Source organism: Edaphobacillus lindanitolerans (assembly GCF_900156305.1).
Lineage (GTDB): Bacteria > Bacillota > Bacilli > Bacillales_A > Planococcaceae > Bhargavaea > Bhargavaea lindanitolerans.
In genome coordinates this window covers 224,454-276,176 of record NZ_FTPL01000004.1, presented here as the reverse complement: position 1 = coordinate 276,176, position 51,723 = coordinate 224,454, and the positions used below count along the sequence as shown (strand labels likewise).

The window sequence follows — 51,723 nt, the reverse complement described above, 5'->3', positions numbered from 1 at the left end:
CTTGATATGTCCGAATCAGTTGTTCCGTTCGCCCGACGGGGCCGGGTTCCGGGAACAGTTTTATCAGCGTTTTGCTGTTCAGTTTTCAAGGTTCATCCGCCGAACGTTTTCTCGTTTTGGCGACTTTATTATCTTAACACCCTCAAGTCAGTGTGTCAACACTTTTTTAAACTGTTTTTCCGGCCCTGCTTTCAGCCGTTTCAGTCTCTTAAGGACAAGAACTACTATACCCCATAGCGGGGAAGAAAATCAACCCTTATCCGCAAGAAAGAGTTTTCTGATTTTCTTTCCGTCCACTACAAAGAGAAGGATGCCTGCCAGGACGACCAGCCCGCCTGCCACCTGGGTGGCGATGAGCTTCTCGCTGAAGATGAAATAGGCGAGGATTGACGCACCGACCGGCTCAAACAGGATCGCGATGGAAATGACATTCGTGCTCACCCACCGGAGTGCCCAGTTAAAGAGGGAATGCCCGAAAAGGTTTGGCAGGATCGCAAGCAATGCAAACCAGAACCAGTCCGATACCGGATAAGGTCCGAAGCTCTCCCCTTTCACAATGACATAAATGAAAAGGGTGACCGTGCTGATGGCATATACGACGAATGTATATGTCACGAGCGTGAGGCGTTGTCGCACATCCTGGCCGAACAGGAGGTAACCTGTGATGAGTGCGCAGGCAATCAGCGCCAGGATGTCCCCATAAAACGCCTGGCCGCTCACCCGGAAGTCTCCCCAGCTGATCAGGACGCTTCCGGCAATGGCAATCGCGCCGGACAGCAATGTCTTGACAGACAACCTTTCCTTAAAGAAAAAGTAGGTGCCGGCAAATGCGAACAGCGGCTGGAGCGTGACCAGGACGGTTGAGCTTGCAACCGAAGTGTAATTCAGCGATTCAAACCATAGAATGAAATGAAAGGCCAGGAAGACGCCCGCGATGGCCGAGAAAAACCAGTCACGCTTCTGCATGAGCTTCAGTTCATGACGATGGCGGTAGAAGAAGGCGGGCGCCAGGACGAGTACGGAGAAGAGCATTCTGTAAAAAGCGGTCACACCTGAATCCGCGCTCGTCAGTTTGACGAAGATGGCGGACAGTGAAACCGTGATCACCCCGATGATGATCGGGATATACGGGTGAATCGGGGGCTTGTCCAAAATTGTTGCACTTCCTTAATTCAGTCTTCATGTGATGTGTTTTTGGGTATCTAAACGAAAGGGCCCAATATAGCCTACCACTAATAGGGACCCGTTGCCCATCGGCAATTTATAGGGGGGATTTTTGTGGACTGGATGTCTTCGCCCGTCTTCACCGATACGTTATTGAAGCTCGGGCTGTCTGCCCTTCTCAGTCTTGTCATCGGAGTGGAGCGGGAACTGAAGCGGAAACCGGTCGGCTTGAAGACAAGCGTGGTCATTGCCACGTTCAGCTGTCTCCTGACGATCATCTCGATTGAAACCGCCTACTCCACCCCACCGCGGGAAGATATCAACATCACGATGGATCCCCTGCGCCTTGCCGCGCAGATCGTATCCGGGATCGGCTTCCTCGGGGCGGGCGTCATCCTCAAACGGGACAACGACAACATCACCGGCCTGACGACCGCCGCCATGATCTGGGGCGCGGCCGGCATCGGGATTGCCGTAGGGGCCGGTTTCTACGTCGAGGCAGCCATCGCAGTCGGAATCGTCATCATCGCCATTGAGTTTCTGCCCCCGCTCATGATTATTGTAGGGCCCAAAAGGTTAAGGATGAAGGAACTCCTGCTGATTGTCCGGCTGCCCGACGAAAAGGACATCAAGCGGGTTGTCGATCACCTGGCGGAGCCGGGGTATACCGTGGAGAAAATCCGGCTGACCACCCTGCAAGCCGATGACCGGTTCACCGGTCATGAGCTCTCTGTAAGACTGTCCATCCCCCCCAAGGTGGATCCGGGATTGATCTACTCCGATCTGCGGGCACTGGATTACATCACATCGATCGAACTCGATATTCTTTCATGAACGGAGGCCATTATGAACGAACTGTGGAAACTTCTTAAAAACGGAAACAAACCATCACTCCTGGCAGGCATCGTAAATGCGATTGTCGCTCTGTTGAAAGGTGCGGGCTTCCTGTTCACCGGCAATGTTGCACTGTTTGCCGAGACGATGCACTCTCTCGGTGACGCGGCAAACCAGTTCTTCGTGTATGTCGGCTCCGCCCTTTCAAAAAAGGCGCCGACTGCCCGGTTCCCGAACGGTTTCGGCCGGATTGTCAATTTGGTCTGCCTCTTTGCCGTGGTCATCGTCGGAATCATGGCCTATGAAACACTGATCGAAGGTTGGCACCACCTCGTCAATCCGTCAGAATCCGCAGGTTTCTGGATCAGCTTCTCGATCCTTGCCGCAGCCACCTTGCTCGAAGCCGGCGTCCTTTACAAAGCCGGCAAAGAAATTCTGCATGATGCGGGAGTTGAAGGCGGCGGGCTGGCACCGATCACGAAAGGCTTCGCCAATCTGAAATATGCCCGTCCTGCCACGAAACTTGTGTTTATGGAAGACACCGTGGCGACGGCCGGAGGCTTGCTTGCACTGATCGCCGTGGTGCTGGCCAATTTCTTCGGCCTCGGCTGGACGGAAGGACTCGCCTCGATGATCATCGGGGGCATGATGTTCTTTGTGGTCGGTGTTGTATTCCTGGAAAATGCGCGCGGAGCCATCGGGGAGACGGATGAAGAAATGCTGCAGCATATTGCGTATCTCGTCGCCGAGGATCCCGACGTCCGTGATCTCCAAAAAGTCGAAGTCATCAAAGAAGGGGAAGCGCTGCACGTGGAAATTGTCGCTGAAGTGGAATCCACACTCTCGTTTGCCGAGGTCGATGATATCCGCGACCGGCTTCTCGATATCGTGGCGAGCCAGAAAAACATCGCGGATGTGGTGATCTCATTCGACGAGGATGACGGAATCCGGACCTACAAGCGCGAAGGAAAGGGCAAAAGCGGAAAACCCTCGCCGGATGTCCTGAAAAAATTGCAGTAAAAAGGAGAAGGCCAATGCCTTCTCCTTTTTTATAGGCTGTTGCGGAGAATCGCTTCCACTTCGCCGGTATCCAGCTTCGCAAATCTGCCGACGGGGCCTCCGCCGGAAGCCTTCTCGGCGATGAGCCGGATGTGCTCATCATCAATCTTATAATCTGCAAGACGGGCCGGCGCACCTAGCATGGACCAGAATTCCCGGAGTTTGCCGATGCCTTCCAATGCGGTTTCCTCCGTTGACCTGCCTTCGGCGTCCACGCCGAAGACATTGACGGCCAGTTGGGCAAACCGTTCCGGCCGGGTCCCCTTTCGCACATTGAACTCCATCCATTCCGGGAAGAGGATGGCCAGTCCGCCCGCATGCGGGATGTCATACACGGCGGAGACGGCGTGTTCGATGCCATGTGTGCCCCAGTCTCCCTGATAGCCCATCTCCAGAAACTTGTTAAGGGCCATCGTGCCTGCATACATGATCGTTTCACGAAGTTCCAGATTGCCGGGATCTTTCATCAGCTCGGGTGCTGTCCGGATGATCGCCCGGAGGACCCCTTCACACATTTCATCCTGAACCGGTGTGTTTTCGGCATTGTTGAAATACTGCTCAAAGATATGGGACATCATGTCCACGATCCCGTAGACGGTCTGGTCTTCCGGGACACTGGCCGTATAAGCCGGATCGAGGATGGAGAATTTCGGGAAGCTGAGCGGACTGCCCCATCCGTACTTCTCCTGTGTTTCCACATTCGTGATGACCGATCCCGCATTCATTTCGGAACCGGTCGCAGCGATGGTGAGAACCGTACCAAACGGCAGGGCTTCCGTTGCCCGTGCCTTGCCCGTGACGAGGTCCCATGCTTCCCCGTCGTATTTGGCGGCACTGGCGATCAGCTTCGTGCAATCGATGACCGAACCGCCGCCGACTGCCAGCAGGATGTCGATTCCCTTTTCCCTGCAGATCTCCGCCCCTTTTGCGGATGTGGTAACCCGCGGGTTCGGCTCGACGCCGGACAGTTCGTGGATTTCCATGCCCGCCTCCCGGAGTACGCGGGTTACATCATCGTAGACACCGTTGCGCTTGATGCTGCCGCCCCCGTATACGAGAAGCACTTTGCTCCCGTAACGGGGAAGCTCTTCTTTCAATTTCTCGACCTGTCCCCGTCCGAAAATCAGCTTAACCGGGTTTTGGAATGTAAATGGATTCATCACTTCGCCTCCTTCCCTGCATTTTCTCATTTTTCACCGGCGTGTGCCAACCGTCCTGCACTTTGTGCATAAAGCAGGCGGGAAACGTCCATCCTTTCTTTAGGAGGTGAGCGGATGAATATCCTCAAGAAAATCGCACTCGCCATCGCAATCATCGGTGCCCTGAACTGGGGGCTTGTCGCGTTTATCGGCTTTGACCTCGTGGCGGATCTGTCCGGCGGACGGGACAGCGGGCTTGCCCGGTTCCTCTATGGCATCGTCGCGCTGGCCGGCATCATCAGCCTCGGCTATCTGTTCCCGGGTGAGCGGGACACGTTGGGGCGCAGGGAGACGGATGAGCTGTCCTGGCAGTACCGCCCGGCGGCCGACATCGACGAAAAAAACAGGACCGCTCCCGATTGAGGGAACGGTCCTGTTTTTTTGTGCTGATTAAGCCCAGCCGCGGAAGCGGGATGCTTCGGCGGTTCTGCGGATTCCCACCATGTAGGCGGCAAGACGCATGTCGATGTTGCGGTTCTTCGCTGTCGTATAGACATTCTCGAAGGCTTCCGTCATCTTCTGGTAGAGCTTTTCATGGACTTCTTCTTCCGTCCAATAGTAGCCCTGGTTGTTCTGAACCCATTCAAAGTACGAAACCGTCACGCCGCCGGCACTTGCCAGAACGTCAGGCACGAGGAAGACACCGCGCTCAGTCAGGATCTTCGTCGCTTCGGCCGTTGTTGCACCGTTGGCCGCTTCGACGACAATTTTCGCCTTGATGTCATGGGCATTGTCTGCATGCAGCTGATTTTCGAGGGCTGCAGGCACGAGGATGTCACAATCGAGCTTGAACATTTCATCGTTCGTGATTGTATCGTCGAACAGCGTCGTCACTGTGCCGAAGCTGTCGCGGCGGTCAAGCAGGTAGTCGATGTCCAGGCCGTCAGGATCATGGAGCGCACCGTATGCATCGGAGATCGCGATGACTTTTGCACCGGCATCATGCAGGAACTTCGACAGGAAGCTGCCTGCGTTTCCGAAGCCTTGGATGATGACGCGGGCACCTTCGACTTCCATGCCGAGCCGTTTGGCTGCTTCACGGATTGCGATGATGACCCCTTCTGCCGTTGCCCGGTCGCGGCCTTGCGATCCGCCGAGAGCAATCGGTTTGCCTGTGATGAAGCCAGGAGAGTTGAACTCGTCGATCCGGCTGTATTCATCCATCATCCATGCCATGATCTGGGCATTGGTCATGACGTCAGGTGCCGGGATATCCTTTGCCGGTCCCATAACCTGGCTGAGTGCACGGACATAGCCCCGGCTGAGCCGTTCCAGTTCGCCCATCGACATTTCACGAGGGTCACAGATGATGCCGCCTTTGCCCCCGCCGTACGGCAGGTCCACAATGCCGGCTTTCATCGTCATCCACATGGAAAGCGCGCGGACTTCGTCGGCCGTCACACCCGGGTGGAAGCGTACTCCGCCCTTCGTCGGTCCAACCGCATCGTTGTGCTGCGCACGGTAGCCAGTGAATACTTTCACTTTGCCGTCGTCCATCTTGATCGGGATCCGGACTTCCGTCATGCGGATCGGTGCTTTCAGAAGTTCGTACATTCCTTCGTCATAGCCGAGCCGGTTCAGCGCCTCGTGGATGACTTCCTGTGTCGATGTTACTAGGTTCACGTTATCGCTCATAGTGTTGATTCGCCTCTTTAAATCATAATGGGATGCTCGGCATCATTGTAACACAGATCGCCGGTGAAATTCACATTTCCTTCACAAAATCCTTAGTTGGAAAAGACTTCGCGGATTTTCGCAAGTGCCCAGTCCAGCTCTTCTTTCGTGATGACGAGCGGAGGAGCAAAACGGATGACCGTATCGTGGGTCTCCTTGCAGAGCAGGCCGAGTTCTTTCAGCTGTTCACAGTAAGGACGCGCCTCGCCGTGAAGCTCGACTCCGATGAACAAGCCGCGGCCGCGGACTTCTTTGATCTCTTTGTTGTCGATTTTCTTCAGTTCGTCCATGAAATATTCGCCGAGTTCCAGCGCACGGTCAGCAAGGTGCTCGTCTTCCAGGACTTCAAGCGCTGCGATGGAGACTGCGCATGCCATCGGGTTTCCGCCGAATGTCGAACCGTGGGAGCCCGGGTTGAAGACGCTGAGGACGTCTTCGTCCGCAGCTACGCAGGAAATCGGAAGGACACCGCCGCCGAGGGCTTTGCCCATGATGTACATGTCCGGCTTGACGTCTTCCCAGTCGCAAGCGAACGTCTTGCCCGTGCGGCCGAGGCCCGCCTGGATTTCGTCGGCGATGAAGAGGACGTTGTTGTCCGTGCACACTTCCCGCACGCCTTTGAGGAACCCGTCGGCAGGGATGATGATGCCGGCTTCGCCTTGGATCGGTTCGAGGATGATGGCAGCCGTGTTTTCGTTGACCGCATTTTTGAACGCTTCGAGATCACCGTAAGGGATGTGGACGATGCCCGGAAGCAGCGGGCCGAAACCGCGCTTGTATTCAGGGTCGGATGTCATGGAGACAGCCGTCATCGTACGTCCGTGGAAGTTCCCGTTGCAGACGATGACTTGCGCTTTGCCTTCTTCAACGCCCTTCACGTCATATGCCCAGCGGCGTGCAGCTTTGAACGCTGTTTCAACGGCTTCCGCACCCGTGTTCATCGGGAGGACCATGTTTTTGCCTGTGAGCTTGCTCACTTTTTCATACCATGGGCCGAGCTGGTCATTGTGGAATGCGCGGCTTGTGAGAGTCGCACGGTCAGCCTGGTCCTTGAGCGCCTTGATGATGTGCGGGTGGCGGTGGCCCTGGTTCACGGCCGAGTATGCCGACAGCATATCCATGTACTTGTTGCCTTCCGGATCATTCACCCATACGCCTTCCGCTTCTGAAATGACGATCGGCAGCGGGTTGTAGTTCTTCGCACCGTATTTGTCTGTCTGCTCGATGATCTGTTGGGAAATTGTCATCTTTTTTCCTCCTTTATAAAAGACGGGGCCCGTTCAAGGAGTCCCGTCTTTTTTTGTTTATTCCATTGAAGCTGTGTTGCTTAGAATACTTCCGATACAGATTTCGCCTGCATGTGGAGCTGGAGGTAGTCAGGGCCGCCCGCTTTGGAATCGGTACCGGACATGTTGAATCCGCCGAACGGCTGGTAGCCGACAACTGCAGCCGTGCAGCCGCGGTTGATGTACAGGTTGCCGACGTGGAAGTCTTCGCGTGCCTGTTCGATGTGGAAACGGTTGTTGGAGATCACTGCGCCTGTCAGGCCGTAATCCGTGTTGTTCGCGATTTCGATCGCTTCATCGAAGTCTTTCGCTTTCGTGAAGCCGACAACCGGTCCGAAGATCTCTTCCTGCATGATGCGCGATTTTGGATCGAGGTCTGCGATGATCGTCGGGTTGACGAAGTAGCCCTTCGAGTCGTCGCCTGTTCCGCCGAGTACAAGGCGTCCTTCTTCCTTGCCGATTTCGATGTATTCCATGATCTTGTCGAACGAGTTCTTGTCGATGACCGGACCCATGAACTTGTCTTCGACCGGATCGCCGACAGTGAGGTCTTTCGAAAGTTCTGCCACGCGCTCAAGAACCTGGTCGTATACATCTTCTACGATGACGGCACGGGAGCAGGCGGAGCACTTCTGTCCGCTGAAGCCGAATGCCGATTTGACGATCGACTGGGCAGCGAGTTCGAGGTCTGCATCGCTGTCGACGACGATTGTGTCTTTCCCGCCCATTTCTGCGATGACGCGCTTGAGCCAGATCTGGCCTTCCTGCACTTTGGCCGCACGTTCGAAGATGCGCGTGCCGACTTTGCGGGAGCCGGTGAAGCTGACGAAGCGAGTGCGCGGGTGGTCGACGAGGTAGTCGCCGATTTCCGAGCTGGAACCCGGTACGAAGTTGATGACGCCTGCAGGGAGTCCTGCTTCTTCCATCAGTTCAACGAACTTGTACGCTACGACGGCAGTGGACGAAGCCGGCTTCAGGAGAACCGTGTTGCCCGTGACCGCTGCTGCCACAGCCGTACCCGCCATGATTGCGAATGCGAAGTTCCATGGGGAGATGACGATGCCGACGCCGAGCGGAATGTATCCGAAACGGTTCGATTCGCCCGGACGCTGATTGAGCGGAACACCGTCTTTCATGGCGACCATCTGGCGTGCGTAGTACTCGAGGAAGTCGATGCCTTCTGCAACGTCTGCATCCGCTTCCGGCCAAGGCTTGCCGGCTTCTTTGGAAAGAAGGGCTGCAAATTCGAACTTGCGGCGGCGTACGATCGCTGCTGCGCGGAGAAGGATGTCAGCGCGGACTTCCGGCTTCACTTTCTTCCATGTCTTGAACGTCTCGTCCGCAACGTCCATTGCCTTTTCTGCGAGTTCACGGCTGCACTTGGAAACGTTGCCGATGATCTCTTCACGGTCGGACGGGTTGAAGGACACCATTTTATCTTCTGTCATGATGCGCTCGCCGTTGATGATGAGCGGAACATCTTGGCCGAGGTATTCTTTGACAATCTCAAAACCTTGCTCGTAGGCTTTCCGATTTTCTTCCTTCGTAAAGTCTGTGAGTGGTTCATGTTTATAAGGAATCATGGTGATCCTCCTTTGGTTTTGTTTACGAAGCGCTAAATTAATTTGCACTCGTTTCTTTTCACACTTATAATAATGCAAAAGATCGTTGCGGATTTCAAGTCTAAAAATTTGATTGACGCAAAAAAACAGTCAGAGGTGGACCATGGCACCTGAAAAAGAAGCATTATGGCCGTTCTTTGAATTTGCAGTCGAGCACGCTGCAGTCGGCGTGCATGCAGTGGATATGGCCGGAAAGACGGTTATCTACAATGAAAAAATGAAACAGATCGAAGGGCTGGATCTTTCCGACCTTACCGACCGGACCGTTCTGGACCTGTTCCGGTTCGGCAAAAATGAAAGCACCCTCATGCAGGTGCTGAAAAGCGGCGTGCCCGTCTTGAATGCCAAGCAGACCTACTGGAACCGGACCGGTCAGGAGATCACGACCGTGAACGACACGTATCCCGTTGCCGGCCCTTCCGGCATGATCGGCGCCATCGAGCTGGCCAGGGACGTGACGGCGCTTGAGAAATTTGTCCATCAGCCGCTCCGTACATACGATGAGAAAGTGACGTTCGCGTCCATCACTGCGGTGAGCGATTCGATGAAAGGCGTGGTCGCGACGGCAAAGAAGGCAGCGGCCGCCCGCCTGCCGGTTCTTCTGTCGGGAGAGACCGGGACCGGGAAGGATCTTTTGGCAGGCGCGATCCACAACGGGTCTTCCTCTTCGGGAAAATCGTATTATACGCTTTTCTGCCCGGGGCTCGACACCCAGGATCTCAGGAACTCGATGGAACAGATCCGGGAAGACCCGGAGTGCACGGTATTCTGTGACCGGATCGACCTTGCCGGCATGAAGATGCAGGAAGAGCTCCTGCGCGAACTCAACCGGCTCGGTGAGGACCACCGGCAGTTCATCGCCAGCATCGGGGGCGACGCCATCGACCTGATCGCCGAAGGAAGCCTCCTGAAGGAGCTCTACTATTTCTTCTCGTCGATCACCATCTATATCCCTCCCCTGAGAAAGCGCATTGCAGATCTCTGGCCGTTCATCGATGATTACCTTGAGCTGCACCGGCGACGGTTCGGCTCGGCGGTCCAGGGCCTTTCACCGGAAGTCCAGCAGACATTCGAGTCGTACAGATGGCCGGGTAACCTCAAAGAAGTCGAATTGCTGCTCGATGAAGTCACTTCGGTCCTGACGACCGAAACCGAGATCACCTACGATCTGCTCCCCCACCATTTCAAGCTGAAAGTCCAGGAAGGATTTTCGCCTGCCAAGCGGCCGCAGGATTTCGTCGTCCAGGAAGGGAACGAATTCCTGCCCCTTGATCAGTATTTGAGGGAAGCCGAAGAATATTATCTATCCAAAGTGATGAATGTATTCGAAGGCAATGTGACAAAGGCGGCCCAGGCCCTTGGGATGAGCCGTCAGAACCTCCAATATCACCTGAAGAAACTGAAAAACGGCATATAAAAAAAGCGGGGCCCGGGGGGCCCCGCTTTTTTGTGTCCGTATTCAAGTTCCCGTTCACTGGCCGGACTGGCGGATCCAATCCTGCAGCTTGTCGCGGAGCGTGTTGAACCCGTCGGCATCCCGCTCGTCGATGCGGTCCTGCAGCGACTTCCTCGGCCGGTCGTCGCGCCGTGAAGCCGGCGGACGCTCCTGCAGTGCACGGATAGACAGGCTGATCTTGCCCGCCTGCTCATCCATGTCCAGCACCTTCACTTCAACTTCCTGCCCGATCGACAGGTATTCATGGATGTCCCGGACGAATCCGTAAGTGATTTCAGATATGTGGACAAGTCCCTGCGTGTCCTTGTCAAGTGCGATGAAAGCGCCGTACGGTTGGATTCCGGCGACCTTGCCTTTCACCACGTCTCCCTTTTCATACTTGCCAGCCATTGTACCGCTCCCAATCGTTGTGGTTTATCCTGTCTGCCTATTCGGCCATTGTAAATTATACCATAGGGCCAAGCCGTCCGGCAAAGGAGACCGGAGTTCAATCAGAAGCGGCCGGGTCGACGGTCCAGACGCCGGACGCGGAATAATCGAGCCAGAGTTCCGCTGGTTCTCCCGAAACATTATCATAGATGAGGACCGGTACCCGGATCCCGATGTCCGCATGGTCGATGGACTCCGGATAGAACGCGACGCTGATCCTCTCCCCGCCCATGCCTGCGGAGATCAGACTGACAGCCTCTTTGACGGAATCCGGTGCCCCCTGTCCGTCCGACAGCAGCGCCTCCATCCGGTCGTCGTCTTTCTCATTGGCCATTGCGAACAGGACGGCCGTCATGACGGGCGGCTCGTCGATGAGCCGGCCGGTGTTTCCGTCTTCCTGGATCTCACGGTAAATCAAGCCGGCGCGGGCCGTAAATCCTTCATCCGGAAGCTCGAGCGTGAATGCCGGAAATGCTGCGCCGGCTTCGCTGATGTCCTCCGTCCCGTGATGGAGGGCATTGATGTAAACCCCGTAGCCGATCCGGTTGTATGCGGCGGATTTCCTCCAGCCTGATTCTTCCATTTCTTCGACCACCGGGCCGGCAATTTTCGCTGCCTGCGAACCCGGACCGAGCGCAGCCAGCTTCCGCCAGGCTTCCCGCCGCTCGTGCGCCACGGTGCCGTCCTTTCCAAAGACCGGACCGCCCATTCCCCCGAACATCAGTTCATTAAAATAATCCTCGGCCAGTGCGCCGACTTGGAAGTTGCCGTTTGACTTGCTTTCCCATTTTTCCGCAAGGGTTTCAAGTTCATGAATGGCATCCGCCATTTCATTCAAAGGGATGCCTCCCTCTTCAACGTATGAGGTCTGGCGCTTCTCCACCAGGCGGACATACGACGCGACGGTCGGATGGAGACTGTCCATTGCCCGATCGAGGGAAGGCATCTTTGAAATGTACGGTATCGTGCCGCCGTCTCCCTCTTCCATCAGCTTCGCCCCGAACCCTTCCTCCCTCATCAGCAGGAAGGCCTTGCGGAGGGGCTCCGGATATCCGGACAGGTCATCGGCTGGACCATCAGGCACGCCCGCTTCGATCGCTTTCAGGAAATCGTCCGGGTAATCGTTCATCCCATTGTAGATAATGCCCGCCAGATCCCAGTTTCTCATCGTGAACAGTTCATAAAACTCGATGCTGGCCTGGAAGTCATCCGTGAGCGGTTCTTTCTTCAGACGCCGAATCATGTCCGATGGAAACTCCAATTGCTGGAGGATGCGGCGGTACTCCGCTTCCACTGTGCCTTTCTCCATCGGCTGCCCGTCGGCAATGGCACGCTCCGCACGAATCCGAAGGTCACTGAACTGATTCTGTATTCCTGCGCCCACCGTAAGGCTCTGAAGTTCTTCCGGCCTGGCCCCCGCTTTCTGCGCGAAACCTTCCAGTTCTTCCTCGAACTGTCTGCTGAGCCGGTCCAGGAACACTTCGTCCGCCGGGCCGTTGCGTGCGGAAAAATAAAAAACGCCGGCGATCAGTGCAACTCCGGCCAAGGCAACGACAACGGCTGCCGCCGTGCGGAACGGCCGCCGGGGCTCTTGGCCCTTCTCCTCCCCGGATTGCTCGTCCGCCACAGGTGGTTCGGATACAGGGAAGGTGATGCGCCGGTAGGCCTGCCGGAGCAGTCCGATCCGCCGTTCAAGAACCCCCTGCTCCTCCCCCGCATGCAGCCGGTCATATGCTTCATCCCGTCGTTTCGCAGCATCTGCCGGACTGCATCCAATCACCTTCCCGGCTTCAACCGCCCCCAGCCCGTGAAAGTCCATCAGCACCATCGGCAGGCGGATATCCTTCTCAAGGGACATGATGGCCCGGTGGAGTTCCTGGTCCTCCGGAAAGCGGAACACCGGCAGGCCGGTTTCCTCGCTGCGGGAAGGAGCCGAACCGCAGCGAGGAAACCGGCCTGCCGTTCGGAAGCGTCCGGCTCCGGATTTTCGGCCGCTTCCTCGATAAGACGCATCGCTTCCCCGTCGACTCTCTCCGGCGCGGTGCCGGCCTGGTGGATCAACCGCCGGAGATCATCCAGTTGGTGCAATAGGGCCGTCCGTCTCTCTTCCTTTTTGCGGATCAGCACCTTTTCGGCTTTCGCCCGTTTTCCAAACATTTCTGGTTCCCCCATCCCATTGTCATTTCCATTATATCAGCGGGCACCTCGGGATAGGAATGTCTGCTGAAGAATTCGGACGGAAGCCCCTTTCTTTCCCCGCTCCTTCATGTACAATGGGAGAATCAATTTCTAAGAGGTGGATCGATGACCAACAGAGATCAATGGACATCCAAACTTGGCTTTATCCTGGCTGCGGCGGGGAGCGCCATCGGCCTGGGCGCCATCTGGAAGTTCCCATATATGGCCGGGATGAACGGCGGAAGTGTTTTTATTTTCCTATTTATCATCAGCACCATCCTGATCGGCCTCCCCGTCCTCATCGCCGAATTCATCATCGGTCGGCGCGGACAGGCAGATGCCGTCACCGCCATGCGGAAGCTGGCACCGGGAACGGCATGGCCCATTGTCGGAAAACTGGGGTTCGTGCTGTCCATCATCATCCTGTCATTCTACAGCGTGGTCGGAGGATGGATCCTGTCCTACCTTGTCCGGTCGTCCGTGTTCCTGGCGGGCGGCGGCATGCCGGACGATTTCGGGATGTTGTTCGACCAGGTGATCGCCGATCCGAAAGAAGCGGTCCTGGCGCAGGCCGTATTCATGCTGCTCACCGTTTTGATCGTCTCCGGAGGGGTCAAGGGGGGGATCGAACGGGCGAGCAAATGGATGATGCCGCTGCTGTTCGTGTCGTTCATCATCCTTGCGGTCCGTTCGCTGACTTTGCCTGGAGCCATGGAAGGCATCCGATTCATGTTTGTTCCGGATTTCAGCTATCTTAACGGCCATACCGCGCTTCTGGCGCTCGGCCAGGCGTTCTTTTCACTCAGTGTCGGAATCGGCGGAATGATCACCTACGCCTCTTATTTGCCCAAAGATGAAAATCTCACGAAGTCGGCATGGAGTGTGACGGGGCTCAATATTTTGATCTCCATCCTTGCCGGTCTCGTCATCTTCCCGGCGGTGTTCGCGCTCGGCGGCTCTCCTGCAGACGGACCGGGACTGATCTTCGTCGTCCTGCCCGCCATCTTCACAAACATCCCGTTCGGCGGATGGTTCATGCTGCTGTTTTTCGTCCTGATGCTGTTCGCCACACTGACCTCTTCCATCTCAATGCTGGAAATCACCGTTTCAATCGGAATCCGCAACAAGTATGACCGGCGGAAACGCGCCGCCTGGGTGTACGGCCTGATCATCTTCATCGTCGGGATACCGAGCGCTCTGTCATTCGGCCTGATGGCGGATGTGAAACTGTTCGGGCTTTCGATGTTTGATCTGGCCGACACGATTGTCAGCAAGTTCGGCATGCCGATCGGGGCTTTCCTGATCTCCCTCTTTGCCGGCTTTGTCCTGAGCAAGACGGTGACGGACGAGGAACTCGGCGGCCCCTCCGCTGCATCCGCTGCCTGGAGGCTGCTTGTCCGGTGGTTCTGTCCCGCCGCAATCCTCGTGATTTTCGTCTCGACGCTCGCCGGCTGATCAGCCGGATTGAAAAAAAAACCGCCATTCGGCGGTTTTTTTCATGCGGGGCAGACATATTTGAGGGCGATCAGCTTGTAGGCGATTTCCATACAGGACTCAAGAGGTATCCACAATTCATAGGAGTGTTCATAGATAAGCCGGATCCTGTTCGCAAGTTCCGATGGATGTTCGGCTTCCTGGAGTGCGGCGATCACATCCGCAATCTCGGTTTCGTATGCTTCCTCCCCTTCATCGAACGGATCCCACTGCTTCAGAATTCCCGCTGCGGAGCGGTTCATTTCGATAGTATCCACTGTCTCACCTGAATTTATATTTTTTTATTCTGTAATTATTGCTATCATAACAATTGTCGAATGAAATTGGAAGAGAGGGTGGTATTTTGGGGAATTTCACAGAAACGATTGACCGCAGAAGCACCCGGTCCGTCAAATGGGACCGGTTGAAAGAGGTTTACGGCGTGGAGGACACCACGGATATTCTCCCGATGTGGGTGGCCGATATGGATTTTGCCGCTCCGGAACCGGTCATCCGTGCAATGCAGGAGCGGCTGGATCACCCGGTGTTCGGTTATTCCTATGTGTGTGATGGCTGCAAGAAAGCCGTCGCGGCGTGGCAGCTCGACCGCTATGGATGGAAAGTGGAGCCTGAGTGGATGCAGTTTGCGCATGGCGTCGTGCCGGCCATCGCGTCCGTTGTCGAGACATTTACCGAAAAAGGCGACAATATTCTCATCACAACGCCTGTCTATCCTCCATTTTTTGCAATCCCTTCACTCCAGGAGCGTCAGGTAGTCCATAACCGGCTGAGCGAATCGGACGGCGTCTACTCGATCGACTTCGACTCATTTGAACAGGCCATTGATGAGCATGACATTAAACTGTTCATCCTGTGCAATCCGCACAATCCGGGCGGAATCGCCTGGAGCGGGAAAGACCTGAAAAGGCTGGCAGAGATCTGTGCCCGGAAGGATGTTCTCGTCTTTTCCGACGAAATCCACGCAGACCTGATGCTGGAAGGGAAAAAGCATATCCCGATGGCAGTCGCCTCCGAAGGGACCGGCGTCAAGCTCGTCACATCGATTGCCCCGACGAAAACGTTCAACCTGGCCGGCGTCCAGGCCGCGATCGTCATCACCGAAGATCCCGAACTGCGCAGCCGCCTTGAGCATCATGCGATGGCACACGGCCATTCGAACCTGAACGCCTTTGCCGCCGCTGCGCTGACGGCTGCCTATGAAGAAGGCGGCCCGTGGCTCGAGGAACTGATCGGAACGATCGAAGACAATATGAAACTGGTCATCGACCAACTTCCGGATGCCGTTCCGGGTGTGAAAGTCCGGATGCCTGACGCCACTTACCTGCTTTGGATCGACTACCGGGACACCGGCCTGTCCGAGGAAGAGATGATGGATCGTCTGCTCAATAAAGGAAAACTTGCGCTTGAGCCGGGCACAAAGTACAGCGAAGCGGGCCGGGGCTTCCTCCGGATGAACGTGGCGACACCAAAGTCAAACGTCCAGGAAGGCATCAACCGCTTCATCAAAGCGATGGGCAATTAACCGGGAAAGGCGGACAAAGATCATGATCCATGATCCGGACCCGTTTTTCCCCAAATAAAAAACAGCCGCCTCACATATGAGGCGGCTGTTTTGTTTCCCGTTCGGACAGGATCCGCTGTTCAAGCTCCCGGGTGCGCTCTTCTTCCTGGCGCGACTTCTTCCGGATCCAGAGGAAGAACACATAGCCGAGTGCCATGAAAAGGAAAAGCGTCAGGAAAGCCGGAATGTACAGGGTCTTATCCTCGGGAAAATAAAGAAACGGCATGAGAAGAACCATTTCCATGATCATTCACTTCCTTGTCGGTGGCCGTCCTGCACGGACTGGCCGGAATTACTTTTTCAGGATTTCAATCGACTCGATGACCACATCTTCTGCCGGCTTGTCCTGGCCTTTGGTTTTGACCGCAGCGATCTCATCCACGTTATCCATGCCTTCGATCACCTGTCCGAAAACGGTATGGCGCTGGTCGAGCCAAGGCGTGCCGCCGTTCTCTTTGTAGGCTTCGATGATCTCTGCTGGGAAACCTGCGCCTTCCAGCTGTGAAATCATGTTGGCCGGAATCTCTTTCATCTGGACGATGAAGAACTGGCTGCCGTTCGTGCCGGGTCCGGCATTCGCCATCGAGAGTGCTCCGCGGAGATTAAACAGTTCCGGAGAGAATTCATCTTCAAACGTTGATCCGTAAATGCTTTCTCCGCCCATGCCCGTTCCGGTCGGATCTCCGCCCTGGATCATGAAGTCCTTGATGACCCGGTGGAAGATGATTCCGTCATAGTAGCCGTTTTCGGCATGGGTCAGGAAGTTTTCCACCGTTTTCGGAGCCTGCTCACGGAAAAGCTTCACCTTGACCGGACCGTGATTCGTATGGATGACCGCGAGTGCTTCGGACTCGGCGACTTCGTTTGTCAATTGAGGGAACATGAAGATCTCTCCTTTTCTCATCTGCCCGCCCGTACAGACGGTGCAGCACCTGATTATCCTTCCAAGTGTACCATAGAGGAATGCCAAAAAACATGAATAAGCCGTGACACTTTTTTCGGGTTACGAAATGGTCTATAATGGGTATGACTTGAAATAAAAAGGACGTTCGATACATGACCATTCAAAAGCGGAACTTCATCATCATCCTCATTTCGAACTTCCTCGTTTCCGGCACCATCACGATGATCATGCCGTTTCTTTCCCTTTATATAGAAACGTTCGGTGATTTCTCGGAAGCCTATGTCCAGCGATGGGCGGGATTGATCTTCGGCGCCACCTTCGTGTCTGCATTCATCATGTCTCCGATCTGGGGCCGGATTGCCGACAAATACGGATTTAAGCCGATCCTGATCATCAACGCATTTGGAATTTCAATCTTCATCTTCTTGATGGGATTCGTCGACAACGTCATCTCCTTCCTCATCCTCCGCCTTGCAATGGGCGTCGTGACCGGGTTCATTCCGACTTCCCTTGCATTCATCAGTTCACAGACAGCCAAGAAAGAAGCAGGAAAGACGCTCGGCACCCTTCAGATGGGGAGCGTATCGGGAACGCTGTTCGGGCCCGTTTTCGGCGGCCTTCTTGCAGATACGTTCGGGTTTTCCTATGCCTTCATCATTTCTTCGGTGGCCATTTTCATCGCGGCACTCATCGTATTGTTCGGCATCCGGGAGATCCGGCGTGAGAAGAAAGCTTCGGATCATGTCTATGCACGGTCGACGATCATCCGGTCCATCCTCAGCCACCGGCTCATGCTGAACATCATGATCATCACCGCGCTCATCCAGATCGGCAACTTCAGCATTCAGCCGCTGCTGTCCCTTTATGTGGCGGAGCTCACCGGAGCGAAGGAAGTGGCATTCCTTGCGGGCCTGACCTTCAGTGCGGCCGGCGTCGGGAACCTTCTGTTCGCCCGCAAGTGGGGGCAGCTCGGGGATGACCTTGGATATGAAAAGGTGCTGACCGTCCTTCTCTTCCTGACCTTCATCTTCATCATTCCGCAAGCCCTCGTCACGTCGCTCTGGCAGCTCATTGTCCTCCGGCTTCTCTTCGGGATTGCGGTAGGCGGCCTGATTCCAATCACGACGGCTCTCGTCCGGCGTGAGGCACCGGTCGACATCCAGGGGGAAGTGCTCGGCTACAACACGAGCTTCCGGTTCTTCGGCAATATCATCGGGCCGACATTCGGCGGGATCGTCAGCGGCTTCATCGGCATATCGTCGGTGTTCTATGTGACGGCGCTTCTGTTCCTCGTTGCCGTCATCTCCCTCTGGGTCACCCGGAAAAAACCGGTCCAGGACTTCGAGGAAGTGCTGGAACACGAGGAACTGCTCCATCCCCACAATTAACAATAGGTTGTTCAACTTGCAGGCTGCAGCTGCGGAACCGGTTTCCGCAGCTGCAGTTTTTTCGTTCGTTCTTATTTTAATGGTGCATGATCGGATGCCCATTTTTTGTCTTTCTCCCTCAGGAACTCTCTTCCACAGCCTCCATGGACAGTGCCGTTTTTTATAAAAAAATATTCCGCTGTACATATATAGGAAGAGGGGCGGACCGTTTCCTGAACTTTCCGGACAACTCCGTTTCCATCCATGCAACCACTCTCCAGTTGCGTTATAATTAGTCCTGTTACTTATCAACGGAATTGGTTCGAAAGGAGGATCCCTCTTGGTATCCGTGCTGCTGTTATTCGCGCCGGTTGCGGCTGCCCTGTTCGTGCCGATGCTCGCGCGCCGGGTCAAGGCCGTCCATACCGGCTGGTTTGTATTGGCGGTGCCATTGCTGCTGTTCATCTATTATCTGGGCTATTTGCCCTCGGTGAGTGACGGCCGCACCCATATTGCCGAATTGCCGTGGATTCCCTCGTACGGCATTTCATTCGTTTCATACATAGATGGACTGAGCCTTCTGTTCTCCCTGCTCATCACGGGCATCGGCTCACTGGTCGTCCTGTACTCCATCTTCTATCTGGACAAGACAAAAGAGCGACTGGGGAACTTCTATGTTTACCTGCTCATGTTCATGACCGCGATGCTCGGGGTCGTCCAATCCGACAATGTCATTTCACTCTATTTGTTCTGGGAACTGACATCCATCTCTTCCTTCCTGCTGATCGGCTATTGGTATACACGGGACCGTTCAAGATACGGCGCCCTCAAATCCATGATGATCACCGTGTTCGGCGGACTGATGATGCTCGGGGGCTTCATCCTCCTCTATCTGATGGGCGGTACGTTCTCGATCCGTGAACTGATCGGGATGGCGCCGGAGCTCGTGCAGCATCCGCTGTTCACCTGGGCGCTTGTCCTCGTCCTGCTGGGAGCATTCACGAAGTCCGCGCAGTTTCCGTTTTACATCTGGCTGCCGGATGCGATGGAAGCGCCTACTCCGGTCAGTGCCTATCTCCACTCCGCGACAATGGTCAAGGCGGGCCTTTACCTTGTCGCACGCTTCACACCGATTTTTGCGGCTTCCGAGCTGTGGGTATGGATGGTCACGTCAATCGGCGTCCTGACGCTGTTCTGGGGTTCATTCTTCGCCGTGAAGCAGACCGACCTGAAAGGCATCCTCGCCTTCTCGACCGTGAGCCAGCTGGGGCTCATCATGTCGCTTCTCGGTGCCGCAGCCGGCGCCTTCCATGCGGAGGGGGCGGCCGGGACAATCTTCAAGTTTGCCGGCTTCGCAGCCATCTTCCACTTGTTCAACCATGCGGCGTTCAAAGGAAGCCTCTTCATGATCGCGGGGATTGTCGACCATGAAACGGGGACCCGCGACATCCGGAAGCTAGGCGGGCTCATGGCCTTGATGCCGGTTTCCTTCACCATCGCACTCATCGGCTCCCTGTCGATGGCCGGCCTTCCGCCGTTCGGCGGCTTCCTCAGCAAGGAGCTGTTCCTTACCGGGATGCTCAGCCTGCGTCAGCTTGATCTGTTCGCGCCGGCTTCATGGGGAACGATCCTTCTCGTGGCTGCCTGGATTGCGAGCGTATTTACATTCATCTACAGCCTTTACTTCGTGCTCCGCACATTCACGGGCAAGCACAAGCCGGACGAGCTTCCGAAACAGGCCCACGAAGCGCCTGCCGGGATGCTCATCGCTCCGGGGATCCTTGCCGTCATCGTCATTGCGGTGTTCTTCATTCCGAATGTCATCGGCAAATGGATCGTCAAACCCGCGGTTGCCGCAGTGCAGCCGTTCCTGTTTGATTCACCGGCTGCCGTGGACGTCCATGTGGCCGCCTGGCACGGCGGGCTGACGCCGGAGCTCACGATGACGATCGGTGTCGTCCTCGTCGGCCTCCTGCTGTTCTGGCTGTTGCCGAAGTGGCAGGGACTCTACGGTCTTGCACCGGAGGCCCTGTCCCTGAACAAACTGTACGACGCGTCCATGTACCTGGCCGAAGGCGGTGCAAACCGGCTCTCCCGGACATACATGGGCGGATTGATCCGAAACTATCTGATCTATATGTTCACCGGAATCGTCATCATCATTCTCGGTTCGCTCGTCGCCAAGGATGCCTTTGCCATCAGTTTTGAGGGGCTCTCGCCGGTCGGACCTGCCGAAATTGGTCTGATCCTCGTTCTGATCGCGGCCGCCACGACGACGCTGATCGCCCGGAAGCGCCTGACTGCGATTATCTCGCTCGGTGCCGTCGGATACACGGTTGCCCTGCTCTTCGTCGTCTTCAAGGCACCGGACCTTGCGCTCACCCAACTCGCCATCGAGACCGTCTCGGTCGCGCTGTTCCTGCTTGCCTTCTACCATCTGCCGAAGATGAGCCGGCACGATGAAAAGCGGAAGTTCCGGATCGGGAATGCCATTGTTGCCGGAGCGGTCGGCCTCATGATGTCCCTGCTGGCCATGTCTTCCGTCTCCCAGCGCGCATTGCCGTCGATCTCGGAATTCTACAAGGAAACGGTCCATTCCGAAGCCGGAGGAGGAAACATCGTCAACGTCATCCTCGTGGACTACCGCGGATTTGATACGCTGTTCGAAATTGCCGTGCTTTCGATTGCCGCAATCGGAATCATCGGCATGATCCGCCTCCGTCTGACCAGAAAGGAGGATGGCCATGAAAAACAGTGATGTCATCATCCAGACAACGACAAAAGTCGTATTCTTTATGATCTTTCTGTTTTCCATCCATATTTTCTTTGCCGGCCACTATACGCCGGGCGGCGGATTCGTCGGCGGCCTGCTGACGGCCTCGGCGATCGTCCTGCTGCTGCTCGCATTCGATATCCAGACCGTCCGCAAGGCGTTGCCGTTCAACTATACGGTCATCATCGCCATTGGCCTGCTCCTTGCCCTCGGAACGGCTTCGGCCTCAATCCTGTTCGATGTGCCGTTCTTCACGCACGCGTATGACGACTTCCGGCTCCCGTTGTTCGGGCTTACGTCGCTTCATTCCGCAATGATGTTCGACCTTGGCGTTTACCTCGTCGTCGTCGGCGCGACGATGACGATCATCTTATCGATTGGAAGTGATGACTAATGGAAATCATCATGTCGGTCATCATCGGCTTCCTGTTCGCGGGAGCTGTCTATCTGATGCTTTCGCGGAGCCTGCTGCGCGTCATCATCGGGACCGGGTTGCTCAGTCACGGCGCCCACCTGCTCATCCTGACGATGGGCGGGTTCGGCGGGGACGCCCCGCCGGTCCTGACAGACGGCGTGACGGATTTCGTCGATCCGCTCCCCCAGGCGCTCATCCTCACGGCGATCGTCATCAGCTTCGGCGTGACGGCGTTCTTCCTGGTCATGGCCTACAGAGCCTATCAGGAACTTGAAACGGACAACATGAAACTCTTGAAAGGAAATGACGAATATGATTAACCTGCTGTTATTTCCGGTCCTGATTCCGTTCCTGACGGCGATGATCCTGATGTTCTTTCCGAAAAAGGTCCATGCCCAGCGCACGGTCGTGATCATCGGCCTCGCAGGCTCCGTTGCCGCGGCCGTTTGGCTTCTGGCTACGGTGATGACAGACGGCATCCAGGCCGTCACACTCGGCAGCTGGCCCGCACCGTTCGGAATCACGATGGTCTCCGACCCGCTGTCTGCGGGACTCGTGCTGACATCCAATCTCATCACCCTGTTCATCGCCTGGTACAGCTTCAGGTCCATCGGAGAAGGCCGGGAACGGCACTTCTACTATCCGGCCATGATGTTCATGCTCACAGGCATCAACGGGGCCTTCACGACAGGCGATATTTTCAACATGTTCGTCTTCTTCGAAGTGCTGCTGATGGCTTCCTATGTTCTGATTGTCCTCGGCGGTGAAAAACGCCAGCTCCGGGAGTCGATCAAATACATACTCGTAAACGTCATCTCTTCCGCATTCTTCGTAACGACGGTTGCGATGCTCTACTCGGTCACGGGCACTCTGAACATGGCCGATATTTCGGCGAAGGTCTCCGAAATCGGACAGAGCGGGATCCTGACGGTCATCGCCGTCATGCTCATCCTCGTCTTCGGCTTGAAAGGCGCGATCTTCCCGCTTTATTTCTGGCTTCCGGGTTCTTATGCCGCACCGCCGGTTCCGGTGCTCGCCCTGTTCGGCGCCCTGCTCACGAAGGTCGGCGTCTACTCGATCACAAGGACCGTCACGCTCCTCCTCCCGAACGATCCGGGATTCACCCATGAACTGCTCATGGTGCTGGCCGTCCTGACGATCATCGCCGGCTGCATCGGTGCGCTCGCCTACTTCGACCTGAAGCAGATCATCATCTATAACATCATCATCGCCGTCGGGGTCATCCTGTTCGGCGTCGCCCAGATGAACAGCGCAGGCCTGGAAGGGGCGGTCTTCTATCTGATCCACGACATGCTCATCAAGGCGGCACTCTTCATGCTGATCGGCGTCATCATCGCCGTGACCGGCACATCCAATCTCAGGGAAATGGGCGGACTGATGAAGACACACCCGGGCCTGGCCTGGACATGGCTCATTGCGGCATTCGGCCTGGCCGGCATCCCTCCGCTCAGCGGCTTCTTCGGCAAGCTGCTCATCGTGGAAGGGGCATTCGAGGCGGATAATCTTTGGGGTGGCGTGATCATCCTCGCTTCCAGCCTCGTCGTCCTGCTGTCGGTCATCCGCATCTTCATCCACGCCTTCTGGGGCGAACCGCAGCCGATCGCGGGCGTATCCGCCAAGGTCTACCGGAGCCTGTTCATCCCGGCAGCCCTCCTCACCGCCGTCACGGTCTTTTACGGTGTCGGCACCGAGTGGCTCCGTCCGGTCATGACCGATGCGGCGGAAATCCTGCACGAGCCGTCGATTTACATCGACGCGGTGCTAAAGGAGTAGATGGATTGTGGCATTTCAAATTTTGCTGAACTTCATCATCGCCTTCCTCTGGATGTTCATCAGCGGATCGTTCACCGCCTCCACTTTCATCATCGGGTGGCTGATCGGCATGCTGCTCATCATCATGACCCGGCGTTTCTTCCCGGGCCATCTGTACATCCGGAGGCTTTGGGCGGTCATTAAACTGACGCTCCTGTTCTTCAAGGAGCTGGTCATGGCGAACATCCAGGTGTTCATGCTCGTCATCAAGCCGAAACTCGGCATCCGTCCCGCCATCTTCGCTTATCCGACGAAGCTGACGAACGATTGGGAGATCACCCTGCTCTCCAGCCTCATCACGCTGACGCCCGGTACCATCGTCATGAACGTATCCGAGGACAAAAAGACGCTTTACGTCCATGCCCTCGATGTGGATGACGTGGATGATGCCGTCGTCTCCATCCGGGATTCATTTGAAAAAGCCATCATGGAGGTGAGCCGGCCATGAAAATTCTATTCTGGATCGCCCTCGTCTTCGTTGTGATCTCAATGGCGCTGTTCGTTTACCGGCTCATCAAGGGCCCGACCGCTCCCGACCGGGTCATCGCGCTGGATGCGGTCGGCGTGACGCTCATATCGATGATCGGACTGCTGTCCGTGCTCGTCGGGACGAATTTCTACCTGGAGATCATCCTCCTGCTCGCCATCCTGTCATTCATCGGTACGGTGGCCTTCTCCAAGTTCATCGAGAAAGGGGAGATCTTCGACCGTGGAAATTCTGATTAATATTCTGATCGCCGTCCCGCTGATCATCGGGGTCGTGTTCACGCTCGTGACGGCAGTCGGACTGCTCCGCTTTCCCGATCCCTACACACGCGCACACGCAGCTTCCAAAAGCGCGACAGTCGGCGTGCTCGGAATCCTCGTCTCGGTGTTCCTGCATTTCTGGCTTGTGGAGGACCACTTCAACCCGAGGATTCTGCTCGGGATCGCCTTCCTGTTCATCACGGCACCGGTGGGTGGCCACATGATGGCCAGGGCGGCATACTTTGCCGGCGTCAAGCCCACTTCCCTTACCGTTAAAGACGAACTGAAGGAAGACATTGAACGGCAGTCCGGACAACATTGAAAAAAAACGCTTCTGCACATGCAGAAGCGTTTTTTCGTGTGTTCACCAGTAGTACGGATAGTATGGGTAATAAGGATATCCGCCGTACGGGTATCCTCCGTAGAATGGCGAGAACCCCCCATAGAAGCCGCGACCGTACGGGAATAAAGAGGATCCCAGAAGGCCCCCGACAACCCCTCCAAGGAAAGGTCCGCCGAATCCTCCAAAACCACCAAATCCACCGCGGTAAAAATGACCGTAACGAGGCATTTCCATCCCCCTTTCCCCGTTATCCTATGCCGGGCTTTTGTTGCGGTCTGGGCGCAGCGGTTCAGTCTTCCTGTTGTTCCTCCGCCATGAATTCGACGAGTGTGGCGAGCGTTCTCACCATGACGCCCGTCCCGCCCTTCGGTCCGAGATCATGGGCGGCCGAAGAATCGGAGGTGCCGGCGATGTCCAGGTGGATCCACGGCGTGTCTTCCACAAATTCACCCACGAAACCGCCGCCGAAAATCATATGGCCGTCGCTGCCCGGAGAGTTGTTCAGGTCGGCCACTTCACTTTTGCGGATGCGCTTTCTGTCGCTTTCCGTGAGCGGCAGCCTCCAGACAAATTCACCGGTTTCCGCAGCCGCTTCAAGGAATGTCTCAAAGAACGGCTCGCTGTTGGTAAGGGCACCGGTCTTGTCGTAGCCGAGCGCGGTGATGACACCGCCCGTCAGCGTGGCCACGTCCACCAGGTAGTCTGCACCGGCCTGCTTGGCATAGGTGACCGCATCGGCAAGGACGAGACGGCCCTCCGCGTCGGTGTTCAGGATTTCGATCGTCTTTCCGCTCAGGGAGGTGATGACGTCATCCGGCTTGAATGCGTTGCCTGAGATCATGTTATCCGTCGAAGCAATGACCGCCACGACGTTTTTCTTCGGCTTCACATTCCCGATGATGCGCATGGCCCCGAGAACGGCCGCTGCACCGCCCATGTCCCCTTTCATTCCGACAATCCCGGTTTTCGTCTTCAGGGAATAGCCGCCTGTATCGAATGTGATGCCTTTTCCGACGAGGCCGACCACATCTTCCCATTTATCCGTTCCCTGATATTTCATGACAATGAGACGGGGTTCCTCGACCGATCCCTGGTTGACGGCGAGGAGGGCGCCCATCCCGAGCTCCTCCATCTCCGGCTTGCCGAGCACTTCAATTTCAAAGCCGTACTGTTCGGCGAGTTCCGCTGCATACTCGGCCATGGCACTTGCCGTGAGCATATTGCCCGGCGTGTTGACCAGATCCCGTGCCTCGTTCACTGCATCGGCGTAGATCCGGCCGGTGTTGAATGCGGTCATCACCGATTCCCCGTCCTCCTCCGAGAGCAGGACGACTTCGCGGATTTCAGCCCGGCGTTCATTCGAGCCCGTCTTGTAATCTTCAAATCGGTAGGATCCGAGCGAGATTCCTTCACCTGCTGCCCAGGCGACGTCCAAGTGCTCCATTTCTCCCAGTGCGAACGAGTCGGCCCAGACTGCGGCGGACTCCGCCTTCATCTCCCGGAGCTTTTTCCCGGCTGCAGAGAAAACCTTCCGCAGGCCGTCCGCATCCAGCTTCTTGTCATCTCCGAGGCCCGTGAACAGAACCCGCTTGAATGACTGTCCCGGATCAGCGGGAATCTTCGCAAATTCCTTCGGCTTGTTCGGAATATCCCCGTTTCGCATCCATTCCCCGAGACGCCCTCCGAACAGGCCGTCGATTTTTTCCCAGCCGGGCACATGGTCGCTGTGCTTCGGCACTCCGACAATCAGGACATCGGCCTCAAAGCCGCTGAACTTGTTTTCCATCACTTTAACTTCCATTCCATATCCCCTCCATCCGGTTTCCTCCTCCATTATAACGGATACCGGAGCACCGGTCAGTCTTGGCCGGTGATGTGTTATAATCAGGGCAATTCTCGTCACCGAAAGGTTGTGCCGCCACGTGGAACTGTTTCAGAACACCCCGTTGTGGGTTGCCCTGTTCAGCATCTTCTTCGCCCAGTTTGTGAAAATCCCGATCCACTATCTGATGAACCGCAAACTGAACTGGTCACTGTTCACCTCGACGGGGGGCATGCCGAGCTCCCACTCGGCAGCCGTCACTTCCCTCGCAACGGCGATCGGCTTTGAGCACGGCCTGGATTCATCCATCTTTGCCCTGGCTGCCATCTTCTCGATCATCACGATGTTCGATGCGTCCGGTGTCCGTTTCCAGGCCGGGCAGCAGGCGATCGTCATCAACCAGATGAGGGAGGATTTCCGGCTGCTGGTCCAGACGACCCGCGACTGGCCGAAAAAGGACGGACAGCAGAAAATTGAAGAACTCAAAACCCTGCTCGGGCACAAGCCGAGCGAAGTATATGCCGGCGCGCTTACAGGGATCCTCATTTCGGTTTTCCTGTATACGGTGATCCTCTGACCCCGTTCCGACCATGAAAAAAAGGCGTCCGCAATGAATACGGACGCCTTTTTCAGAACATGCGATAGCCTTGCTTCCTCAGGATGATCATGACGATGCCGGCCAGGATGGCCCCGACCATGCCTCCGGACAGGATGATGATATCCGCCGCGTGCAGTGCAGCAAAACGTTCTCCAAGCCGGCTGAAGGCCATTCCCGGGCTTGTGAAGTATTTTGTGAACGGCACATCGTCCACGATCAGGATCACGACGATCGGGTAGACGATGGCCATGAGCCAGGTCATCCTGAGCAGCATATTGAGCAGAAAGCCGATCCCGAAGAACATAACGATGAACAGCAGGATCGATAGGGTCACTTCTATGATGGATAAAGGTGCGTTCACTGCGATAACCTCCGATTTTCCTTACACCAGTTTACCGGAACGGATTCGGTCTTTCAACAGACCGGCCGGGGTTCACCGGATTGTCGGAAATTCATGATGCCCGGTCATTTCCGGAAATAAAATTTATAGCTCGTATAGCCGAAGACATCCCCCGGCCAGGCCCCGATCACTTCGGGCAGCCCCTCCCCGATCGCTTCCCCTGCAATCTCGTGGATGAGGAGCGAGGCGTCGCCCGACTCTGCGAGTTCAAACGGCGTCATCCAGCGGGCCTCTTCGATTTCCTGCTCCTGAGGGATGACCGGCTGGGATTCTGCAACCGGCCGCAAAATGAAAATCGCCATGTTGTCGCTCACTTCATCCCGGATCACCCCGGTTCGGAAACCGGCCATGCCGGCAGCGACCGTCCGGATGCCGGTCTCTTCACGGACTTCCCGGACCGCTGCCTCATCCGCCCGCTCACCGGGCTCTACAAAACCTGCCGGAAAGGACCACTTCCCTTTCAGCCCGCCGTACTTCTTCTTGACGACCAGCCATTTCCCGTCTCCGTCCATGACCAGCCCGGCTGCACCGAGCCATACCTTCCCCCGCTCTTTTCTCAACTGCGTTCCCCTCCCCGGCTTTATACAATTCAACAGTGAAATACAAAAACCGGCCGGAGTGCCCGGCCGGCCAGATCAGTCAGATCAGAAGAACTTGAATTTCCCTTTTTTGACGACGAGCGGAAGTCCGCCGATCATGTACAGTGCACGGTTATCGATCATCTTCTTCATGAAGCTGGCCGTCGTGCCTGTGACTTTCTTGCCGTCGAAGATGTCGCCGATCGCATCGTCTTCGCCGAGGGAGCAGACGGTCCCTTTCAGGTCCGGAACGAATTTGTGCGTCGGCTTGCCGTTTGCGAGCGCAATGATGTTTTCTGCGACCGTCACGCCCTGCTGCATCGCAATCTGGGCGGTAGGCGGGTATGGACGTCCTGCGTCTTCGTTCATGAGGAACGCGCAGTCCCCGACGATGAATACGTCATCATAGCCCGGTGCACGCATATCTTCGCGGACCGCTACACGGGCACGCTTGCTTTCGATCGGCGTCGATTCGATGAGGCTGTTGCCGCGGACACCCGCTGCCCATACGACCGTGCCGGCCTTGATGAATTCGAATTCATCGTCTTTTTTCTTGATCTTCACGCCTTCTGGTGTCGCTTCGACGACCGGTGTGCCGATCGAGAACTCGATGCCTTTGGACTCGAGCTGGGAAACCGCATAGGTTACGAGTTCCGGGTCAAAGCCAGGAAGGACCATCGGTGCAGCTTCGACACAGATGACGCGCACTTTCTCTTTCGGCACGTCAAATTCCTTGCACAGTTCCGGTACGCGGTTGCCGAGTTCGCCGAGGAACTCGATGCCCGTGAAGCCGGCGCCGCCGACCACGATCGTGAGGCGGCTGTCATCCTTCTCTTCTTCAGTGGACCACATGGCAAACTGGTACTCGATGTGCTCACGGATTTTGCGCGCTTCATTGACGTCCGCGATGCTGAGGGCATATTGGTCAAGACCCTGGATGCCGAAGGTCTCCCCTTCGAATCCGAGACCGATGACGAGGAAGTCATAGCTGAAGTCCCCTGCATCCGTCGTCACTTTCTTGCCGTCGACATCGATTGCTTCGACAACCGCCTTGACGAATTTCACTTTGTTTTCATTGATGACCTTCGAAATATCATAACGGACATCTTCGGGCTTGAGCGTTCCCGCCGACGCTTCGTGGAGCCAAGTAGATTCGTAGTGATAGTCGTTCTTGTTGATCAGGACAACATCCATGTCATCGGTCCCGATCTTTTTCTGCAGATTGACGACAGTGGCCAAACCACCATAGCCGGCGCCAAGCACCAAAACTGTAGGTCTCTTCACTTCAATCCAAACCACCTTTAACCGAAATTAATATATTTTGGACGGCGCGATGCCGCGATTGTCACGGCACCCGCCGTTTTCGACAAAAACCATCACCTTTAGTTTAGTCCTTTATAAATATGAATTCAAGGGGAGTTTCCAAAATAAAAAGACCGGAATTCCGGTCTCAGCAGTCACCGGGCGTGCCGGCCTTTGTTTTTGTCCTGAATGAAGTCCCGCAGCCGCATGATGCAATGGCATTCGGGTTGGTGATCGTGAATCCTCCGCCCATGAGCGACTGTTTGTAGTCGATCTTGGTTCCGGTCAGGATTCCGCCGTCTTCCTTGGAAACGAGGATCTGCAGTCCGTGCTGTTCGAGCAGTTCGTCCTCTTCATGGCGCTCTTTCGTAAAGCCGAGTCCGTACGTCAGTCCGCTGCAGCCGCCGCCGTTTACGCCGACACGGAGATAAGAGCCCTCTTCTTCGTTGTGGCGCATCATGTCCTTCACCTGGTAAGCCGCCGCTTCAGTCAATTCAACCGTCTGTGTCATGCGATTACCACTCCTTTTCTCTCATCTTAACAATGTCCGGCACCCCGTACAACAGGTCTGCATCCGCAGGCATGCCGGTATAAAAAAGGATCCGCAACGCGGATCCGGATGATCAGAAGACTTGTTCCACTTCGACGACACCCGGCACTTCCTCGAGGAGTGCGCGCTCAATGCCTGCCTTCAATGTAATGGTTGAGCTCGGGCACGTGCCGCACGCGCCGAGAAGTCGGAGCTTCACGATGCCGTCCTCGACATCAACGAGCTCACAGTCGCCTCCGTCTCGGAGAAGGAACGGGCGCAGTTTATCCAATACTTCCTGTACACCATCCATCATCGATGTATCTGTCACTTCGATTCGACTCCTTTCACTGTTATCATTATAATAGGTAACAGGCGGAAAATCCATTCTTGAATCCGGAGGGGATCTTTTTGAACGGTCGAGATGTGAAAATAGAGGTGTACGGAGCGGATGTCATCTGCGCCAGCTGCGTCAATGCCCCGTCCTCTAAAGATACATACGAGTGGCTTGAAGCGGCGATCACACGAAAATATCCGGATCACTCCTTCACGATCGACTATATCGACATCGAACAGCCGGTCGGGGATGAAGAGCGCGCGGCCATCGCGGAACAAGTGCGCAATGACGAATTCTTCTACCCGCTCGTCCGTATCGGCGACGAAATTGTCGGGGAAGGGTACATCCGGCTGAAGCCCGTGTTTGCGGAATTGGAAAAACGGGGCTTCATCCCGAGTAACTAAAATTACCGGCGAAATCAGCAAACAGGCCGGATTCCGGAAACACGGTAACAAATACCTGTAGGTTTCCGGATAGGAAAGTGGAGCTTCTCACGAATAGATGGGGTTGGGTATTCATTTTCTGGGTACTCTTGGCGGTTTACTTTGGTTACTCTGTATTCGTTGATAATAAGCCGTTATGGGTTAGAATTCTCGGTTTGGCAGTCGTTATAATGTGGGGAATATTTACTCCTGTTATCGGGAAGAGAAAGAAAGCGCCAGAAGGCGAATACTTTAAACGGGCGCGATTATAGAAAATCCAAAGGACGGCATATGCTGTCCTTTTTTCTTTGAAATAGGTTACATTTAATTAAAGCCCAAGAATCAGTTGCCGGATCCATTCCGGAAGCGGTCCGCCCACGGGACTGCTTTTTTATAATGACCGTTTTCACGCGGCTTATCCAAGAAACCATCGTGCCGGACGCGGACCGGAGAGGAATGAAACCGGTATGCACGGATTGCACGGATCTACATCAGTAAGGAGGCAGAGAGAATGCTCACCGGCTTGGAATCCGTCACCTCGGAAGCAAAGAAACCTCTACTCAACCTGCAAAAAGAAATTTCCCGGATCATCAATGACGACCTGATCGGAGTCTATCTCCACGGTTCATTGGCGCTTGGCGGATTCAACCCGGATGCAAGCGACATCGATGCCATCGCCGTAACCCGCAGCACCCTGACAACGGAAACAAAAGAGAAGCTGGCACGGACTTTCTTAAGGACTTCAAATTCTCCGTTCCCTCTTGAGATCCACTTCCTCAATGCCCGCCAGTTGACCCAGTGGCAGCATCCTTGTCCTTTCGACTTTCATTTTAGTGAGTTTTGGAGGGAGCAATATACGGACGACTTGCTGACCGGCACGAAGGACTTTTTAAACGGAATTGCCGCCGATGCAGATCTGGCTGCTCATATTACGATCTTGAACCACAGCGGGATCTGTCTGACGGGCAAACCGATCAATGAAGTGTTCCCGTCCGTTCCACAGTCGGACTATCTTTCTGCCATCATGAACGATTACAGGGACTGTCTGGAAAACATCCACGCCGAACCGGTCTACTCCACGCTAAACCTGATCAGAGTGTTGCGGTATCTGAAGGACGGGAAAATCGCCTCCAAAGCAGAGGCGGGTTCCTGGGGATTGTCAGCCCTCCCTGAGGATCTGCGCCTGACGCTCAAAAAAGTGACAACGTGCTATGCAACAAACGATGCTGCCCATCGATTCGGCAAGCAGGAACTGGAACGGATGAAAAACTATCTGTCCGACCGTGTCCGGGCGCTTCAGGAACGGTTCCCGGACGAACGAAAGAAGATGCCGCCACGAAACTGAAAGTCAGCTTCGGCGACATCCTCAAAGGCGTCAATTCTATACGGAATGTTACCGAAATGTGACTTTCGGTGCTTTTACTTCCCCTTCAACACTCCTGAACCCTTGATACATCAAGGGTTTCCCCACTCCTTAACCATTATGCCACTTGTACATCCACAGGATTCCCGACTTGAGCAGCCGCGCAATCCGTCCCGTGACGGTGCGGTCTGCGAGGAAGGCGAATCCTTTTTTCTTTCCGAGCGATCCGACAAATCCCTGGAGCTTGATCTCCGGCATCTTCTCGGGGAGCGTCTCCCCGTTCCACCGCATCTTCAGCACCTTTACGATCTGCTCGCCCTGCTCCTCCGCCAGATACGCACTTGGTGCGTGCGGAAGCGCCGCACAGTCGCCGACGACATAGACGTTCTCGTTTTCGGGGACGTTATGGTGAGGCGTGAGGACAATCCGTCCTCCCCGGTCGGATTCGAGTTCGAGATTGCGGACCGCCTCGACCGGGCGGATTCCGGCAGTCCAGACGACCGCATCCACCTCGATCGAATTCTCATGGTTGTAAAGAGTGTTCGGCCCCACATTCGTAATGTTCGAATTGCTCACGACTTCCACGTCATGTTCGTCAAACCAGCTCTGGACATAATTGCTGAGACGTTCCGGGAAATCGCGCAGCACCCGCGGGCCGCGGTCAAACAGCTTGATCTTCAGGTCCGGGCGGCTCTCCCGCAGTTCGCTTGCGAGCTCGATGCCGCTCAGGCCGGCACCGACGATCCCGACAGCCGCTCCTTCTCCGAGATTGAGGAGGTGGCGGTAAGTATCACGGGATTTGCCGATCGTCTGGATGCTGTGCGTATGTTCTGCAGCGCCCGGCACATCGTGATAGTTGTCGTCGCATCCGAGGCCGATGACGAGGTCATCATACTCGATCCGGGCACCGTTGCCGAGTTCGACCCGCTTTTCAGCGAGATTGACGTTCACGATTTCTCCGGTCACCATTTTCAGCCGTTCATGCTCCGGAAAAGCGACGCGGACTTCCGCATCCGGCACCGTTCCGGCAGCCAGTGCATAAAATTCGGTTTTGAGGCTGTGGAACGGCGTGCGGTCCACAAGAATGATTTCCCGGTCTTCGGGAAGGTTCGGGAGGAGGCGGAGCAGAATGCGCATATTCCCATACCCTCCGCCGAGCAGGACTAGTTTCTTCATAAAAGTATTCTCCTTTTTAAGTCATAGCCGATTCATGGTTCCATTTCTCCATGCCATTATATATGAATGTGAGAGGTTTCACAATAAGCCATTCAATTGACTGGAAAGACAAAAAGGAGTACGATTTCCGGGTGAGAGAGGTGATTTTTGTGAATCCGATCGTCGAGTTCTGTATGAGCAACATGGCCTGCGGTTCACAGAAGACATTTGAGGAGCTGGAGCAGGACCCGAACCTCGATGTCCTGGAATACGGCTGCCTCAGCTTCTGCTCCCAATGTGCCGAATCGCTTTATGCGGTCGTGAACGGGGAAATCGTGGAAGGTGAAACGCCGGACGAGCTGAAAGACAATATCTATCGTTTTATAGAGGAAAACCCGCTTTTCTAATAAATTGAAGAGAGCCGCGCGATCACGGATCGCTCGGCTCTCTTTTCATTTTTCCGGTTATCTGCCCAAATAGGTCAAGGAGACTTTCAGGTTCGCATTTTTCTCGCGGACCCGGTCCAGCAGGTCCCGGTCCGCCGTATCCGGCTTGCCCTGTATGGCATAGGTGTACAAAATCATCGTACCGAGGTCGGTCGTCTCGACCTGGCGTAGCTCATGGCTGACCGTGAACTCATCCAGGATGCCGTCGAGCAGGCCCTCATGATTCATCGTCTCGGGCACCGTCACTTTGAGGATCTGCATATGCTTTCCTCGCGCATAGCCCGTCCGGTGAAGCAGGTAGAATGCTGCGCATGCGAACACCGTGAGCACAATCGCCAGGTCGAAGCGGTACAGGCCGGCCGTCATGCCGACACACAGCCCGAAGAAGATGTACGAGATGTCTTTCGCATCGGTCACCTCACTCCGGAACCGGATGAGGGAAAACACGGCAAACAGCCCGAATGCCACGCCTGCATTGTCGCTGACGACATTCATGACAATCGATACAATGACGCTCATCATGATGATCGTGTGCACAAACGCCTGTGAGTAACGCTCACCGGAAAATGTCCGCCGGTAAACGACTGTGATCAGCAAACTGAGCACGAATGAGAAGAGCATGGCCAGCATGCTCAGCCCCACCGTTCCGCCTGTCCGGATCTCCGGCTGCAATAATGATTCCAACATGTCCATTCTTATCTTCCTCCCATGATCATCAATTCTCGCTGTCCGTTTGCCAGCAGCTCGTGACTCAGACAGAACTTCGACCCGCCCTTCTGCAGGCAGCCGGCCTCCTGCAGGATCCGTGTCAGCCAAAGCGGCACACTGTTGTCCACCTTGACTTCCAGCACGACCAGTCCCGGATCGACAAAATGCTGTCCGTGCGGGCCGCTCTCAAGAAACAGGTCGTGTTTCCGGCATCTCAGATTGTAGTCGAACGTCACCCGGACCGCCGGATCATCCGCCTGGTGAAGGGCATGGCGGTCATAGCTGACGACCATGTCCGGCTGAAGGCCGTAGTGCGCACGGAACTGTCCGATTTCCTTCAGCACTTGGGCGTTTGATGCGGCAAATTGCTCCGCGGGAACCGTGCCGGCCGCCCTTATGTAGCGATACGCCTCCCTGAGCGGGATACCGGTCCTTCGTTTATGGACAATCCGTCCGTTCTTCTGCTTCATCTCGAAGAATGCCCGTCCATCCGGTCCCGTCTCGTCATACACCCGAAGCCGCAATTTCTGCCGGAACTTAAGGCGGTTCTTCACTTCGTAATAAATCCGGCTTTCGTCATTGTCAAAATACAGGGTGGTCACGGTATAGCGCCCGTCCTTCCCATTTTTGTCCGCACGCAGCTTGTTGCCGGCACGGAGCAGCAGCCTCCTGTACTGATCCACCGTAATCAGGAACTTGAGCTCCCGACGGGTGAAAATCTCAATGGCCATGCAGCTTCCCTCCCATCCGTTATACGCTGTAATCCCAGAATACGGGACGACTATGAGGAATCGGTGAGGACCGGATTAAAAATCGATGAGCGTCTGACAGGGAGTGCAGAAGGCTGCCTTCAATGATCCGAAGATGATCCGGACAAGCGGGATGACAGGCATGTAAAAACGGCCGCCCTTTGCAGGACGGCCGAACAGGATCTAAAGGTATTCAGATTTCCCACTCACTGAGGGAGCGCAGACTGTAGGTCGGCTGCTCGGAATGGCCGGCGAGCGCTTCCTTCCTCGTCACGCCGGTATCCACATGGAGCGTATCGATGCCGAAACGGAGGCCGGCTTTGATGTCGGTTTCGTAATTGTCTCCGACGAGGATCATCCCGTCCTTCCGGAGCCCTTGTTTCCGTGCGATTTCAGCGATCATGTGGCTTTCGGGCTTGCCGATCACCACCGGCTGCACGCCGGTCACCGATCCGATCAGACCGGCAAATGCCCCGTTTCCCGGGACGAGTCCCCGTTCATCCGGGAATGCCAGGTCGCCGTTCGTGGCAATGAAGGGGGCTCCGGCCGAGACCGCCAGACAGGCAGCGGCAAGCTTGTCGTAGCTGATCTGCCGGTCAATTCCCACGACGACCGCTTCGCCGCCTTCCGTGACGATCCGGTGTCCGGCTTCTTCGAGCGCCTCACGAAGCCCTTCCTCCCCGATCATCGTCACATCCATCCTTCCGTATTGCCCGGCAAGATAACCGGCAGTGGCGATGGAGGATGTCATGATCTCTTCCGGTGCAGCCCGGATGCCCATCCGCATCAGCTTTTCAGCCTGCATTTGAGGCGTCAGCGCCGAATTGTTCGTAATGAAGAAGATCCGGCTTCCGCTGTCCCGGAGCTGCCCGATCAGACGGACCGCTTCCGGAATTGCGGTTTCCCCGCGGTAAACCGTCCCGTCCAGATCGAAACACCAGGCTTGATAGTGCTTCAATCCCGGTCCTCCGGCAAAAATGCAGAAACCGGGCCCAGCTCCTCCGTCAAATAGGTCCGCACGCAGCCGGGAAACGCGTTGAGTGCCGGGATGGCTTCACGGATGACCGATTCCGCCTCCTGTCCGTCCACATCCATGAACTCACGCACAACCATCTTCCGAAGGCCGACGAGCTTTTTCAGCGGAGTCTCCATGTCCGGGCCGATCACTTTCTCATCAAGGAGAATGTCGATGATGTCTTCATAACTGCCAGGGTCCCTCATGATGAAGCCGTCGATCATCGTGTTGCCGATGTCAATGACCGACTCGATGAGATTATGGGCAATCCGCTCCAGCGCAAGCTCCGTCACCGGGTCCCGGCTCCACTCAGTCCGCCCTTTAAAGACCTGCAGCAGATGTTCCATATGGGATGCCGTTTCTTCCACCTTGTTGCGATCGATGAAATACATTTCATTTCCTCCTGTTCTTCTTCAAGACGAAAACCCGCAACGGCTTATTCGCCGTCCTGCGGGTCGTCTTCGGCCTGCCCGGTTTCCGTGCTTTCCGAACGCGGCGCATGGGTTTTGGGTCGCCCTGTTTTCCTGAGAACAAAATAGGCGCATCCGAAATTGCAGTATTCATACAGATAGTCCTGCAGGGTGCTGATTTTTGTCCCGACCGTCGCCTTCGAGTTCCGGTCGTCAAAAAATCCCCGCAGCCGGAGCTGGCCGTATCCCCAGTCCCCGACGATGTAATCATATTTGGACAAAATGTCACTGTACCGGGATTTCAGGGCCTCTTCCTGAAAACCGTCCCGGTAATCTTCCAGGATTTCGTATTCGAACTGTTCAAGGCGGATCATATCCGGCACCTTCCTCATGCCTGCGGGGCCGGGGTGAGTTCCTCTCCTCGCCGCTGTCTCTCCCGGGCAGCCGCATTCACCTGCTCGTCGGCATGGTAGCTGCTCCGTACGAGCGGTCCTGCCTCACAGTGCGAGAAGCCTTTCGACATGGCGATTTTCCGGAGTTCCCCGAATTCCTGAGGCGTATAGTACTTCTGCACCTTCAGATGTTTTTTCGTCGGTTGCAAATACTGGCCGATCGTCATGATGTCCACCTGGTTGGCACGCAGGTCATCCATCGTCTCGAGGATCTCTTCCCACGTTTCGCCGAGCCCCAGCATCAGCGAAGATTTTGTCGGGATCTCCGGCTGCATCTCTTTTGCACGGCGCAGGAATTCAAGCGAACGGTCGTACGTCGCACGGGCCCGGACACGCTTCGTCAGGCTGCGGACCGTTTCAATGTTGTGATTCAGAATGTCCGGCTTGGCATCCATCAGCGTCTTCAGGCTGTCATAGTCCCCTGCAAGGTCCGAAGGGAGCACTTCAACCGTCGTGAACGGGCTTTTCCGACGGATCGCACGGATCGTCTCCGCCATGATGCCGGCCCCCCCATCGCGCTGATCGTCACGGGCGACCATCGTGATGACGGCATGCTTGAGATTCATGAGTGCGACGGAATCTGCGACCCGTTCCGGTTCGGCCACATCGAGTTCGTTCGGAAGACCGGTCTTGACTGCACAGAAACGGCACGCACGGGTGCACACCGCCCCGAGGATCATGAACGTCGCCGTTCTCCGTTCTCCCCAGCATTCATGGATATTCGGACAGCGTGCTTCCTCACAAACGGTGTGGAGGCCCTTTTCGCGCATCATCTTTTTCAGGTCCATGTAGTTCTCGTTCGTATTCAGCTTGATTTTCAGCCAGTCCGGCTTACGGATATATTCATCATTGCCCGGCTTGCAAGTCGTCATCCCCATCGGCTCCATTTCTCTCTTAGATATAGATGCTCACTGTTGCCAATGTACCATAAGGCGGCGGAGCCGACAAGAAGCGCGGGGGCCGGTGAAAATGAAAAGCGCCCCGAATCGGGACGCTTTTCTTTATCGGTTCCGGGATTTTGCGACTGCGTTGGCAATGCTTGCCGCAAGTCCCCCCCAGATGATCAGGATGCCGACGATCATCATGAAAATCGCTGATCCGCTCATGACTGTTCCCCCTTCTCTCAGTCTTTGTCATACGGCTGGAGTGCCCGGCCGTTCCATTTGAAGAATGTGAATACGATGCCGAGGACGAGCGCCGCGATGGCCACCGACCAGCCGGCCCCCATGATGAAAGCATCCGAGTATCCTTCATAGTTGCCGGTCGGATTATCAAACCGCTTTCCGAGGTTGGTGCGGAGCAGGTCGAACATCATATACCCGAGCACGATCGGCGTAATGAACATGAGCGAGAACTTCCACCACCCGCCGAGGCGGATATCCGACATCGAGTCGGCATGAGTCTTGAAGAGATCCAGTTTGCGGAACACCCAGGCCACGGCAATCACTTCGACGAGACCGATCGCCGCCACACCGAACTGGTTGATAAAGTAGTCGACCGCATCGAGGAAGTAGAGACCCCCGCGTGTCGCGAACAGAAGCGACACGATCGATGCAAGCCCGGCCCCGAACAGGACGGCCTTGCTCCGGGAAATTCCGAATTTCTCGGACAGTCCCGCTACGTATGTTTCACAGATGGAGATGAGCGAGGTGAGCCCGGCCAGGACGAGCGACAGGAAGAACAGGACGCCGAACAGGCCGTTCAGCCCCGGGAATTCGTTGATGATCTGCGGGAACACCGCGAATGCCAGGCCGACGCCTGCGGACGCGACTTCCGAGACCGCCACGTCATTCTGGACGGCCATGAAGCCGAGCGCTGCAAAAATCCCGATCCCGGCGAGAAGTTCAAATCCGGAATTGGCAAAGCCCGTGATGAATGCGTTGTTCGTAATGTCCGATTTGCGCGGCAGGTAACTGGAATAAGTGATCATGATCGCAAAGGCAATCGACAGGCTGAAGAAAATATGCCCGTAAGCCGCGACCCAGACCGTTCCGTTCGCCAGCTGGCTGAGATCCGGCTTGAAGAACGCATCCAGCCCTGTCAGCGCTCCCGGAAGCGTGACCGCGCGGATCACGACGAGCAGGAACACGATGACAAGTGTCGGAATGAAAATCCGGTTTGCCAGCTCGATCCCCTTTTTGACGCCGGCAAATAGGATGCCGAAGACGATGACCCAGACGAGGATCAGCGGGATGAGCACACCCGGCACGAACCCGCCGGTCTGTCCCGGCGTATCGGCAAGGTTCAAAACAGTGCCGAAGAGGAAGCCCTCCGTGTCGGTCCCCCATTGCTGGCCGACAGAGTAAACCGTATACTTCATGGCCCAGGCAATGATGACCGCATAATAGGTGGAAATTGCGAAGGATACGAAGATTCCCCACCAACCGAGCCACTCGGCCTTTTTTCCTTCCAATCTGAAGAATGAGAGCGGTGCCGAACCCCGATATTTCTGGCCGAGTGTGAATTCCATGACCAGGATCGGAATACCGGCGGTCAAAAGAGCGAATAAGTACGGGATGAAAAATGCACCGCCGCCATTTTCATAGGCGACGTACGGAAACCGCCAGATGTTTCCGAGTCCGACCGCAGAACCGACGGCGGCCAGGATGAACCCCGCCCTTGTGCCCCACTGCGAACGCTGTTCCATGATGTTCCCCCTTTTCTCCCGCTCCTTTCAGAGACAGGATTTTATATTTTCAGATATTTCTATAACTTATTGTAAGTATAACGTCCTGAAAATATGAAGTCAAAGCATTTTTTATTTTTCGACTCTTTTCGCAGACACAACAAAAGGCAGGGGCACTTCCCTGCCTAAAGCCTTAATCTCCTGATTGTTGCCCGGCCACCGACGGCGTGATGGCCCGGCCTTTGTATGCCCAGAACCAAATGACAGCTGCCAGCATGACGACCACAGAAAGGATCCCTGCCCAGACCGAATCGGTCACGCCGAGGACGACATAGCCAATTGCCGAGATTCCCGCGCTCATCAGCGCATAGGGCATCTGGGTGGACACATGGTCAATGTGGTTGGACCCGGCCCCCGTGGAGGACATGATCGTCGAATCGGAAATCGGCGAGCAATGATCGCCGAAGACGGCGCCCCCGAGAACGGCGGCAAGGGAGGCCAGCAGCAGCTCCGGTGCTGCATCGAGCATGACCTGTCCCGCTATCGGGAGCAGGATGCCGAATGATCCCCAGGATGTGCCCGTCGCAAATGCCATGACACCGGCAAGGATGAACATGATCGCCGGCAGCAGGATCACCGGAACGTTTGCGCTCTGGACCACGCCCGAGAGGAAAGCACCCGTTTCCAGCTCACCGATCAGATAAGTGAGCGCCCACGCGAAGACGAGAATCGAGACGGCCGGCATCATCGCTTTGATGCCGCTGATGAACGCCGTTCCGATATACGAATAACGGGCGGTTTCATTCCGTTTCATCTGGGCAGCGTACAGCAGGGCGGCAACAAGGACGCCCGCAATTCCGCCCGTGAGCAGGGAAATCGATACATCGGTCATTTCGAAGATGGTCCAGATGTCCGCACGGCCGTATTCGGCGATGCTTGCACGATATCCGGTGATGAACATCCCGCCGAAGGTAACGGCAACGAGCAGAACGATCGGCAGAACGAGATCAATGACCCTCCCATGATTGTGGACAGGAAACTCTTCCTTCAGCTCTCCTGGAATCTGTTTGGACGGATCGAACAGCTCGCCGGTCTCCAGTGCCCGGCGCTCGTGCCTGCGCATTTCGCCGAAGTCGAAGTTGCTGCTGATCGCGGCAAAGAAAACGAACACGAGCGTGGCCAGCACATAGAAGTTCATCGGAATCATCAGCAGGAATGCCTGCAGCGGTGTATAGCTGACCGCGGTCGCACCGGCCAGGATCGTCCCGATGATGCCGATGAGATAGGCACCCCAGCTGGAAACCGGCGCAATGGCGCAGACCGGAGCAGACGTGGAATCGATGAAGTAAGCAAGCTTCGCCCGGGATATTTTGTGCTTGTCGGTGATCGGACGGGCGATCTGGCCTACCGCCAGCGCGTTGAAATAATCATCGACGAAGATCAGGATCCCGAGAAATGCGGCAAGAAGCTTTGCGCCGCGGCGGGTGCGGATTCGTTTTGTCGCCCATTCGGCAAATGCCCGGCTGCCTCCCGAAAGACTTACAAAGGCGGTGATCACACCGAGAAGCAAAACGAACAGCATGATGAAAATATTATAGGTGTTCAGCCCGCCGTCCCAGAAGCTGACCGTAAAGGCCTTCCAGAGCGTGGACAGGGAACCTCCCGGATTGAAGGAGGCGGCGATGAGTGCGCCGGCGACAATCCCGGCTCCGAGAGAAACGAGCACACGTTTCGTGATGAGCACCATCACGATGGCAATGAGCGGCGGCAGTATCGAAAAGATGGTACCTGACATGTTCCATTCCTCCATTCCGAGGGGAGAGGCTTCTTAAAAAGCAAAAACGGCCGGCATCCTGCGCATGTGCGCAAAAGGAAGCCGGCCGACTACTGTTCGTCAGTTGGAATATAAATCATTACAACGTACGATCTGTAGCTCTCCATGCGGACGGTTTCCCGTCCCGCATGACAGTGCCATTCCTGTTCGGAATGGCCCCAGCGGACCTTCTCTGACTTTCCGGTCCACTTCGGCAATGCTTCCTTTTACGCACGGTCATAGCTGTCAAACTCACGTGGGTTACTCATAAGCGATTGCGGCCTCTACCCAATCGATATTCTTATTAATGTCTTTTAGAATAGCAGAGCCGCTTCTATTTTGCAAGCCCCTGTTTAATCTTCCGGAAGCGGGATCGGCACCTCGATGGACGGAGGATCCACATTGCCTTTGTTGAAAATGTGGGGAACCTGTCCCTGTACGAGTCCGATGGCGATGGGTATCCGCTGTTCGATCTGGGCCGTCTTGGATGCGAACGGAACGATGATCTGGACATTCACCTGAATCGTCGCCGTGACCTCGACGAGCGCGTTGTTGATCCCGAATTCCCGGATTTCCGTCTTGGGATCCGTATGAACGTTGCCGATCACATGGAAGCGGACGGGGATCTTCGGACCCAGGTTCCCGAGCATCGGCATGCCGATCGCCTGCGACAACGGGACGAAGAAGACGATTCCGTCCCGGTCTTTCATCGTCTCCACGTCATATTCGATATTCTCCAGCTTCGGAAGCGCACTGAGCTCGCCCGCCTCCGCCTTATCCAGATAATCCGAGACGAGGCTGTGGGTCTCCGCGACAAAGCGGTTGATGATCTCCGTGTTCAGCTTGGCCGTGACCACCTCGGACTGGTCGGACGGGACGTATTCGATGATCTCGTTGATATCGATCTTCGCTTTAGTATCGAGCGCCTTGGCAATGACTTCCGAGGCGATTTTGGTCGTCTGGACCTCCGCATAGTCGGTGAGTGCCGGAGCCAGCCGCTGATTGAAATAGACGAACAGGGCAACCATCAGGACGAGACTGAGCGGCAGGAGGAGGGGCAGCAGGCGCCTCCTTCCCGTCCGGGTGCGCAGCTTCCTCCTGCGCGCATGCGGAAACTTCAATAAAAATCCCCCTGCCCCATCGTATGGGCAGAGGGCGGCGGTTATGACCGGCCAAACATGCGCACGGCATGTTCCCTGAGCACGTCCCGGATGAACTCCGGCATGTAATATTCTTTCGGGAGCTGCTTGAATGCCGGGAAAAAGAACCCGTACGTGAACAGATCCAGCGTGGCGAGCCGGTATATCGCATGAGGTTCCACCGGACGGTCTCCGACCATCAGCCGGCCGTCTTCCGCACGGCAGAGCCGGTGATGGATCATCGTCCCCATCACTTTGCCCCTGAATCCGAGGCCGCGCAGCCGGATCTCCGGCCATTCCGGATCGAGGCTCAGCTCATAGGCCTCTTCCAGCTCCGTCCCGTTCAGCAGCACGATGCACGGATTGATCGGGTGGGGCATCAGTTCATGCAGATCCATCCCGGACACTCCGCCCTCCCCCAGTCCGCCGAGGAAGATCCCGGCGTTGTACATCGCACAGTCTGCGTTCGTATGGATCCTGAGCGCGTCCGAGAAAAATTTGGAGAGAGGCGAAGGATGGTCCCAGCTTCCCGGCAGCGGGGACGGATTGACGAACACCGGGTCGCCCATGAGGACGGCAGCCTCTTTCCGGAGACCGGCATCAAACGACCGGTCATCCGCAGGAGGGACGAGCGTGTCCGTATCGTACACCGTTGCACTCGACCCGATGACCTCGCCGGTTCCGGTATCAACGGTCAGTGTGACTTCCCCGACGTACTGTCCCCACTTCCCCGCAGCGCCGATCAGCGTCTTCCCGATCCGGCGGCCTTCCGGGTAGACATGATGGGTATGGGCGCCCAGGATGACGTCCACCGCATCCCCCGCCTCCTCTGCCAGACGGTCATCCGCAGTAGACCCCATATGAGAAAGGCATACGAGTACATCACACTGTCTCTTCACCTCTGGCGCCGCATCCGCCAGCCATGTTCCCGGCTTGGCGACCCTCCAGCCGAGGCTTTCGTAGGAGGAGGTGAAGTCGGCCGTCGCCCCGATCAGGCCGATCCTCACACCGGAAGCCGTTGTGAGAAACGCTTCGGCCGAAGCCCAGCCGGGAACAGAACCGTCCTCATACATCAAGTTGCCGAGGACGACAGGGAATGCGGCACCTGCATACAGCCGGTCGAGGTCAGGCTGTGCCAGTGTAATCCCCTCATTGTTCCCGATCGTGACTGCGTCGAAGCCCGCCTCCTCAAGGATCTCCGTGTTCCCGCGGCCGAGCGTCGCTTCGGTATACGGGTGGGAGCGGTCCAGATGATCTCCGATGTCGAACAGGAAGCACGTCTCGCCCGCGGCCTCATGCTCCCTTCTCCGTCCTTCAAGGAACTCCCGGATCCTCGGCCACTTCTCAAAATGGCTGTGCAGATCGTTTGTATGATAAATATGAATGATTTCGTTCATGTCGGTTTCAACCCCATATCCCCTCATAGATCGAACGGATTCCCATCAGAAGCAGAATGAACCGGAGCGCGGTGACGAGCAGTTCGGAATTGAGCCGCTTGTTGAGCGCGGCTCCGGCCTTCGCCCCGATGTATGCCGCCGGGATGACGGGAAGCGTGTACAGCCAAGGCACGTTGCCGAGCGTGATATGACTCACCGAGTTGACGAGCGCAGACAGGAACACCATGAACATGGACGTCCCGACCGCAAGATGCGGCGGGAAGAGGAACAGCAGGATCATCGCCGGCACGATGATCGATCCTCCACCGATCCCGAACAACCCTGAAGTGAAGCCGACCACGAATGTCAGAAGAAGAGCGAATGGAACGGGATAGCCGTATACATGCCTATTACCCTCCCGGTCTATGTATTCCCGCTTTTGCCCGCGGTCTGTGAACCACCTGACCGGCTTCAAGTATTTTCGGACGAGGAGCAGCGTGGACAGGATGAGCAGCAGAATGCCGAAGTACAGGTTGAACGACGGAAGATCGAGCCCTTTGTTCACGTAGGCACCGAGGATCGTCCCCGGGACGCTGCCCGCGAAGAAGATCAGTCCGCTTCTGTAGTCCACCGTCTTTGACTTCATATAGGAAAGGGTCGATGACAGGCCGGTGAAGATCATCATGATGACCGACAGGCCGACAATCTTTTGCGGCGTCAGCCCCGGTACAAGACCGAGCGTGATGCCGAAGTAAAGTGCGGCCGGTACGAGGATGATGCCGCCCCCGAGCCCGACGAGCGCCCCCACGATCCCCGACAGGAGCGCGGCCGCGGCCAGGATGACGTACTCCATCACCAGTCCCCCTTGCCGAACAGGTCAAGCTGCCGTCCGCCGGGGCCTTGCGGATCGATTCCCGCAAGCTTCATGAACCGCTTGGCGTTTTCCGCCGCGTGTCCGCCGGAGTTGTTGTTGAAGACGACATAGACGTCCTCGCACTGTTCCTGGACCTTCTTGACGCCGCCGAGTATTTCCTCCAGTTCGTCATCGCGGTAATCGTACAGGTATCGGACCTCCCGCCATTTCTTATCGTCGCGCCCATTTGCCGTCCAGCCGGCCGAGTTGCGGCCATGCAGGCGGACGAGCGTCTTGTCCCCGCGGGTGGCTGCAGGGACGAACGGGATGCTCCCATCGCCCGCCTGAGGTTCGTCGCATACCGAGTGGATGAAGTGTTGCTCTTGCAGGAACTTGATCGTCCCTTCCCGGTACTTGTCCGAATACCACGATTGGTGCCGGAATTCGACCGCCACGTCGATTCCGTCCAGGCGCTCCCTCAGCCGCCGCAGGACACCGACGTTCTCTTTCGTACAGTCGAACCAGGGCGGGTACTGTGCCAGCACCATCGGCAGCCTGCCCGCCTCTGCCAGCGGCCCGATCGACAGCCGGAACAGATCGTACATCTCTTCTTCTGATTCGTACGGAAGCCGTCCGCGATGATGCCCCGTCATGCCCTGGTAGGCCTTTGTAATGAAGCCGAAGCCGTCGGGCGTCTCGCCGATCCACTTCCGGATGTTCCTTTCCGGCTGGATCGCGTAAAACGTGGAGTCCAGTTCCACGACCGGGAAATGCCCGCTATAGTCCTGCAGCTTCTCCGTCTTTTTCGAGGCCGGGCTGTACACGTCCGGATGGTCCCCCCAGCCGGTCAATCCCACTTTGATCATCCCCAAATCCGCTCCTTCCCACCAAGTCATCACAATCTTATCATATTCCTGCATCCTCACCCCATCGGCGGCTGCCCCGGCAACCAGCTGAACAGCGGGCGCAGCCGGGAGAGATCAGGCAGCCCTCAATAGACATATTTTTGCAGAGATCATGGTTTAAAAACGCCCGGCTGCCATGGAGACAGACCGGACGCGAAACTTACTCGGACACTTCTTTTTATTCTTCCCATGGTCTTTAAATACCACTTATGCTGAAACCTTCACGGGAGGAATCCCACGAACCCGGCATACAGCCGTCATTCAGCCTATGACTGTCAGAACTCCTGATAGACAGCGGGATCCTGCCCGTCAATCCTGCCGTCCGGACTGCTCAGACCGTCGATTTTCCCCATGTCCTCCCCGCTTAATTCGAAGTCGAAGATCGACAGGTTCTCCCGCTGGCGTTCGGGTGAAGAGGATCGGGGAATCGTCACGGCGCCATGTTGATGATGCCATCGAAGGACAATCTGGGCCGGCGTCTTGCCGTATTGCTCTGAAAGCGCCAGGAGGGTCTCGTGGCTCAGCATGCCCCGGCCGCGGAAAAGCGGGCTCCACGCTTCGGTGACGATGCCGTGTTCCTCATGCCATTTCCGTTGGGAAGCCTGGTTGAAGAACGGGTGCATTTCGATCTGGTTGATGACCGGCAGCTCTCCGGTTTCCTTGTCGAGCCGCTCCAGATGCTCCGCCAGGAAATTGCTGACGCCGATGGATCGCACAAGTCCCCGGTTTTTCGCCTCGATCAGCGCTTTCCATGCCTCCACGTATTTCCCTTCCTTCGGGTTCGGCCAGTGGATGAGGTACAGGTCAAAATAATCGAGCTGTGCCCGGTAGAGGGATTCCTCTATCGCTTTGAGCGCCTCATCATAATCATGGTAACGCCCGGGCAGTTTGGACGTAATGATCAGTTCTTCCCGGCCGACGGGGCTTTGCCGGATCGCTTCTCCGAGCGTCCCTTCATTTTCATAATTGTAGGCAGAGTCGATGAGCCGGTAACCGTCCTCGATCGCCGACCGGATCGCCAGCACGCCTTCGCTCCCTTTCAGGAAGACGGTTCCAAAGCCGATCACCGGGATTTCAAGCCCGTCTCTCAGTCTGATGTTTTCGGTCTCCATTACACTCACTCCTTCTCTTTGTAAGTTACCACGATGACCATCCGGTTACACGCGTTCATCAAAAGCTGCGCATGACGACTTCCTCCACTCTGATAAAAGGGATTGATCATTAAAAGGGTTTCCGGTGCCTTTATCGAAATTCACTTTTTAAGAGGAGGGGCAGCCATGTCAGAAACCAAATTACCGGATATGACGGTCAAGGATCTGGATGAACTCAAGCTGGTGGGCTTCCGTGTATTGTGTGCCGGTGACGACTATATCAATGAAATCCCCAAGGCATCTTCCCGTTTAAGCGCACGAATGAAGGAAATCAAACGCGTTGTCAGCCCGGTGCATCAGTATGGAGCGTTCGTTGTAGAAGGGGATGAGGATGACAATGACGGGTATTGGGTTTGTGTTGAAGTAGAAGAGGTTGAGGACATCCCGCCTGATATGGTGACGCTGACCGTGCCGCCTCAAAAGTATGCGGTCACCCGACACCGGGGGAACAACAAAAAGATCATGGATGCCTATGATGAATTGCACCGATGGATCAATGAACATCACTACACAAGATTAAAAAACCAATGGCATATCGAAAAATTCAATAGCTGGATGGATGCGGAAAACGTGGATGTGGAGCTGTACGACACGATATCTGACTAGACACTCACCCACCCGCTTTCACAATTACTCGCGGAAAATGATTTAGGAGGAGCTGAAATTGAGGGACATCGGAGAACTGGACAGCTTGGATATCCGGCTGGCAGCGACTGAAGACAGCCGGGATATCATTCAACTGCTGAAGGAGATCGCCCAGTGGATGAAAGACAAGGGGATCGACCAATGGAGATTTCTATTGGAAGGCGGTGATGATGAAGAGATCCATCAAGCGGTCTGCAATCAAGAAACGTACCGGGTGTCGGATGGTGACGGAGTGGCCGCGACCTTCACACTGCTGTCCCGCCCCTCGGAATGGGACCGGCATATATGGGGAGCCGAAGAGCCTCCAGACACCCTTTACCTGCACCGGCTGGCCGTCGCGCCCGACTTCATGGGCAAAGGTCTCGGCAGACAACTGTTGAACTGGATTGAAAACGAGGTAAGGGATCACGATCATATCCGGCTGGACTGCGTTGAGGACAACGAGAAACTGAACAGTTTTTACAGGGATCATGGGTTTGAATACGTCGGTTTGACGGATGGTCATTGCAAATACCAGAAGCGGATCAAGCGAACTTAAAGCGGCCGGTTGCTGTGCCGGCCGCTTTTGTCATTGCTTCTGAGTTGGTGTACGATTATCCAATTTGAGCTCTTTGGCCGACTCTGCTTTCCAACAGATCAAATCCGAGAAGCGTCGCGAGGATGATGAATGGAGTGGACCGATGCGAGGTGACCTCGAAATACGGTAAAACCAATGCTGAAATGATGATGAGGCTCGCCAGAATGCGAAGGGCCAAAAGGTTGTTGGGTTGTCTCATCGCGCGCAGTCCATCCCCCTTTCCCTTTGTTTTTATCTTCATCATACCAAAAACGGATACCCCAGGCATCCTATTCACAGACATAAAAAGAGGGTTCGAGACATTTGCAGCGCCTCGAACCCTCTTCGTATGACTTTGCGATCGTTTAACCGATCGACCCTTCCATCTCGAACTTGATGAGAAATAGAGATCTTGAACGATTTTATGAGAAGTCTCTCGCTTCAAATATGAGTTCCTTCTATTAAATGACCCATTAGACACTATAAGGCGTCGTGTAAAACAGACATTTTGCAGACATTTAACATTCGCCGCACCTCGGTGCGGCGTTTTTTCAATCCAACTTCTTCTTGTGAGGAGTTCTTATCCACCTGAGTAGCCCTGTCAGCAACAACCGCCCGCCCCACTGTGGCAGACACCTGTTTCAGGCAAATGAAGTTGAACATCATCTGCTGCTACTCGGTCTCCTGCGAGTGAAGCGACGACCGAGCGTACCTGTTCATAACCCGTCGCCATCAGGAAGGTTGGGGCGCGTCCATAAGATTTGGATCCGACGATATAGAAGGCGGGTTCAGGCTGACGCAGTTCCCTCTCGCCATGTGCGGTTACGCTTCCGCAGCTATGTTCATTCGGATCAATAAGCGGAGCAAGTGCCGGAACGGCCTCTGTGATAGCATCACTTTCAAATCGAAGCTCCCGGTGGAAATCAAAGTTCGGCCGGTTACCTGTATTGACAACGAGTCTGTCGAATGGAGCGAGTCTCCGTTCTCCTGACTTTAGAATGATTCCTTCATGCTCAAGCATTTCTGTTATCCGAAATGGTGTCTCCACTTGGATCAACTCGTTTTTGACCAGCTCGGCAATACGAAGGCCAAGTTCCCCGCGCGCAGCGAGTTCATCATTGGTACCGCCTCCGAATGCATCGTCTACCCTTCTTTTCCGCAAAATCCATGTGATCGAAGTGTCTGGGTATTTCTGTTTAAGTTCGGCGAGGGTCAGCAATGAGTTAATCGCAGAATGGCCTCCTCCAATGACGGCGATCCGCTTATTCGCATATCGTTCCTCATTCGCTCGCACATTCGGAATGCGATAATCAATTCTAGAGGCCAGCTCTTTCTCTGCTTTCAACCAAACCCCGTTGCTTAGTGCTGGATTAGGATTATCCCATGTTCCAGTTGCGTCGATAACAGCACGCGCTGTCATTACTTTCAGACCGCTTAGTGATTCCACATAAATCTCGAACGGCTGAGATGAACGGTCCGTAGATTTCATCCGGTCGAGATTCCCGCGCGTGATGGCCACAACATGATGTTCCGTATGGATATTCGGGGCCAATACTGTTGCCAATGGGGTTAGGTACTCTTCGACCAGTTCATTACCGCTCGGCAAATGATTCTCATCCGGCATAGTCCATCCCGACTCTGATAACAGGCGCTTCGCAGCTTCGTCGATATTATATTGCCACGGTGAAAACAAGGTTACGTGGTTCCAAGTGCGAACATTTGCAGCGATTTCCCCTTTTTCAAGAACGAAAAATGGAATCCCTCGTTCTTTTAGATGAGCGGCAGTCGCCAAACCGATCGGCCCTGCACCGATAACCGCGACGGGCAAATCAGGTTCGCAGCATCCTGTTTTCGGTTCACAGCAAGCGGCCGGTTGAATGATTTTTAATTCCATTTTGAAACATCTCCTCGGTTTCGGTTACTTCAAGTCCTGTTTGGTTGCCTCCTGCATGGCTTGTTCGAAGGCGAGCTTGGTTTCAAGTCCATACATCTCCAAATTTCCTTTAAAGAAGATGTCTATGGTCAGGTCTTCTGCTTCTTTTATTGAACCTGCACGTGTTGTGAGCAACAGCCTTAAATATGACAGAAAGAACTCTTTGGTTAAGGCGCCGCCATGATTGACCGGCATCAACAGCACCGGGGAGCATATCCGACCAACGAAATCCCCATTTCCCCATTTGACTCCTCTGCATGGATAGTGACATCCGTGAGCAAGGATTTTACTTGTGGATCGACAGCCAGATTAATGCCATCCAAAACGACAATTTCATCATCCACAGAGGCTGCTGCGATTTCTGCCCCTAGATTTACACCACAACATCCCGAGACACCATAGAAACGAATGGTGTTGATAGACTGGTCGCTTAATACTTGTGTCAAATAAGCTTTTCCTTCAGGTGATATGTTCATTTTGCTTCATCCTCTCTTGCAAATTGTTGAATGCGTTCATCAATCTCATCGCGTACCCGCTGGAATTCCAACCAAATTTCTTCTTCCGTACCGGTTGCTTTCGCTGGATCGTCGAAGCCCCAGTGTTCCCGACGAATCGACGGAGGAGTCATCGGGCAACGGTCTGCTGCATCGCCGCAAAGTGTCACGATAAAGTCAGCAGAATTCATAGCCTCCATATCGAGGACATCGGATGACTGCCCTGAAATATCGATATCAGCTTCCGCCATCGCCTTAACAGCATTAGGGTTCAGGCCGTGCGCTTCAACACCAGCGCTTTTGACAACCCAACGGTCGCCTAAAAGTTTCTTACCGAATCCTTCGGCCATCTGACTCCGACAAGAGTTGCCGGTACAGAGGAAATAGAGAAGCTTTTTAGTCATGGGGATCTCTCCTTAATCCAGTATTAATGTGAGGTATAGGCCGAGCAGTGTTATGAACAATATCGGGAGCGTCAGGACAATCCCTGTCTTGAAATAGGTCCACCAGGAGATCTTCACACCTTTCTGGCTCAGGACGTAAAGCCATACAAGAGTTGCGAGTGATCCAATCGGCGTAATTTTGGGACCGAGATCAGATCCGATGACGTTCGCATAAATGAGCGAATCACGTAGTACGCCTGTTGTGTTCGTCTCTGCAATGGCAAGTGCATTGACCATAACGGTCGGCATATTGTTCATGAGGGACGACAGGATCGCGGCGATGAAGCCCATCGCGATTGTCGCGATAAACAGGCCTTCATCCGCAGCTGCCTCGATAACCGAAGCCAATGCCTTTGTCAGACCCGCGTTCCCCAACCCATAGACGACTACATACATCCCAATTGAGAAAAACACGATATTCCAAGGTGCGCCTTTTACGACGGTTGCCGTATTGACTGCCGGACTCCTACGAGCCATCAGCAGAAAGAAGATGGCAATGGTCCCGGCAATGAAGGATACCGGGATATTCGTCCATTCACTTGAGAAGTAGCCGGCCACAAGTACGATTAGGACACCCCAAGACATGCGGAACATTTTGATATCGCGAATCGCCTCATTCGGTGCTTTCAACATTTTGAGTTCATATGTACGCGGTATCGATTTTCTGAAATATATTAGAAGTACGGTAATCGTCGCAATAAGCGAAAACAGGTTCGGCAAGATCATATGAACTGCATATTCGACGAATCCGATGCCGAAGAAGTCCGCTGAAACAATATTCACTAGGTTGCTTACAATAAACGGTAGGCTTGTCGTATCCGCGATGAAGCCACTTGCCATAATGAAAGGGAAAATCATAGCCTCTTTGAATTTCAAGTTCCGTACCATAGCAAGAACGATCGGCGTGAGAATCAAAGCAGCTCCATCATTGGCGAATAGGGCTGCTACAATCGCACCAAGAAGGCTGACATAAACAAACATCTTCACCCCATTGCCTTTCGCAAATCGGGCCATATGGAGTGCCGCCCATTCAAAGAGGCCGATTTCGTCCAGTATTAAAGAAATAATAATGATGGCAACGAAACTGAGCGTAGCATTCCATGTGATGTTCACCACATCCAGAACATCCCCAAAATCAACCACGCCCACCAGCAGGGCGATCAAT

The 51,723-nt window shown here is 55.3% G+C and carries 56 protein-coding genes and 1 riboswitch (1 of these 57 cut by a window edge); of the genes, 20 read left to right on the top strand and 36 right to left on the bottom strand.

Annotated features, from left to right (window positions below; all coding sequences use genetic code 11):
- Positions 1-249 precede the first annotated feature (249 nt).
- The gene (locus tag B0B07_RS13705; RefSeq protein WP_076759745.1) at positions 250-1,152 is read right to left on the bottom strand and encodes a DMT family transporter; all 903 of its coding nucleotides are present in this window, start codon (positions 1,150-1,152) and stop codon (positions 250-252) included.
- Between the two features lie 135 nt (positions 1,153-1,287).
- Between B0B07_RS13705 and B0B07_RS13700 the strand changes: the two genes are divergently transcribed.
- Positions 1,288-1,998, top strand: coding sequence for an MgtC/SapB family protein (locus tag B0B07_RS13700; protein WP_200805826.1), 711 nt, complete (start codon positions 1,288-1,290; stop codon positions 1,996-1,998).
- Between the two features lie 12 nt (positions 1,999-2,010).
- Complete coding sequence (locus B0B07_RS13695; protein ID WP_076759742.1) at positions 2,011-3,018, top strand: cation diffusion facilitator family transporter; 1,008 nt, start codon at positions 2,011-2,013, stop codon at positions 3,016-3,018.
- Between the two features lie 29 nt (positions 3,019-3,047).
- On the opposite strand, the gene B0B07_RS13690 is transcribed toward B0B07_RS13695, so the two are convergent.
- Positions 3,048-4,217, bottom strand: a complete 1,170-nt coding sequence (locus tag B0B07_RS13690) for an iron-containing alcohol dehydrogenase (RefSeq protein ID WP_076759741.1) — start codon at positions 4,215-4,217, stop codon at positions 3,048-3,050.
- 114 nt (positions 4,218-4,331) lie between these two features.
- On the opposite strand from B0B07_RS13690, the gene B0B07_RS13685 reads away from it, so the two are divergent.
- Positions 4,332-4,619 (top strand): DUF378 domain-containing protein, encoded by a 288-nt coding sequence (locus tag B0B07_RS13685; protein WP_076759740.1) that lies wholly within the window; start codon positions 4,332-4,334, stop codon positions 4,617-4,619.
- 27 nt (positions 4,620-4,646) lie between these two features.
- Here B0B07_RS13685 and B0B07_RS13680 read toward each other — a convergent pair whose 3' ends face one another.
- The 3 genes from B0B07_RS13680 to pruA all read right to left on the bottom strand — a co-directional run bounded on the left by B0B07_RS13680 (position 4,647) and on the right by pruA (position 8,799).
- Positions 4,647-5,891 carry a Glu/Leu/Phe/Val family dehydrogenase gene (locus B0B07_RS13680; protein WP_076759738.1) on the bottom strand — a complete coding sequence of 415 codons (1,245 nt, stop codon included), beginning with the start codon at positions 5,889-5,891 and terminating at the stop codon, positions 4,647-4,649.
- A gap of 92 nt (positions 5,892-5,983) precedes the next feature.
- Complete coding sequence (locus B0B07_RS13675; RefSeq protein ID WP_076759737.1) at positions 5,984-7,177, bottom strand: ornithine--oxo-acid transaminase; 1,194 nt, start codon at positions 7,175-7,177, stop codon at positions 5,984-5,986.
- Positions 7,178-7,257: 80 nt separating this feature from the next.
- Positions 7,258-8,799: an L-glutamate gamma-semialdehyde dehydrogenase gene (gene pruA / locus B0B07_RS13670; RefSeq protein ID WP_076759735.1), complete on the bottom strand. Its 1,542-nt coding sequence runs from the start codon at positions 8,797-8,799 to the stop codon at positions 7,258-7,260.
- A gap of 142 nt (positions 8,800-8,941) precedes the next feature.
- On the opposite strand from pruA, the gene B0B07_RS13665 reads away from it, so the two are divergent.
- Positions 8,942-10,255, top strand: a complete 1,314-nt coding sequence (locus tag B0B07_RS13665; RefSeq protein ID WP_076759733.1) for a sigma 54-interacting transcriptional regulator — start codon at positions 8,942-8,944, stop codon at positions 10,253-10,255.
- A gap of 54 nt (positions 10,256-10,309) precedes the next feature.
- On the opposite strand, the gene yugI is transcribed toward B0B07_RS13665, so the two are convergent.
- Both yugI and B0B07_RS13655 read right to left on the bottom strand, forming a co-directional pair.
- The gene (gene yugI, locus B0B07_RS13660) at positions 10,310-10,684 is read right to left on the bottom strand and encodes a S1 domain-containing post-transcriptional regulator GSP13 (protein WP_076759732.1); all 375 of its coding nucleotides are present in this window, start codon (positions 10,682-10,684) and stop codon (positions 10,310-10,312) included.
- A gap of 97 nt (positions 10,685-10,781) precedes the next feature.
- Positions 10,782-12,623, bottom strand: a complete 1,842-nt coding sequence (locus B0B07_RS13655) for a hypothetical protein (RefSeq protein WP_076759730.1) — start codon at positions 12,621-12,623, stop codon at positions 10,782-10,784.
- A gap of 404 nt (positions 12,624-13,027) precedes the next feature.
- Between B0B07_RS13655 and B0B07_RS13650 the strand changes: the two genes are divergently transcribed.
- Complete coding sequence (locus B0B07_RS13650) at positions 13,028-14,356, top strand: sodium-dependent transporter (RefSeq protein WP_076759729.1); 1,329 nt, start codon at positions 13,028-13,030, stop codon at positions 14,354-14,356.
- 41 nt (positions 14,357-14,397) lie between these two features.
- Here the strand turns inward: B0B07_RS13650 and B0B07_RS13645 are convergent, their stop codons facing one another.
- A complete protein-coding gene (locus B0B07_RS13645) occupies positions 14,398-14,637 on the bottom strand; it encodes a DUF1871 family protein (RefSeq protein ID WP_076759728.1) in 240 nt (79 codons plus the stop codon).
- 101 nt (positions 14,638-14,738) lie between these two features.
- Between B0B07_RS13645 and B0B07_RS13640 the strand changes: the two genes are divergently transcribed.
- Positions 14,739-15,917 carry a MalY/PatB family protein gene (locus B0B07_RS13640; RefSeq protein ID WP_076759726.1) on the top strand — a complete coding sequence of 393 codons (1,179 nt, stop codon included), beginning with the start codon at positions 14,739-14,741 and terminating at the stop codon, positions 15,915-15,917.
- A gap of 70 nt (positions 15,918-15,987) precedes the next feature.
- Here the strand turns inward: B0B07_RS13640 and B0B07_RS13635 are convergent, their stop codons facing one another.
- Together B0B07_RS13635 and B0B07_RS13630 are read right to left on the bottom strand one after the other, a co-directional pair.
- Positions 15,988-16,200, bottom strand: coding sequence for a hypothetical protein (locus B0B07_RS13635; RefSeq protein WP_076759725.1), 213 nt, complete (start codon positions 16,198-16,200; stop codon positions 15,988-15,990).
- A 48-nt stretch (positions 16,201-16,248) separates the two neighbouring features.
- Positions 16,249-16,839, bottom strand: a complete 591-nt coding sequence (locus tag B0B07_RS13630; protein ID WP_076759724.1) for a peptidylprolyl isomerase — start codon at positions 16,837-16,839, stop codon at positions 16,249-16,251.
- 173 nt (positions 16,840-17,012) lie between these two features.
- On the opposite strand from B0B07_RS13630, the gene B0B07_RS13625 reads away from it, so the two are divergent.
- The 8 genes from B0B07_RS13625 (at position 17,013) to mnhG (ending at position 24,317) form a co-directional block, all read left to right on the top strand.
- Positions 17,013-18,248, top strand: coding sequence for an MFS transporter (locus B0B07_RS13625; protein ID WP_076759722.1), 1,236 nt, complete (start codon positions 17,013-17,015; stop codon positions 18,246-18,248).
- 319 nt (positions 18,249-18,567) lie between these two features.
- Complete coding sequence (locus B0B07_RS13620; RefSeq protein ID WP_076759720.1) at positions 18,568-20,985, top strand: Na+/H+ antiporter subunit A; 2,418 nt, start codon at positions 18,568-18,570, stop codon at positions 20,983-20,985.
- Positions 20,972-21,394 (top strand): Na(+)/H(+) antiporter subunit B, encoded by a 423-nt coding sequence (locus tag B0B07_RS13615; protein ID WP_076759719.1) that lies wholly within the window; start codon positions 20,972-20,974, stop codon positions 21,392-21,394. Before B0B07_RS13620 ends, B0B07_RS13615 begins: the two co-directional genes overlap by 14 nt.
- Positions 21,394-21,735: a Na(+)/H(+) antiporter subunit C gene (locus tag B0B07_RS13610; RefSeq protein ID WP_076759717.1), complete on the top strand. Its 342-nt coding sequence runs from the start codon at positions 21,394-21,396 to the stop codon at positions 21,733-21,735. Before B0B07_RS13615 ends, B0B07_RS13610 begins: the two co-directional genes overlap by 1 nt.
- Positions 21,728-23,209, top strand: a complete 1,482-nt coding sequence (locus B0B07_RS13605; protein ID WP_076759716.1) for a Na+/H+ antiporter subunit D — start codon at positions 21,728-21,730, stop codon at positions 23,207-23,209. The genes B0B07_RS13610 and B0B07_RS13605 overlap by 8 nt, the downstream gene beginning before the upstream one ends.
- Positions 23,210-23,216: 7 nt before the next feature.
- The gene (locus tag B0B07_RS13600; protein WP_076759714.1) at positions 23,217-23,696 is read left to right on the top strand and encodes a Na+/H+ antiporter subunit E; all 480 of its coding nucleotides are present in this window, start codon (positions 23,217-23,219) and stop codon (positions 23,694-23,696) included.
- On the top strand, positions 23,693-23,974 hold the full coding sequence (locus tag B0B07_RS13595) for a Na(+)/H(+) antiporter subunit F1 (RefSeq protein ID WP_076759713.1): 282 nt from the start codon (positions 23,693-23,695) through the stop codon (positions 23,972-23,974). Before B0B07_RS13600 ends, B0B07_RS13595 begins: the two co-directional genes overlap by 4 nt.
- A complete protein-coding gene (gene mnhG / locus B0B07_RS13590) occupies positions 23,958-24,317 on the top strand; it encodes a monovalent cation/H(+) antiporter subunit G (RefSeq protein ID WP_076759711.1) in 360 nt (119 codons plus the stop codon). The genes B0B07_RS13595 and mnhG overlap by 17 nt, the downstream gene beginning before the upstream one ends.
- Positions 24,318-24,627: 310 nt before the next feature.
- Here the strand turns inward: mnhG and B0B07_RS13580 are convergent, their stop codons facing one another.
- Positions 24,628-26,139: a leucyl aminopeptidase gene (locus B0B07_RS13580; protein WP_076759708.1), complete on the bottom strand. Its 1,512-nt coding sequence runs from the start codon at positions 26,137-26,139 to the stop codon at positions 24,628-24,630.
- A 121-nt stretch (positions 26,140-26,260) separates the two neighbouring features.
- Between B0B07_RS13580 and B0B07_RS13575 the strand changes: the two genes are divergently transcribed.
- Positions 26,261-26,737 carry a divergent PAP2 family protein gene (locus B0B07_RS13575; protein WP_076759707.1) on the top strand — a complete coding sequence of 159 codons (477 nt, stop codon included), beginning with the start codon at positions 26,261-26,263 and terminating at the stop codon, positions 26,735-26,737.
- A gap of 52 nt (positions 26,738-26,789) precedes the next feature.
- On the opposite strand, the gene B0B07_RS13570 is transcribed toward B0B07_RS13575, so the two are convergent.
- The 5 genes from B0B07_RS13570 to B0B07_RS13550 form a co-directional block, all read right to left on the bottom strand.
- A complete protein-coding gene (locus B0B07_RS13570) occupies positions 26,790-27,119 on the bottom strand; it encodes a YuiB family protein (protein WP_076759705.1) in 330 nt (109 codons plus the stop codon).
- A 104-nt stretch (positions 27,120-27,223) separates the two neighbouring features.
- On the bottom strand, positions 27,224-27,718 hold the full coding sequence (locus tag B0B07_RS13565) for an NUDIX domain-containing protein (RefSeq protein ID WP_076759704.1): 495 nt from the start codon (positions 27,716-27,718) through the stop codon (positions 27,224-27,226).
- A gap of 84 nt (positions 27,719-27,802) precedes the next feature.
- Positions 27,803-29,020, bottom strand: coding sequence for an NAD(P)/FAD-dependent oxidoreductase (locus tag B0B07_RS13560; protein WP_076759703.1), 1,218 nt, complete (start codon positions 29,018-29,020; stop codon positions 27,803-27,805).
- Between the two features lie 166 nt (positions 29,021-29,186).
- Positions 29,187-29,549, bottom strand: coding sequence for a HesB/IscA family protein (locus tag B0B07_RS13555; RefSeq protein WP_076759701.1), 363 nt, complete (start codon positions 29,547-29,549; stop codon positions 29,187-29,189).
- 112 nt (positions 29,550-29,661) lie between these two features.
- Complete coding sequence (locus B0B07_RS13550) at positions 29,662-29,955, bottom strand: NifU family protein (protein ID WP_407643880.1); 294 nt, start codon at positions 29,953-29,955, stop codon at positions 29,662-29,664.
- A gap of 23 nt (positions 29,956-29,978) precedes the next feature.
- Between B0B07_RS13550 and B0B07_RS13545 the strand changes: the two genes are divergently transcribed.
- Both B0B07_RS13545 and B0B07_RS13540 read left to right on the top strand, forming a co-directional pair.
- A complete protein-coding gene (locus B0B07_RS13545; protein WP_076759698.1) occupies positions 29,979-30,308 on the top strand; it encodes a YuzD family protein in 330 nt (109 codons plus the stop codon).
- 529 nt (positions 30,309-30,837) lie between these two features.
- Entirely contained in the window at positions 30,838-31,671 is an 834-nt protein-coding gene (locus B0B07_RS13540) for an aminoglycoside adenylyltransferase domain-containing protein (protein ID WP_076759696.1), read from the top strand.
- A gap of 129 nt (positions 31,672-31,800) precedes the next feature.
- On the opposite strand, the gene B0B07_RS13535 is transcribed toward B0B07_RS13540, so the two are convergent.
- The gene (locus tag B0B07_RS13535; protein WP_076759695.1) at positions 31,801-32,865 is read right to left on the bottom strand and encodes an NAD(P)/FAD-dependent oxidoreductase; all 1,065 of its coding nucleotides are present in this window, start codon (positions 32,863-32,865) and stop codon (positions 31,801-31,803) included.
- 149 nt (positions 32,866-33,014) lie between these two features.
- Here B0B07_RS13535 and B0B07_RS13530 point away from each other — a divergent pair, with 149 nt between their 5' ends.
- The gene (locus B0B07_RS13530; RefSeq protein ID WP_076759693.1) at positions 33,015-33,251 is read left to right on the top strand and encodes a YuzB family protein; all 237 of its coding nucleotides are present in this window, start codon (positions 33,015-33,017) and stop codon (positions 33,249-33,251) included.
- A 57-nt stretch (positions 33,252-33,308) separates the two neighbouring features.
- On the opposite strand, the gene B0B07_RS13525 is transcribed toward B0B07_RS13530, so the two are convergent.
- From B0B07_RS13525 to B0B07_RS13460, 14 genes are all read right to left on the bottom strand, one after another.
- On the bottom strand, positions 33,309-33,983 hold the full coding sequence (locus B0B07_RS13525) for a DUF4956 domain-containing protein (protein ID WP_076759691.1): 675 nt from the start codon (positions 33,981-33,983) through the stop codon (positions 33,309-33,311).
- Positions 33,984-33,985: 2 nt separating this feature from the next.
- A complete protein-coding gene (locus tag B0B07_RS13520; RefSeq protein ID WP_076759690.1) occupies positions 33,986-34,729 on the bottom strand; it encodes a polyphosphate polymerase domain-containing protein in 744 nt (247 codons plus the stop codon).
- Positions 34,730-34,940: 211 nt separating this feature from the next.
- On the bottom strand, positions 34,941-35,705 hold the full coding sequence (locus B0B07_RS13515) for a TIGR01457 family HAD-type hydrolase (protein WP_076759688.1): 765 nt from the start codon (positions 35,703-35,705) through the stop codon (positions 34,941-34,943).
- Positions 35,702-36,154 carry a DUF86 domain-containing protein gene (locus B0B07_RS13510; protein ID WP_076759687.1) on the bottom strand — a complete coding sequence of 151 codons (453 nt, stop codon included), beginning with the start codon at positions 36,152-36,154 and terminating at the stop codon, positions 35,702-35,704. The genes B0B07_RS13515 and B0B07_RS13510 overlap by 4 nt, the downstream gene beginning before the upstream one ends.
- 44 nt (positions 36,155-36,198) lie before the next feature.
- A complete protein-coding gene (locus B0B07_RS13505; protein WP_076759686.1) occupies positions 36,199-36,546 on the bottom strand; it encodes a YutD family protein in 348 nt (115 codons plus the stop codon).
- A 14-nt stretch (positions 36,547-36,560) separates the two neighbouring features.
- Positions 36,561-37,496 carry a lipoyl synthase gene (gene lipA, locus B0B07_RS13500; protein WP_076759798.1) on the bottom strand — a complete coding sequence of 312 codons (936 nt, stop codon included), beginning with the start codon at positions 37,494-37,496 and terminating at the stop codon, positions 36,561-36,563.
- Between the two features lie 129 nt (positions 37,497-37,625).
- Positions 37,626-37,730: a methionine/alanine import family NSS transporter small subunit gene (locus B0B07_RS15180; protein WP_076759684.1), complete on the bottom strand. Its 105-nt coding sequence runs from the start codon at positions 37,728-37,730 to the stop codon at positions 37,626-37,628.
- Positions 37,731-37,747: 17 nt separating this feature from the next.
- Positions 37,748-39,271 (bottom strand): sodium-dependent transporter, encoded by a 1,524-nt coding sequence (locus tag B0B07_RS13490; RefSeq protein ID WP_076759682.1) that lies wholly within the window; start codon positions 39,269-39,271, stop codon positions 37,748-37,750.
- Positions 39,272-39,443: 172 nt separating this feature from the next.
- Positions 39,444-41,045 (bottom strand): Na+/H+ antiporter NhaC family protein, encoded by a 1,602-nt coding sequence (locus tag B0B07_RS13485; protein ID WP_076759796.1) that lies wholly within the window; start codon positions 41,043-41,045, stop codon positions 39,444-39,446.
- Between the two features lie 127 nt (positions 41,046-41,172).
- Positions 41,173-41,358, bottom strand: a riboswitch (Lysine riboswitch).
- A gap of 58 nt (positions 41,359-41,416) precedes the next feature.
- Positions 41,417-42,184 carry a sporulation protein YunB gene (gene yunB, locus B0B07_RS13480; RefSeq protein WP_076759681.1) on the bottom strand — a complete coding sequence of 256 codons (768 nt, stop codon included), beginning with the start codon at positions 42,182-42,184 and terminating at the stop codon, positions 41,417-41,419.
- 41 nt (positions 42,185-42,225) lie between these two features.
- Positions 42,226-43,599 carry a bifunctional metallophosphatase/5'-nucleotidase gene (locus B0B07_RS13475; protein ID WP_076759679.1) on the bottom strand — a complete coding sequence of 458 codons (1,374 nt, stop codon included), beginning with the start codon at positions 43,597-43,599 and terminating at the stop codon, positions 42,226-42,228.
- A 7-nt stretch (positions 43,600-43,606) separates the two neighbouring features.
- Positions 43,607-44,431, bottom strand: coding sequence for a sulfite exporter TauE/SafE family protein (locus tag B0B07_RS13470; RefSeq protein WP_076759678.1), 825 nt, complete (start codon positions 44,429-44,431; stop codon positions 43,607-43,609).
- Positions 44,431-45,297: a DUF72 domain-containing protein gene (locus B0B07_RS13465; RefSeq protein WP_076759795.1), complete on the bottom strand. Its 867-nt coding sequence runs from the start codon at positions 45,295-45,297 to the stop codon at positions 44,431-44,433. The genes B0B07_RS13470 and B0B07_RS13465 overlap by 1 nt, the downstream gene beginning before the upstream one ends.
- Positions 45,298-45,611: 314 nt before the next feature.
- Positions 45,612-46,448 carry an aldo/keto reductase gene (locus B0B07_RS13460; protein ID WP_076759676.1) on the bottom strand — a complete coding sequence of 279 codons (837 nt, stop codon included), beginning with the start codon at positions 46,446-46,448 and terminating at the stop codon, positions 45,612-45,614.
- A gap of 165 nt (positions 46,449-46,613) precedes the next feature.
- Between B0B07_RS13460 and B0B07_RS13455 the strand changes: the two genes are divergently transcribed.
- Together B0B07_RS13455 and B0B07_RS13450 are read left to right on the top strand one after the other, a co-directional pair.
- Positions 46,614-47,093, top strand: a complete 480-nt coding sequence (locus B0B07_RS13455; RefSeq protein ID WP_084186702.1) for a GyrI-like domain-containing protein — start codon at positions 46,614-46,616, stop codon at positions 47,091-47,093.
- Positions 47,094-47,151: 58 nt separating this feature from the next.
- The gene (locus B0B07_RS13450; protein ID WP_234982413.1) at positions 47,152-47,670 is read left to right on the top strand and encodes a GNAT family N-acetyltransferase; all 519 of its coding nucleotides are present in this window, start codon (positions 47,152-47,154) and stop codon (positions 47,668-47,670) included.
- Positions 47,671-48,289: 619 nt separating this feature from the next.
- On the opposite strand, the gene B0B07_RS13440 is transcribed toward B0B07_RS13450, so the two are convergent.
- The 5 genes in view from B0B07_RS13440 to B0B07_RS13420 are tightly spaced (at most 24 nt apart) and all read right to left on the bottom strand, a layout consistent with a single transcriptional unit that may run on beyond the window.
- Entirely contained in the window at positions 48,290-49,582 is a 1,293-nt protein-coding gene (locus tag B0B07_RS13440) for an FAD-dependent oxidoreductase (protein WP_076759673.1), read from the bottom strand.
- Positions 49,583-49,606: 24 nt separating this feature from the next.
- Positions 49,607-49,825 (bottom strand): hypothetical protein, encoded by a 219-nt coding sequence (locus tag B0B07_RS13435; protein WP_407643879.1) that lies wholly within the window; start codon positions 49,823-49,825, stop codon positions 49,607-49,609.
- Positions 49,816-50,097 (bottom strand): Fe-S cluster assembly protein HesB, encoded by a 282-nt coding sequence (locus tag B0B07_RS13430; protein WP_076759670.1) that lies wholly within the window; start codon positions 50,095-50,097, stop codon positions 49,816-49,818. The genes B0B07_RS13435 and B0B07_RS13430 overlap by 10 nt, the downstream gene beginning before the upstream one ends.
- A complete protein-coding gene (gene arsC / locus B0B07_RS13425; RefSeq protein WP_076759669.1) occupies positions 50,094-50,519 on the bottom strand; it encodes an arsenate reductase (thioredoxin) in 426 nt (141 codons plus the stop codon). The genes B0B07_RS13430 and arsC overlap by 4 nt, the downstream gene beginning before the upstream one ends.
- 12 nt (positions 50,520-50,531) lie before the next feature.
- Positions 50,532-51,723: the 3' portion of an arsenic transporter gene (locus B0B07_RS13420; protein ID WP_076759668.1), read on the bottom strand. 98 nt of this gene lie beyond the right edge of the window; only the last 1,192 of its 1,290 coding nucleotides appear in the window; its start codon lies beyond the right edge, outside the window; the stop codon is at positions 50,532-50,534.

What these genes read in the sequence shown, in the direction of transcription:
- B0B07_RS13700 (WP_200805826.1), top strand. Translation starts at nt 1,288, where the DNA reads ATGTCTTCGCCCGTCTTCACCGATACGTTATTGAAGCTCGGGCTGTCT.
- B0B07_RS13695 (WP_076759742.1), top strand. Translation starts at nt 2,011, where the DNA reads ATGAACGAACTGTGGAAACTTCTTAAAAACGGAAACAAACCATCACTC.
- B0B07_RS13690 (WP_076759741.1), bottom strand. Translation starts at nt 4,217, where the DNA reads ATGAATCCATTTACATTCCAAAACCCGGTTAAGCTGATTTTCGGACGG.
- B0B07_RS13685 (WP_076759740.1), top strand. Translation starts at nt 4,332, where the DNA reads ATGAATATCCTCAAGAAAATCGCACTCGCCATCGCAATCATCGGTGCC.
- B0B07_RS13680 (WP_076759738.1), bottom strand. Translation starts at nt 5,891, where the DNA reads ATGAGCGATAACGTGAACCTAGTAACATCGACACAGGAAGTCATCCAC.
- B0B07_RS13675 (WP_076759737.1), bottom strand. Translation starts at nt 7,177, where the DNA reads ATGACAATTTCCCAACAGATCATCGAGCAGACAGACAAATACGGTGCG.
- pruA (WP_076759735.1), bottom strand. Translation starts at nt 8,799, where the DNA reads ATGATTCCTTATAAACATGAACCACTCACAGACTTTACGAAGGAAGAA.
- B0B07_RS13665 (WP_076759733.1), top strand. Translation starts at nt 8,942, where the DNA reads ATGGCACCTGAAAAAGAAGCATTATGGCCGTTCTTTGAATTTGCAGTC.
- yugI (WP_076759732.1), bottom strand. Translation starts at nt 10,684, where the DNA reads ATGGCTGGCAAGTATGAAAAGGGAGACGTGGTGAAAGGCAAGGTCGCC.
- B0B07_RS13650 (WP_076759729.1), top strand. Translation starts at nt 13,028, where the DNA reads ATGACCAACAGAGATCAATGGACATCCAAACTTGGCTTTATCCTGGCT.
- B0B07_RS13645 (WP_076759728.1), bottom strand. Translation starts at nt 14,637, where the DNA reads ATGAACCGCTCCGCAGCGGGAATTCTGAAGCAGTGGGATCCGTTCGAT.
- B0B07_RS13635 (WP_076759725.1), bottom strand. Translation starts at nt 16,200, where the DNA reads ATGGAAATGGTTCTTCTCATGCCGTTTCTTTATTTTCCCGAGGATAAG.
- B0B07_RS13630 (WP_076759724.1), bottom strand. Translation starts at nt 16,839, where the DNA reads ATGTTCCCTCAATTGACAAACGAAGTCGCCGAGTCCGAAGCACTCGCG.
- B0B07_RS13625 (WP_076759722.1), top strand. Translation starts at nt 17,013, where the DNA reads ATGACCATTCAAAAGCGGAACTTCATCATCATCCTCATTTCGAACTTC.
- B0B07_RS13615 (WP_076759719.1), top strand. Translation starts at nt 20,972, where the DNA reads ATGAAAAACAGTGATGTCATCATCCAGACAACGACAAAAGTCGTATTC.
- B0B07_RS13610 (WP_076759717.1), top strand. Translation starts at nt 21,394, where the DNA reads ATGGAAATCATCATGTCGGTCATCATCGGCTTCCTGTTCGCGGGAGCT.
- B0B07_RS13605 (WP_076759716.1), top strand. Translation starts at nt 21,728, where the DNA reads ATGATTAACCTGCTGTTATTTCCGGTCCTGATTCCGTTCCTGACGGCG.
- B0B07_RS13595 (WP_076759713.1), top strand. Translation starts at nt 23,693, where the DNA reads ATGAAAATTCTATTCTGGATCGCCCTCGTCTTCGTTGTGATCTCAATG.
- B0B07_RS13580 (WP_076759708.1), bottom strand. Translation starts at nt 26,139, where the DNA reads ATGGAAGTTAAAGTGATGGAAAACAAGTTCAGCGGCTTTGAGGCCGAT.
- B0B07_RS13555 (WP_076759701.1), bottom strand. Translation starts at nt 29,549, where the DNA reads ATGACACAGACGGTTGAATTGACTGAAGCGGCGGCTTACCAGGTGAAG.
- B0B07_RS13550 (WP_407643880.1), bottom strand. Translation starts at nt 29,955, where the DNA reads ATGGATTTTCCGCCTGTTACCTATTATAATGATAACAGTGAAAGGAGT.
- B0B07_RS13540 (WP_076759696.1), top strand. Translation starts at nt 30,838, where the DNA reads ATGCTCACCGGCTTGGAATCCGTCACCTCGGAAGCAAAGAAACCTCTA.
- B0B07_RS13535 (WP_076759695.1), bottom strand. Translation starts at nt 32,865, where the DNA reads ATGAAGAAACTAGTCCTGCTCGGCGGAGGGTATGGGAATATGCGCATT.
- B0B07_RS13525 (WP_076759691.1), bottom strand. Translation starts at nt 33,983, where the DNA reads ATGGACATGTTGGAATCATTATTGCAGCCGGAGATCCGGACAGGCGGA.
- B0B07_RS13520 (WP_076759690.1), bottom strand. Translation starts at nt 34,729, where the DNA reads ATGGCCATTGAGATTTTCACCCGTCGGGAGCTCAAGTTCCTGATTACG.
- B0B07_RS13510 (WP_076759687.1), bottom strand. Translation starts at nt 36,154, where the DNA reads ATGTATTTCATCGATCGCAACAAGGTGGAAGAAACGGCATCCCATATG.
- B0B07_RS13505 (WP_076759686.1), bottom strand. Translation starts at nt 36,546, where the DNA reads ATGATCCGCCTTGAACAGTTCGAATACGAAATCCTGGAAGATTACCGG.
- lipA (WP_076759798.1), bottom strand. Translation starts at nt 37,496, where the DNA reads ATGACGACTTGCAAGCCGGGCAATGATGAATATATCCGTAAGCCGGAC.
- B0B07_RS15180 (WP_076759684.1), bottom strand. Translation starts at nt 37,730, where the DNA reads ATGAGCGGATCAGCGATTTTCATGATGATCGTCGGCATCCTGATCATC.
- B0B07_RS13490 (WP_076759682.1), bottom strand. Translation starts at nt 39,271, where the DNA reads ATGGAACAGCGTTCGCAGTGGGGCACAAGGGCGGGGTTCATCCTGGCC.
- B0B07_RS13485 (WP_076759796.1), bottom strand. Translation starts at nt 41,045, where the DNA reads ATGTCAGGTACCATCTTTTCGATACTGCCGCCGCTCATTGCCATCGTG.
- B0B07_RS13475 (WP_076759679.1), bottom strand. Translation starts at nt 43,599, where the DNA reads ATGAACGAAATCATTCATATTTATCATACAAACGATCTGCACAGCCAT.
- B0B07_RS13470 (WP_076759678.1), bottom strand. Translation starts at nt 44,431, where the DNA reads ATGGAGTACGTCATCCTGGCCGCGGCCGCGCTCCTGTCGGGGATCGTG.
- B0B07_RS13465 (WP_076759795.1), bottom strand. Translation starts at nt 45,297, where the DNA reads ATGATCAAAGTGGGATTGACCGGCTGGGGGGACCATCCGGACGTGTAC.
- B0B07_RS13460 (WP_076759676.1), bottom strand. Translation starts at nt 46,448, where the DNA reads ATGGAGACCGAAAACATCAGACTGAGAGACGGGCTTGAAATCCCGGTG.
- B0B07_RS13455 (WP_084186702.1), top strand. Translation starts at nt 46,614, where the DNA reads ATGTCAGAAACCAAATTACCGGATATGACGGTCAAGGATCTGGATGAA.
- B0B07_RS13440 (WP_076759673.1), bottom strand. Translation starts at nt 49,582, where the DNA reads ATGGAATTAAAAATCATTCAACCGGCCGCTTGCTGTGAACCGAAAACA.
- B0B07_RS13430 (WP_076759670.1), bottom strand. Translation starts at nt 50,097, where the DNA reads ATGAACATATCACCTGAAGGAAAAGCTTATTTGACACAAGTATTAAGC.
- arsC (WP_076759669.1), bottom strand. Translation starts at nt 50,519, where the DNA reads ATGACTAAAAAGCTTCTCTATTTCCTCTGTACCGGCAACTCTTGTCGG.